This is a genomic window from Agrobacterium sp. CCNWLW155 (genome assembly GCF_036888815.1).
GTDB classification, from domain to species: Bacteria; Pseudomonadota; Alphaproteobacteria; order Rhizobiales; family Rhizobiaceae; genus Agrobacterium; species Agrobacterium radiobacter.
On record NZ_JBAKFW010000002.1, the window covers coordinates 566,775 to 623,648 of the forward strand.

54 protein-coding genes and 1 pseudogene (2 of these 55 running past the window's edge) are annotated in these 56,874 nt (G+C 60.2%); 30 read left to right on the plus strand and 25 right to left on the minus strand.

Annotated elements, in window-relative coordinates; genetic code table 11:
- The 4 genes from guaB to V6S97_RS11315 all read left to right on the plus strand — a co-directional run.
- A protein-coding gene (guaB, locus tag V6S97_RS11300) for an IMP dehydrogenase (protein WP_020812622.1) crosses the window boundary here: on the plus strand, positions 1-97 show its 3' portion. Its footprint begins 1,409 nt before the window's first position; 97 of the gene's 1,506 nt are visible here — the last part of the coding sequence; its start codon lies beyond the left edge, outside the window; its stop codon occupies positions 95-97.
- A 115-nt stretch (positions 98-212) separates the two neighbouring features.
- Positions 213-614: an MAPEG family protein gene (locus V6S97_RS11305; protein ID WP_031234389.1), complete on the plus strand. Its 402-nt coding sequence runs from the start codon at positions 213-215 to the stop codon at positions 612-614.
- A 149-nt stretch (positions 615-763) separates the two neighbouring features.
- Positions 764-1,792, plus strand: a complete 1,029-nt coding sequence (adhP, locus tag V6S97_RS11310) for an alcohol dehydrogenase AdhP (protein WP_003503273.1) — start codon at positions 764-766, stop codon at positions 1,790-1,792.
- 118 nt (positions 1,793-1,910) lie between these two features.
- A complete protein-coding gene (locus tag V6S97_RS11315; protein WP_087743374.1) occupies positions 1,911-2,786 on the plus strand; it encodes a dienelactone hydrolase family protein in 876 nt (291 codons plus the stop codon).
- A 229-nt stretch (positions 2,787-3,015) separates the two neighbouring features.
- On the opposite strand, the gene moaB is transcribed toward V6S97_RS11315, so the two are convergent.
- The 4 genes from moaB to V6S97_RS11335 form a co-directional block, all read right to left on the minus strand.
- Positions 3,016-3,561, minus strand: a complete 546-nt coding sequence (moaB, locus tag V6S97_RS11320; protein ID WP_060722926.1) for a molybdenum cofactor biosynthesis protein B — start codon at positions 3,559-3,561, stop codon at positions 3,016-3,018.
- A gap of 10 nt (positions 3,562-3,571) precedes the next feature.
- Entirely contained in the window at positions 3,572-4,456 is an 885-nt protein-coding gene (locus V6S97_RS11325; protein ID WP_060722927.1) for a 4-(cytidine 5'-diphospho)-2-C-methyl-D-erythritol kinase, read from the minus strand.
- Positions 4,457-4,462: 6 nt separating this feature from the next.
- Positions 4,463-6,307: a tetratricopeptide repeat protein gene (locus V6S97_RS11330; RefSeq protein WP_087744258.1), complete on the minus strand. Its 1,845-nt coding sequence runs from the start codon at positions 6,305-6,307 to the stop codon at positions 4,463-4,465.
- 189 nt (positions 6,308-6,496) lie between these two features.
- The gene (locus V6S97_RS11335) at positions 6,497-7,513 is read right to left on the minus strand and encodes a polyprenyl synthetase family protein (protein ID WP_003503263.1); all 1,017 of its coding nucleotides are present in this window, start codon (positions 7,511-7,513) and stop codon (positions 6,497-6,499) included.
- A 111-nt stretch (positions 7,514-7,624) separates the two neighbouring features.
- Here V6S97_RS11335 and V6S97_RS11340 point away from each other — a divergent pair, with 111 nt between their 5' ends.
- The 11 genes and pseudogenes from V6S97_RS11340 to V6S97_RS11390 all read left to right on the plus strand — a co-directional run.
- Positions 7,625-7,855, plus strand: coding sequence for a putative signal transducing protein (locus V6S97_RS11340; RefSeq protein ID WP_003503261.1), 231 nt, complete (start codon positions 7,625-7,627; stop codon positions 7,853-7,855).
- A gap of 6 nt (positions 7,856-7,861) precedes the next feature.
- The gene (locus V6S97_RS11345) at positions 7,862-8,662 is read left to right on the plus strand and encodes a tRNA1(Val) (adenine(37)-N6)-methyltransferase (RefSeq protein ID WP_003503259.1); all 801 of its coding nucleotides are present in this window, start codon (positions 7,862-7,864) and stop codon (positions 8,660-8,662) included.
- An 88-nt stretch (positions 8,663-8,750) separates the two neighbouring features.
- The gene (locus V6S97_RS11350) at positions 8,751-9,620 is read left to right on the plus strand and encodes a S49 family peptidase (protein WP_035212555.1); all 870 of its coding nucleotides are present in this window, start codon (positions 8,751-8,753) and stop codon (positions 9,618-9,620) included.
- A 20-nt stretch (positions 9,621-9,640) separates the two neighbouring features.
- Positions 9,641-9,835 (plus strand): NfeD family protein, encoded by a 195-nt coding sequence (locus tag V6S97_RS11355; protein ID WP_080865841.1) that lies wholly within the window; start codon positions 9,641-9,643, stop codon positions 9,833-9,835.
- A gap of 101 nt (positions 9,836-9,936) precedes the next feature.
- Complete coding sequence (locus V6S97_RS11360) at positions 9,937-10,899, plus strand: glycine--tRNA ligase subunit alpha (protein ID WP_026372527.1); 963 nt, start codon at positions 9,937-9,939, stop codon at positions 10,897-10,899.
- 142 nt (positions 10,900-11,041) lie between these two features.
- The gene (locus V6S97_RS11365) at positions 11,042-11,392 is read left to right on the plus strand and encodes a hypothetical protein (protein ID WP_233284481.1); all 351 of its coding nucleotides are present in this window, start codon (positions 11,042-11,044) and stop codon (positions 11,390-11,392) included.
- Between the two features lie 120 nt (positions 11,393-11,512).
- Positions 11,513-12,064 carry a LemA family protein gene (locus V6S97_RS11370; RefSeq protein WP_003503249.1) on the plus strand — a complete coding sequence of 184 codons (552 nt, stop codon included), beginning with the start codon at positions 11,513-11,515 and terminating at the stop codon, positions 12,062-12,064.
- Positions 12,065-12,151: 87 nt separating this feature from the next.
- Positions 12,152-13,429 (plus strand): 3-phosphoshikimate 1-carboxyvinyltransferase, encoded by a 1,278-nt coding sequence (locus V6S97_RS11375; RefSeq protein WP_003503247.1) that lies wholly within the window; start codon positions 12,152-12,154, stop codon positions 13,427-13,429.
- Positions 13,430-13,451: 22 nt separating this feature from the next.
- Positions 13,452-15,389 (plus strand): DUF2207 domain-containing protein, encoded by a 1,938-nt coding sequence (locus V6S97_RS11380; protein ID WP_334426814.1) that lies wholly within the window; start codon positions 13,452-13,454, stop codon positions 15,387-15,389.
- Positions 15,390-15,489: 100 nt separating this feature from the next.
- Positions 15,490-17,643: a glycine--tRNA ligase subunit beta gene (glyS, locus tag V6S97_RS11385; RefSeq protein WP_334426815.1), complete on the plus strand. Its 2,154-nt coding sequence runs from the start codon at positions 15,490-15,492 to the stop codon at positions 17,641-17,643.
- Positions 17,644-17,679: 36 nt separating this feature from the next.
- A pseudogene (locus V6S97_RS11390) lies at positions 17,680-18,048 on the plus strand (DUF523 domain-containing protein); the annotation flags it as partial.
- Positions 18,049-18,265: 217 nt separating this feature from the next.
- Here the strand turns inward: V6S97_RS11390 and V6S97_RS11395 are convergent.
- The 3 genes from V6S97_RS11395 to purD all read right to left on the minus strand — a co-directional run bounded on the left by V6S97_RS11395 (position 18,266) and on the right by purD (position 22,353).
- Positions 18,266-20,089, minus strand: a complete 1,824-nt coding sequence (locus V6S97_RS11395) for a methyl-accepting chemotaxis protein (RefSeq protein WP_003503241.1) — start codon at positions 20,087-20,089, stop codon at positions 18,266-18,268.
- A gap of 326 nt (positions 20,090-20,415) precedes the next feature.
- A complete protein-coding gene (locus tag V6S97_RS11400; protein WP_003503240.1) occupies positions 20,416-20,925 on the minus strand; it encodes a plant virulence effector HPE1-like domain-containing protein in 510 nt (169 codons plus the stop codon).
- Positions 20,926-21,081: 156 nt separating this feature from the next.
- A complete protein-coding gene (gene purD, locus V6S97_RS11405) occupies positions 21,082-22,353 on the minus strand; it encodes a phosphoribosylamine--glycine ligase (protein ID WP_111794920.1) in 1,272 nt (423 codons plus the stop codon).
- Positions 22,354-22,554: 201 nt separating this feature from the next.
- Here purD and V6S97_RS11410 point away from each other — a divergent pair, with 201 nt between their 5' ends.
- From V6S97_RS11410 to ubiA, 4 genes are all read left to right on the plus strand, one after another.
- Entirely contained in the window at positions 22,555-24,879 is a 2,325-nt protein-coding gene (locus tag V6S97_RS11410) for a Tex family protein (RefSeq protein WP_003503236.1), read from the plus strand.
- A gap of 168 nt (positions 24,880-25,047) precedes the next feature.
- Positions 25,048-26,304 carry an SAM-dependent methyltransferase gene (locus tag V6S97_RS11415; protein ID WP_020813599.1) on the plus strand — a complete coding sequence of 419 codons (1,257 nt, stop codon included), beginning with the start codon at positions 25,048-25,050 and terminating at the stop codon, positions 26,302-26,304.
- A 229-nt stretch (positions 26,305-26,533) separates the two neighbouring features.
- On the plus strand, positions 26,534-27,331 hold the full coding sequence (locus tag V6S97_RS11420; RefSeq protein WP_080866529.1) for a MipA/OmpV family protein: 798 nt from the start codon (positions 26,534-26,536) through the stop codon (positions 27,329-27,331).
- 268 nt (positions 27,332-27,599) lie between these two features.
- Complete coding sequence (gene ubiA, locus V6S97_RS11425; RefSeq protein ID WP_334426817.1) at positions 27,600-28,553, plus strand: 4-hydroxybenzoate octaprenyltransferase; 954 nt, start codon at positions 27,600-27,602, stop codon at positions 28,551-28,553.
- Between the two features lie 77 nt (positions 28,554-28,630).
- Here ubiA and V6S97_RS11430 read toward each other — a convergent pair whose 3' ends face one another.
- Complete coding sequence (locus V6S97_RS11430; protein ID WP_003503226.1) at positions 28,631-29,197, minus strand: DUF6101 family protein; 567 nt, start codon at positions 29,195-29,197, stop codon at positions 28,631-28,633.
- 368 nt (positions 29,198-29,565) lie between these two features.
- Here V6S97_RS11430 and V6S97_RS11435 point away from each other — a divergent pair, with 368 nt between their 5' ends.
- Positions 29,566-32,004, plus strand: coding sequence for a DUF1217 domain-containing protein (locus tag V6S97_RS11435; protein ID WP_334426819.1), 2,439 nt, complete (start codon positions 29,566-29,568; stop codon positions 32,002-32,004).
- Positions 32,005-32,057: 53 nt separating this feature from the next.
- Here the strand turns inward: V6S97_RS11435 and V6S97_RS11440 are convergent, their stop codons facing one another.
- Positions 32,058-33,008, minus strand: coding sequence for a LysR substrate-binding domain-containing protein (locus V6S97_RS11440; protein ID WP_020010502.1), 951 nt, complete (start codon positions 33,006-33,008; stop codon positions 32,058-32,060).
- Positions 33,009-33,211: 203 nt separating this feature from the next.
- On the opposite strand from V6S97_RS11440, the gene V6S97_RS11445 reads away from it, so the two are divergent.
- Positions 33,212-33,505 (plus strand): DUF1127 domain-containing protein, encoded by a 294-nt coding sequence (locus V6S97_RS11445; RefSeq protein ID WP_035212551.1) that lies wholly within the window; start codon positions 33,212-33,214, stop codon positions 33,503-33,505.
- 164 nt (positions 33,506-33,669) lie between these two features.
- On the opposite strand, the gene V6S97_RS11450 is transcribed toward V6S97_RS11445, so the two are convergent.
- The 7 genes from V6S97_RS11450 to V6S97_RS11480 all read right to left on the minus strand — a co-directional run bounded on the left by V6S97_RS11450 (position 33,670) and on the right by V6S97_RS11480 (position 41,290).
- Positions 33,670-35,043 carry a glutamate--cysteine ligase gene (locus tag V6S97_RS11450; protein WP_334426821.1) on the minus strand — a complete coding sequence of 458 codons (1,374 nt, stop codon included), beginning with the start codon at positions 35,041-35,043 and terminating at the stop codon, positions 33,670-33,672.
- A gap of 118 nt (positions 35,044-35,161) precedes the next feature.
- Complete coding sequence (locus tag V6S97_RS11455; protein ID WP_003503215.1) at positions 35,162-35,899, minus strand: 16S rRNA (uracil(1498)-N(3))-methyltransferase; 738 nt, start codon at positions 35,897-35,899, stop codon at positions 35,162-35,164.
- Positions 35,900-35,913: 14 nt separating this feature from the next.
- Positions 35,914-37,422: an inorganic phosphate transporter gene (locus V6S97_RS11460; protein WP_060726040.1), complete on the minus strand. Its 1,509-nt coding sequence runs from the start codon at positions 37,420-37,422 to the stop codon at positions 35,914-35,916.
- 161 nt (positions 37,423-37,583) lie between these two features.
- Positions 37,584-38,024 (minus strand): NUDIX hydrolase, encoded by a 441-nt coding sequence (locus V6S97_RS11465; RefSeq protein ID WP_035212549.1) that lies wholly within the window; start codon positions 38,022-38,024, stop codon positions 37,584-37,586.
- 299 nt (positions 38,025-38,323) lie between these two features.
- The gene (locus V6S97_RS11470) at positions 38,324-39,070 is read right to left on the minus strand and encodes an HAD family hydrolase (protein ID WP_334426824.1); all 747 of its coding nucleotides are present in this window, start codon (positions 39,068-39,070) and stop codon (positions 38,324-38,326) included.
- Complete coding sequence (locus tag V6S97_RS11475) at positions 39,067-40,413, minus strand: glycosyltransferase family 4 protein (protein ID WP_161974008.1); 1,347 nt, start codon at positions 40,411-40,413, stop codon at positions 39,067-39,069. Before V6S97_RS11475 ends, V6S97_RS11470 begins: the two co-directional genes overlap by 4 nt.
- 103 nt (positions 40,414-40,516) lie before the next feature.
- A complete protein-coding gene (locus tag V6S97_RS11480) occupies positions 40,517-41,290 on the minus strand; it encodes a FadR/GntR family transcriptional regulator (RefSeq protein WP_060722944.1) in 774 nt (257 codons plus the stop codon).
- Between the two features lie 36 nt (positions 41,291-41,326).
- Here V6S97_RS11480 and V6S97_RS11485 point away from each other — a divergent pair, with 36 nt between their 5' ends.
- A complete protein-coding gene (locus tag V6S97_RS11485) occupies positions 41,327-41,596 on the plus strand; it encodes a hypothetical protein (protein WP_080865866.1) in 270 nt (89 codons plus the stop codon).
- Positions 41,583-42,857, plus strand: coding sequence for a DUF3422 family protein (locus V6S97_RS11490; RefSeq protein ID WP_003503204.1), 1,275 nt, complete (start codon positions 41,583-41,585; stop codon positions 42,855-42,857). The genes V6S97_RS11485 and V6S97_RS11490 overlap by 14 nt, the downstream gene beginning before the upstream one ends.
- Positions 42,858-43,023: 166 nt before the next feature.
- On the opposite strand, the gene V6S97_RS11495 is transcribed toward V6S97_RS11490, so the two are convergent.
- Positions 43,024-43,923 carry a LysR family transcriptional regulator gene (locus tag V6S97_RS11495; protein WP_003503202.1) on the minus strand — a complete coding sequence of 300 codons (900 nt, stop codon included), beginning with the start codon at positions 43,921-43,923 and terminating at the stop codon, positions 43,024-43,026.
- Between the two features lie 110 nt (positions 43,924-44,033).
- On the opposite strand from V6S97_RS11495, the gene V6S97_RS11500 reads away from it, so the two are divergent.
- From V6S97_RS11500 to glcF, 3 genes are all read left to right on the plus strand, one after another.
- A complete protein-coding gene (locus V6S97_RS11500) occupies positions 44,034-45,467 on the plus strand; it encodes an FAD-linked oxidase C-terminal domain-containing protein (RefSeq protein ID WP_111794375.1) in 1,434 nt (477 codons plus the stop codon).
- Positions 45,468-45,708: 241 nt separating this feature from the next.
- The gene (gene glcE, locus V6S97_RS11505) at positions 45,709-46,923 is read left to right on the plus strand and encodes a glycolate oxidase subunit GlcE (RefSeq protein WP_111794396.1); all 1,215 of its coding nucleotides are present in this window, start codon (positions 45,709-45,711) and stop codon (positions 46,921-46,923) included.
- A 3-nt stretch (positions 46,924-46,926) separates the two neighbouring features.
- Entirely contained in the window at positions 46,927-48,228 is a 1,302-nt protein-coding gene (gene glcF / locus V6S97_RS11510) for a glycolate oxidase subunit GlcF (protein ID WP_112295385.1), read from the plus strand.
- 224 nt (positions 48,229-48,452) lie between these two features.
- Here the strand turns inward: glcF and V6S97_RS11515 are convergent, their stop codons facing one another.
- Both V6S97_RS11515 and V6S97_RS11520 read right to left on the minus strand, forming a co-directional pair.
- Complete coding sequence (locus V6S97_RS11515) at positions 48,453-49,112, minus strand: outer membrane beta-barrel protein (protein ID WP_003503198.1); 660 nt, start codon at positions 49,110-49,112, stop codon at positions 48,453-48,455.
- Positions 49,113-49,376: 264 nt separating this feature from the next.
- Positions 49,377-50,156 carry a L,D-transpeptidase gene (locus V6S97_RS11520; protein WP_003503197.1) on the minus strand — a complete coding sequence of 260 codons (780 nt, stop codon included), beginning with the start codon at positions 50,154-50,156 and terminating at the stop codon, positions 49,377-49,379.
- 237 nt (positions 50,157-50,393) lie between these two features.
- Between V6S97_RS11520 and V6S97_RS11525 the strand changes: the two genes are divergently transcribed.
- Positions 50,394-51,023, plus strand: a complete 630-nt coding sequence (locus V6S97_RS11525; protein WP_020010519.1) for a DNA-3-methyladenine glycosylase I — start codon at positions 50,394-50,396, stop codon at positions 51,021-51,023.
- Positions 51,020-51,466 (plus strand): hypothetical protein, encoded by a 447-nt coding sequence (locus V6S97_RS11530; protein WP_080865875.1) that lies wholly within the window; start codon positions 51,020-51,022, stop codon positions 51,464-51,466. The genes V6S97_RS11525 and V6S97_RS11530 overlap by 4 nt, the downstream gene beginning before the upstream one ends.
- Positions 51,467-51,481: 15 nt before the next feature.
- Here the strand turns inward: V6S97_RS11530 and V6S97_RS11535 are convergent, their stop codons facing one another.
- On the minus strand, positions 51,482-52,525 hold the full coding sequence (locus V6S97_RS11535) for a YeiH family protein (RefSeq protein WP_060726048.1): 1,044 nt from the start codon (positions 52,523-52,525) through the stop codon (positions 51,482-51,484).
- 81 nt (positions 52,526-52,606) lie between these two features.
- Between V6S97_RS11535 and V6S97_RS11540 the strand changes: the two genes are divergently transcribed.
- A complete protein-coding gene (locus V6S97_RS11540) occupies positions 52,607-53,524 on the plus strand; it encodes a LysR substrate-binding domain-containing protein (RefSeq protein ID WP_026363679.1) in 918 nt (305 codons plus the stop codon).
- A 170-nt stretch (positions 53,525-53,694) separates the two neighbouring features.
- Here V6S97_RS11540 and copM read toward each other — a convergent pair whose 3' ends face one another.
- From copM to relB, 5 genes are read right to left on the minus strand one after another with little or no spacing between them, the layout of a single operon-like run.
- Positions 53,695-54,069 (minus strand): CopM family metallochaperone, encoded by a 375-nt coding sequence (copM, locus tag V6S97_RS11545; RefSeq protein WP_060726049.1) that lies wholly within the window; start codon positions 54,067-54,069, stop codon positions 53,695-53,697.
- A 56-nt stretch (positions 54,070-54,125) separates the two neighbouring features.
- Complete coding sequence (locus V6S97_RS11550; protein ID WP_003503191.1) at positions 54,126-54,518, minus strand: hypothetical protein; 393 nt, start codon at positions 54,516-54,518, stop codon at positions 54,126-54,128.
- A gap of 41 nt (positions 54,519-54,559) precedes the next feature.
- Positions 54,560-55,324 (minus strand): hypothetical protein, encoded by a 765-nt coding sequence (locus V6S97_RS11555; protein ID WP_334426831.1) that lies wholly within the window; start codon positions 55,322-55,324, stop codon positions 54,560-54,562.
- A 6-nt stretch (positions 55,325-55,330) separates the two neighbouring features.
- Complete coding sequence (locus V6S97_RS11560; RefSeq protein WP_003503189.1) at positions 55,331-55,600, minus strand: type II toxin-antitoxin system RelE family toxin; 270 nt, start codon at positions 55,598-55,600, stop codon at positions 55,331-55,333.
- The gene (gene relB, locus V6S97_RS11565; protein ID WP_003503188.1) at positions 55,584-55,817 is read right to left on the minus strand and encodes a type II toxin-antitoxin system RelB family antitoxin; all 234 of its coding nucleotides are present in this window, start codon (positions 55,815-55,817) and stop codon (positions 55,584-55,586) included. Before relB ends, V6S97_RS11560 begins: the two co-directional genes overlap by 17 nt.
- Before the next feature lie 157 nt (positions 55,818-55,974).
- On the opposite strand from relB, the gene hisS reads away from it, so the two are divergent.
- On the plus strand, positions 55,975-56,874 hold the 5' portion of the coding sequence (gene hisS, locus V6S97_RS11570) for a histidine--tRNA ligase (RefSeq protein WP_334426832.1). The gene runs 624 nt beyond the window's last position; the window shows 900 of its 1,524 coding nt (coding positions 1-900); its start codon is at positions 55,975-55,977; the stop codon falls past the right edge of the window.

A 56,874-nucleotide genomic window follows, 5' to 3' on the forward strand; every position in this document is an offset into this window, starting at 1 on the left:
CACCTTCGTTCGCATCTCCAGCGCGGGCCTGCGCGAAAGCCATGCTCATGACGTGACGATCACCCGCGAAAGCCCGAACTATCCCGGCGCGGTTTGATCTTTCGAGCCGAATCCGTAAAAAGATAGGCTAGTTATTTGGCGCTCCCCGATCTCAAGCCGGATCGGGGAGCGTTTTCACGATTGGGGGAGAAAGCATGTCACCAACGACCGCAATGTTCTGGCCGATGATCGCCCATGTCTTTCTCGTCTTCTTGCTTTACGGCCTGCTGATCATCCGGCGCAACAAATACACCTTCAAGGATCGCGAATCGGCGATCAAGCTGCGTGATCACGGCGAGGAGGCGCACGAAAGCCGTTTGGTGAACCGCAATATTGCCAACCAGTTCGAGCTGCCGGTCCTGTTCCACATCGCCTGCCTGCTGCTTTACATCACGGATGCGGATAATGTCGTCACCGTTGTTCTGGCATGGCTGTTCGTGCTTTCGCGCTACGCCCATTCCTATGTCCACGTCACCAGCAATCGCCTGCGTCAGCGCGGCGCATTGTTCGGCATCGGCTTTGCACTGGTCGTCTGCCTGTGGGCATGGCTCGCCATATGGTTGGCGCTGGAATAAATCAGCACCGTGAGGTTGCCTCATAAGTGAGACAATCCCGCCTGGCAAAATACTCCGATTTGCGATGGGTCAATTCCATGACGCCGCATCCCCGTTAATCTCTGCCTGCCGTCGAGGATTTCAGGCGAGCAGAGATTAGGGAGTATGTCATGGCTAAGACAATGAAGGCGGCGGTTGTCCGCGCATTTGGAAAACCGCTGACCATCGAGGAAGTGGCGATACCGGATCCCGGTCCCGGTGAAATTCTCATCAACTACAAGGCGACGGGCATTTGCCACACCGACCTGCACGCAGCAACGGGCGACTGGCCGGTCAAGCCCAACCCGCCCTTCATTCCCGGCCACGAAGGTGTCGGTTATGTCGCCAAGATCGGCGCAGGCGTCACCGGCATCAAGGAAGGCGACCGCGCCGGCACACCGTGGCTCTACACCGCCTGCGGATGCTGCATTCCCTGCCGTACCGGCTGGGAGACTCTTTGCCCAAGCCAGAAGAATTCGGGTTATTCTGTCAATGGCAGCTTTGCCGAATATGGTCTTGCCGATCCGAAATTCGTCGGCCGCCTGCCGGATAATCTAGAATTCGGTCCCGCCGCACCCGTGCTCTGCGCCGGTGTCACCGTCTACAAGGGTCTGAAGGAAACCGAAGTCAGGCCCGGTGAGTGGGTGGTCATTTCAGGCATTGGCGGGCTTGGCCACATGGCCGTGCAATATGCGAAGGCGATGGGCATGCATGTCGTTGCTGCCGATATTTTCGCCGAAAAGCTGGCGCTTGCGAAAAAACTCGGAGCCGATGTCGTCGTCAATGGCCGTGCGCCTGACGCAGTTGAGCAGGTGCAGAAGGCAACCGGCGGTGTCCATGGCGCGCTGGTGACGGCGGTTTCGCCCAAGGCCATGGAGCAGGCCTACGGTTTCCTCCGCTCCAAGGGGACGATGGCGCTTGTCGGCCTGCCGCCGGGCTTTATCTCCATTCCGGTTTTCGACACGGTGCTGAAGCGCATCACGGTGCGCGGCTCCATCGTCGGCACACGGCAGGATCTGGAGGAGGCGCTGACCTTTGCCGGAGAAGGCAAGGTCGCCGCCCACTTCTCGTGGGACAAGCTCGAAAACATCAACGATATCTTCCACCGCATGGAAGAGGGCAAGATCGACGGCCGTATTGTCGTGGACCTCGCCGCCTGATGTGAAAATGCGGCCGCGGCGCTCACGCAAATGTGTGACGCCGCTTCCGCCCGCATCGTTCCCCGCGGGGCGATCTGCGCTATCCTTCCGCATCCGTGCGTTCAAGGAGGATAGAGCGATGGACAAGCCCAAGATTACGCAGGCCATGATCGACGCTTATGATGAATATACCCATCTCAGCCTCGACCGCCGCAAATTCATGGAAAAGCTCACCGTGCTGGCCGGCTCCGGTGCGGCCGCCGCGGCAATCGCCCCGCTGCTTTCCGCCAACAGCGCCCGTGCGGCAATCGTAGCACCCGATGATGCGGGGATCGTCGCGGAAGAGGTGACATATCCCGGCCCCGCCGGCGAGATGAAGGGTTACCTCGTTACACCGAAATCGGCGTCCGGCCCCATCGGCTCGGTCATTGTCATCCATGAGAACCGCGGTCTGAACGACCATATCCGTGACGTGGCCAGACGGGTGGCGCTTGCCGGTTTCCGGGCGCTTGCGGTCGATTTCCTCTCTCCGCAGGGCGGCACGCCCGCCGATGAGGAGAAGGCGCGGCAGATGTTCAGCGGTCTCGACATGGATGCGACCGTCGCCAATGCCGAAGCGGGCCGGGTGTGGCTTGCGGCAAGGCAGGGGGCGAATGGCAAGGTCGGCGCGGTCGGTTTTTGCTGGGGCGGCGGGCTGGTCAATCGTTTCGCGACCAAGTCGGCAGGTTTGAATGCCGGCGTCGCCTATTATGGTCAGCAGGCGCCGGCGGCCGATGTGCCTGCCATCAAGGCGCCACTGCTTTTGCACTATGCGGGTCTCGACGAGCGCATCAATGCCGGCATCGACGCCTATAAGAAGGCGCTGGAGGAAAACGGCAAGACCTTCGAAATCTTCGTTTATGACGGCGTCAACCACGCCTTCAACAATGACACGTCCTCGGCGCGTTACGACAAGGCGGCGGCCGATCTCGCCTGGGGCCGGACGACGGAGTTCTTCAAGAAATATCTGGCGTGATGGGGTTTTGGCCACGCAGCGGACCGAAGATGCGTGGGGCTTACCCCCCCCCTCTGCCCTGCCGGGCATCTCCCCCTCAAGGGGGGAGATCGATCTGCGGCTATGTTTCGTCCATCTTGAAGCTTGAGAGTGAAGCGACAAGCGGGCCTCTTGCCGATCTCCCCCCTTGAGGGGGAGATGCCCGGCAGGGCAGAGGGGGGTAAGCCCCACTCCCCTCCGGTCCGCTGATCTAAACGCCCCCAGCCCCGCGCTTCAAATGCTCGTCAAGCCTTGGCATTATCTCCACGAAATTGCAGGGCAGGTGGCGATAATCGAGCTGAGCCTTGAGGATGCCGTCCCACGCATCCTTGCACGCCCCCGGAGAGCCGGGCAGCACAAAGATGAAGGTCGCGTTCGCCACGCCGCCGGTCGCGCGTGACTGGATGGTGGCGGTGCCGATCTTGTCATAGGAGATACGGTGAAAGAGGGCGGAAAACCCGTCCATGCGCTTTTCGAACAGCGGTTCCAGCGCTTCTGGCGTCACATCGCGGCCGGTAAAGCCGGTGCCGCCCGTCGTGATGACCACATCCACGCCTTCAGAGAGCGTCCACTCGCGCACGGTGCCGGCAATCGCTTCCTTGTCATCAGGCACGATGGCGCGGGCGGCAAGCCTGTGGCCCGCATCTTCCAGCCTTGCGACGAGCGTATCGCCGGATTTGTCATTCTCCAGCGTGCGGCTGTCCGAAACGGTCAAAACCGCAATGCCCAAGGGGATGAAGGGTCGTTCGCCTGCCATAGCCTAATCCTCAAATGGTCCGAGTCGCCTGAAAGTACCAGCCGGGGCGTTTCTTTCGAAGCGATGTTTGCGCTATCAGGGCCGCTTCAAGGGAATGAAAAATCCCGAAACAGGTTGCACCCGAACCGGACATGCGGACAAGCGCAGCACCTTCCTGCGAGAGTAACCCGGCAATCTCCCCAATTTCCGGAAGCAGCGCCTGTGCTGGTGGTTGCAGATCGTTACGGCTCCGGGCGAGAAAATCCATCCAGCCAATTGTCGCATGGGCGGGCAGGGGCGGATTGGCCTTGTTCCGCAATCGCCGGAAAATCTCCGGTGTAGAGACGGCCTTCAGCGGATTGGCCAGAACCAGGAACAGTTCCGGCAAATTGGTGACCGGTTCAATGTCCTCGCCAATGCCGCGCGCGATCAGGGGTCGGCTCTCAAGGCACATCGGCACATCCGCTCCAAGCTTCAGGGCCATGGAGGAAAGCGCATCCGGTGCCACCCCGGCGCGCCAGTGCCGCAAAAGCCCTCGCAGCGTCGCCGCCGCGTCCGCCGAACCGCCGCCGATGCCCGATGCCACCGGCAGGTTCTTTTCAAGGTGAATGGCGACCGGGCGTGCTGGCTGACCCGTCGACGCAAGTCTATCGCGCAACAAATCTCTGGCGCGGGTGACGAGATTGTCGCCGCCATCCCCGGCGCGCAGAAGATCGCCGAAGGGGCCTGAGATGGAGAAACTATCGGCATCGGCGTCGCGGATGCGGATCGTATCGCCGGCTTCGGTGAAGGTCACCAGCGTTTCAAGCAGATGATAACCATCCGCTCTCTGGCCGGTCACATGCAGCGCCAGATTGATCTTGGCCGGGGCCGCCTCGATTGTCTCAGCCGCCCCGGTGATGCCCTGCGTCGGCATATGGCGTCAGGATTTCTTGTCCGGAGCAGGGGCCGCCGGGGCAGGAGGGGCCGGCGGTTGCGGCGCTGCATCCTTCTTGGCGGTATTTTCGGCGTCCTTCTCCACCGGCGGCAGGCCGTTGGCGATCTTTTCCTTCACCTTGGCCTTGTCCACATCATCATTGTCGCCGATCAGCGCGCGGTTCCATTGATAGACCGCCTCGATCTTGCGACCCACGCGCCAATAGGCGTCGCCAAGGTGGTCGTTAATGGTCGGATCGCCGGCCTTGAGCTCGATTGCCCGTTCCAGCTCGGTTACCGCCTCATCGAAAGCGCCGAGGCGATAATGCGCCCAGCCGAGCGAATCGACGATATAGCCGTCATTCGGCCGAAGCTCGACCGCGCGGCTGATCATCTTCATGGCTTCATCGAGATTGATGCCCTTGTCCACCCAGGAATACCCCAGATAGTTCAGAACCTGCGGCTGCTCGGGGTTCAGCTCCAGCGCCCGCTTGAAATTCGGTTCGGCCTTGTCCCATTCCTTCAGCCGCTCATAGGCGATGCCGCGCTGGAAGAAGACCGTCCAGTCGGATTTCTGCGGCACGGAGCCGATCACCTCGATGGCCTTGTCGTAGTTTTCGGCCATTGCCCTGTAGTCCTTGGCATCGGAAAGCACGCTGCCATAGGCGAGATAGGAACGGATGTCCTTCGGATCGGATTCGAGGAGGGATTTGAGATGCTTGCGCGCCTCATCCACCTTGCCCGTCTGCGCAAGCGTCAATCCGAGCTGCAGCTCGGAGATGCGATACATCGGGGAATCTTTCGGCACCTCGCGGTAGAACGCAATGGCGCGGTCAGGCTGTTTCAGGGCTTCAGAAAGGCCGCCGAGAAGGATGAGCGTATCCGGGCTCTTGGGATCGAGCGCGCGCGACGTCTGCAGATAAAGCGTCACTATCTCTTCGGCGCCTTCGCGGTTCAACGCGCCGGCGATGGAGAACATGACGCTGGCCGCACCTTCCACGGCATTGGTGATCTGCTGCTCCGGCTTTTCACCATTTTCGATGGACTGGCGAAGTGCTTTCAGCGGCGCGTAGTTCGGCGCGAAAGTGTCGCCGACCGCAATCGCGTCCAGCGCCTTCTGCTTGTTGCCGGCGGAAGCTTCGAGCCGGGCAAGCGCCATGACCGCCCGCATATAGGTGTCGGAGGCGGTTGCCCCGCCTTCGCGGTCCGTCACCGCTTCGTTCAGGCTCTTGCGGGCGGCTTCAGTATTGCCGGAAACAAGGGCGATGGCCGCCGCATTGTATTTCTGGAAGATCGAAATCCAGCCCGGGCCCTTCATATTGTTGACCAGCGCCAGCGCTTCCTTCGGCTTGCCGGAACCGGCACGCGCCCAGGCGGTCAAAAGCGTATTGACCATGCGGTCGAGATCGTTCGGACCGGTATATTTCAGGATCTTCTCGGCCTTGGCGAATTCCTTGTCCTTGATGGCGTCCAGACCGCGCACGATGGTCGTGACACGCTCCACCGAGGTATCGTCCTTCATCGAATCGGCGATCTTGGCGCCGGCTTCGAAATTGCCGCTCAGAAGTTCGGCGATCATCAGCCGCTGGCGGATTTCCGTATTGGCCGGATCGAATTCAAGCGCCTTCTTGTAGAGCGAAATCGCGGTCGGATAGTCCTGATCGACATCGGCATTGCGCCCGGCGAGGAAGGCGCCGGAGAAGGTATTTACCTTGCCGGGATCGAACGTAACGGCTTTGTCTTCCGGTTTCGCCTTCGTCTCCGCAAAGCCGGGGCTTGCACCCGCGCCGATTGCGAGAGCAGCGGCGAGAGCCGCGCTGCAGAGAAGACGGAGTGCTGGTTTACGCCGCATGAGGGAACCTTTGCCTTTGTGCAGAAGCACGGAAAAATCAGTTTCCATTGTTGGTCACGATAGAATGGCTTTTTTGAAGCAACGCCGCAAGAAATTATGGCCCCGGCCACAATCACACCTTGCGGAGAAGCTGGCCCGGAACCTCGGGCGGATGGTCTTTTCCATCCGCCGTTCGCCCGGCCTCTAGCGTCAGTTCAGACGCTCGATGCAGAAGTCGATCACTTCCAGAAGCGCGTCTTTCCACGGGCTCTGCGGCAGCGGCGCGAGCGCGTCACGGGCAATGGTGCCATAATGCGTGGCGCGGCCGATCGTATCGCCAAGACCGTTATATTTGGTGATCAGGCCAAGCGCCTTTTCGAGGTTCTCGTCGCTGCTTTCGCCCTTTTCAATGGCGGTGCGCCAGAAGGCGCGCTCATCCTGCGTGCCGCGGCGATAGGACAGGATGACCGGCAGCGTGATCTTGCCTTCGCGGAAATCGTCGCCGGTATTCTTGCCGAGATCAGCGGACTTTCCACCGTAATCAAGCACATCGTCGACAAGCTGGAAGGCGAGGCCGAGATTCATGCCGTAGGATTTCAGCGCGCTGCGGGTCGCCTTGTCGGTCTTGGCGACGATGGGGCCGACTTCCGCCGCCGCCGCGAAAAGGGCGGCCGTCTTGGCGCGAATCACCTGCAGATAATCGTCTTCGGTCGTTTCCATGTTCTTGGCGACCGAAAGCTGCAGCACTTCGCCCTCGGCGATGACGGAGGCGGCGGTGGACAGCACGTCGAGCGCATCGAGAGAGCCGACATCCACCATCATGCGAAACGCCTGGCCGAGCAGGAAGTCGCCGACGAGAACGCTCGCCTGGTTGCCCCAGATAGTGCGGGCTGTGGATTTGCCGCGGCGCAGATCGCTCTCATCGACCACATCGTCATGCAGAAGCGTCGCCGTATGCATGAATTCCACGCTGGTGGCGAGCTTGATGTGGTTGTCGCCCTCGTAACCGAACATCGAGGCCGAGGCGAGCGTCAGCATCGGCCTCAGGCGCTTGCCGCCGGAGGAGATGAGATGATTGGCCACTTCGGGTATCATCTGGACATCGGAACCGGCCTTGGAAAGGATAAGCTGGTTCACCCGTTCCATGTCGGGGCGGGTCAGGTCGACAAGCGGCTTGACGGATGCGAGTTTGTTTTTGCTTTCTTCAAGCGGTATGACGACGCCCAAGGGACAGGACTCCAGTTCGAATTTGAATTCGACAATAAAAACTGACGCCTTGCGCGGCAAGGGGCGAATTGCCGCTAGCCATTCAAAAAGATGGGAATTTAGGGCTTATCCATGCGTGAACTGATCCGTACCAACGATGCAGTGCTTCTGTCCTTCGCGGAAAGCCTGATGAAGGATGCCGGCATCCACTGCCTCATTGCCGATCAGGCGATGAGTATTCTGGAGGGATCGCTCGGCCTTTTGCCCCGTCGGTTTCTGGTGGAGGAAGATCGGGCGGACCAGGCCCGCCGCATTCTCATCGATGCCGGGCTGGGCGACGAGTTGCGCAACGAAGAGGCTTGAACGGCGGTGGGCGGCGGCATTTCCGAAACGATCGATGCCTTTCACCGGGGCCGGTTTCACATCATCCAGCCGAAGGGCAGGGGGCACCGGGCCGGAATGGACGCCATGCTTCTGGCGTCACTGGTGGCGGACGATCGCGCCTGCCGGATCGCCGATCTCGGCGCGGGTGCGGGAGCTGCCGGCATGGCAGTTGCGGCGCGGCTCGAAAAGGCCGAGGTGACGCTCTACGAACGCGCGCCGGAAATGGCGCAATTTGCCCGCCGCAGCCTCGATCTGCCTGAGAATGCTGCCTTTGCCGCCCGGGTGGATGTGCGTGAGGCAGATGTGACCCTGCGGGCGAAAGCGCGTGTAGAAGCGGGGTTGCCCGATGACTATTTCCATCACGTCATCATGAACCCGCCCTATAATGACGCAGGCGACCGCCGCACGCCGGATGCCCTGAAGGCCGAGGCCCACGCCATGACGGAGGGTCTGTTTGAAGACTGGATCAGGACCGCGGGCGCGATCATGGTTTCGGGTGGGCAGCTTTCCCTGATTTCAAGGCCGCAATCGGTGGCGGAGATCATCGCCGCCTGCGGCAGCCGTTTCGGCGGCATCGAAATCACCCTCATCCATCCGCGTGCCCGTGAGGACGCGGTGCGCATGCTCGTCACCGCCATCAAGGGTTCGCGCGCGCGGCTGTCCTTCCGCGCACCGCTCATCATGCATGAAAACGGCAGTCACGCCTTCACCCCCTTCGTGGATGACCTGAACAATGGCCGCGCCGCCTATTCGCGTAATGTAAGGGCAATCCGGCCGGCGCCATAAATATCGCGGTTCCGCCAGCCGCAAACCATTGTGTTTTGCGGGGCGATACATACATCCGTGACGAACGGATAAATGCTGCGAGGATTGAATAGTGGGTTTTTTGAAGTATCTGGTGCCGAAACGCTTTCGTAAAAAAGAGCTCGTCATCCCGGTGGTGCGCATGCATGGCGCGATCATGGCCGGCGGCAACCAGTTCCGCCCCGCGCTCAATCTCGCTTCCTACGCCCCCCTTCTGGAGAAGGCCTTCGCCGTCAAGGATGCGCCGGCCGTCGCCATTTCGCTCAACTCGCCCGGCGGTTCGCCGGTGCAGGCAAGGATGATCTATAACCGCATCCGCCAGCTTGCCGAGGAGAAGGAAAAGAAGGTTCTGATCTTCGTGGAGGACGTTGCAGCCTCCGGCGGTTACATGATCGCGCTTGCCGGCGACGAGATCATCGCCGATCCCACCTCCATCGTCGGTTCGATCGGTGTCGTTTCCGGTGGCTTCGGTTTTCCGGAAATGCTGAAGAAGCTCGGCGTGGAGCGCCGTGTCTATACGGCCGGCGAGAACAAGGTCATCCTTGATCCCTTCCAGCCGGAAAAGGAAGGCGATATCGACTACCTGAAGTCGCTTCAGGTCGAAATCCACAATGTTTTCATCGACATGGTCAAGATGCGCCGCGGCTCGAAGCTGAAGGACGATGAGGCGATCTTCTCCGGCCTGTTCTGGACCGGCATGCGTGGTCTCGACCTCGGGCTGATCGACGGGCTGGGCGACATGCGCGAGATTCTGCGCCGCCGTTACGGTGAAAAGGTCAAGCTCCAGCTCGTTAGCGGCGGGCGCAGCCTGTTCGGCAAAAAAGTGCCGGGCGTGAATACGGCCCTCGGCCTCAATGCCGAAAGGCTTGCGGCAGGCGCCGTCTCGGGGCTTGCGGAAGTTGCCGAAGAAAAGGCATTGTGGTCGCGTTTCGGTCTATGATGTCGCGGGAATAGAGCCTTATGGCGCAACTTATTATAATCATTCTTCTGGTGGTGGGATCCGTCATCCTTTACCGCCGCTTCGTCCGCGATGCGGAAAAGCTTTCCGCGAAATCGAAACAGCGCGAGAAGGAACGAGAAACCGGCGCGATCGGCACGCTGATCAAGGACCCCGAAACCGGCGAATACCGCGTGAAGCGCGAGGATGAGACGTAAGGCGGCGTCTCCACGCATAAAACCTTGACCCTTACGCCATGCCGTGGCACCAGTCCGCATCCGAAGTAAGTCAAATGCTTACTTGTCCTCCTAACGCCGCGATGACTGCAATGACCGATATTCCAGACCATATGAACCCCAAGCGTTCCTTTCAGGCGCTTATCCTGACGCTGCATAACTACTGGGCCGACAAGGGCTGCGCGGTGCTGCAGCCCTACGATATGGAAGTGGGCGCGGGCACGTTTCATCCGGCCACGACGCTGCGCGCACTTGGGCCGAAGCCGTGGAAGGCTGCTTATGTGCAGCCGTCGCGCCGCCCGTCCGACGGCCGTTACGGCGAAAACCCCAACCGCCTGCAGCACTATTACCAGTATCAGGTCATCCTGAAGCCCAACCCGTCCAATCTGCAGGAACTCTATCTCGGTTCGCTGAAGGCGATCGGCCTCGATCCGCTGCTGCATGACGTGCGCTTTGTCGAAGACGACTGGGAAAGCCCGACGCTCGGCGCCTGGGGTCTCGGTTGGGAATGCTGGTGCGACGGCATGGAAGTGTCGCAGTTCACCTACTTCCAGCAGGTCTGCGGCATCGAATGCTCGCCGGTTGCGGGCGAGCTGACCTATGGTCTGGAACGCCTCGCCATGTATGTTCAGGGCGTCGACAATGTCTACGACCTGAATTTTAACGGCCGCGAGGGTGAAGAGAAGATTTCCTATGGCGATGTCTTCCTGCAGGCCGAGCAGGAATATTCCCGCCATAATTTCGAATTTGCCGATACGGCCATGCTGCATCGCCATTTCATCGACGCCGAAAAGGAGTGCCTGGCGCTTCTCGCCGCCGGTGCGCCCGGTGATAACGACAATCAGCGCCTGCATAAATGCGTGTTCCCGGCCTATGACCAGTGCATCAAGGCAAGCCATGTCTTCAACCTTCTGGATGCGCGCGGCGTAATTTCGGTCACGGAACGCCAGAGCTATATCCTGCGCGTGCGCACGCTGGCGAAATCCTGCGGCGAGGCCTTCCTGCTGACGGATGCGGGCGGGCTGAACTGGAACCGGGCTGCCTGATTTTTGGTGGTAAGCTGTTGTCCAAAGTTTTGATGAATTTGAAAGGCCGTTCTTGACGGCCTTTTATTTTGTGTGGATTGGTATGCTGAATATAACGATGGGTTTAACCGTGAATAATATTAGAAATTTCTGTTTTTTATTTGTGCTTACACTCGGATCCATTCTCGGCAACAGCGCGGCTGCGGAAACGACGGACTGGATGAGCGGCAACGATGCCTTTGCCCGCGCCGACAAGCTGCGCTCTTTCGGAATGATCGTCACCCGCATGGATTGCAAGGACAGCGGTCAGCGCTCTCTCGATGTGGGCAGCGCGCTCGTCCGCATGCACTACACGCGCAATACGAAAATGCTCGACTGGGTCATAGACGGCTGGAACCATCTGGAGGGAAACAAGGAATATTGGGCCGAGCGAGGCTACAGGCTTGCCTCCTATACTCTTTTTGTACGCAAGGTATCCGGTCTGAAATTATATTGTACCGTCTTTTATAAATAACGGGTGTTTGCTTACCGCAGCGTGTCCGTTCCGGCAAAAACGGACAGAATGAGCGAAGCCCCATGACTTTGCGGTAATGAGCGGCTATCGTGCGCGCAACGAAGCTGGGAATCGCAATTCATGTTCATCACGCTGGCAATCATCGCGGCAATCGCGCTTTATGTCGTCTTCATCTATAACGGTCTGGTCAAGGCGCGGCAGATGAAGGAAGAGGCGTGGTCGGGCATCGACGTGCAGCTGAAGCGCCGAGCCGATCTCATTCCCAACCTCATCGAGACCGTGAAGGGTTACGCGGCGCATGAAAAAAGCACCTTCGAAGAGGTGATCGCCATGCGCAACCGGGCGCAGGCCGTGCCGGCGGGGGATGTTGAAGGTCGTGCCCAGGCCGAAGGGCTGCTGTCGCAGGCGCTCGGCAAGCTCTTTGCGCTGGCCGAAGCCTATCCCGATCTCAAGGCCAATGCGAACTTTCTGGAATTGCAGCGGTCGCTGGAAACCATCGAAGGTGAACTCCAGATGTCGCGCCGTTATTACAATGGCGCTGCCCGCGATCTCAACGTCAAGGTGGAAAGCTTCCCGTCCAATCTGGTTGCAGGCCAGTTCGGATTTTCCAAGGCGCCCTATTTCGAGATCGAGAACCCGGCCGACCGCGCCGTGCCGACCGTGAAATTCTAAGCGCATTGCTTCTTCGGCGGCTTAAAACCTCCCGTTCAAATTCCGATAATCCGGCTCTTCGCCGCATTCTTTGACAAGACGACAATCATGATCGAACTGACCATTACACCGCCCGGCCACCCGCTTTCCGGCAAGGTCGAGCCGCCCGGCTCCAAATCCATCACCAACCGCGCGCTTCTGCTGGCTGGCCTCGCCAAGGGCAAAAGCCGGCTGACCGGTGCGCTGAAAAGCGATGACACGCTTTATATGGCCGAAGCCCTGCGCGAGATGGGCGTCAAGGTAACCGAACCGGATGCCACCACCTTCGTGGTGGAAGGCACCGGTGTTTTGCAGCAGCCGGAAAAGCCGCTTTTCCTTGGCAATGCCGGCACCGCCACGCGGTTCCTCACTGCGGCGGCAGCACTTGTGGATGGCGCCGTCATCATCGATGGCGACGAGCACATGCGCAAACGCCCGATCATGCCGCTGGTGGAAGCCCTGCGCTCCCTCGGCGTCGAAGCGGAAGCGCCGACCGGCTGCCCGCCCGTCACCGTCTGCGGCAAGGGCACAGGGTTCCCGAAAGGCAGCGTCACCATCGACGCCAACCTCTCCAGCCAGTATGTGTCGGCACTTCTGATGGCTGCTGCCTGCGGCGACAAGCCTGTCGATATCATTCTCAAAGGCGAGGAAATCGGCGCGAAGGGTTATATCGATCTCACCACATCCGCCATGGAAGCTTTCGGCGCGAAGATTGAGCGGGTCAGCAACGCCATCTGGCGCGTGCATCCGACGGGTTACACGGCAACCGATTTCCACATCGAGCCGGATGCCTCGGCCGCCACCTATCTCTGGGGCGCGGAACTTCTGACCGGCGGTGCCATCGATATCGGCACGCCCGCCGACAAATTCACCCAGCCGGACGCTAAGGCCTATGAAGTCATGGCAAAGTTTCCGCATCTGCCCGCCGAAATCGACGGCTCGCAGATGCAGGACGCCATTCCGACCATCGCGGTTCTGGCCGCCTTCAACGAGACGCCGGTGCGTTTCGTCGGTATCGCCAATCTGCGCGTCAAGGAATGTGACCGCATCCGCGCCGTCTCGCTCGGCCTCAATGAAATCCGCGACGGTCTGGCGCATGAAGAAGGCGACGATCTGATCGTGCATTCCGATCCGGCTCTCGCGGGCCAGACGGTCGATGCTTCCATCGATACCTTTGCCGACCACCGCATCGCCATGAGCTTTGCACTCGCGGCGCTGAAGATCGGTGGTATCGCTATCCAGAACCCCGCCTGCGTGGGCAAAACCTATCCCGCCTACTGGAAAGCGCTCGCCTCGCTGGGCGTCGACTATACCGAAAAGGAAAGCGCTGCCGAGCCGCAGCACTGAAGCCATTGAGGAGGGACCGCCCGTGAAGACCATCGCCGCAAGACTTCTCGCGTTGTTCGTCTTCCTGGGCGCGGCCTTCCCGGCTTTTGCGGAGGAATTCATCCGCTCCTACCATTCCGTCATCGAGGTGGCGGCGGATGGCAAGCTGGCGGTGACGGAAACCATCACCGCCCGCGCCGAGGGCCGGAACATCAAGCGCGGCATCTTCCGCGATTTCCCGCTTTATGCGCTGGATGCGAACAACCGCCGCACCAAGGTGGATTTCAACGTCGTTTCGGTGGAGCGCGATGGCGCGCCTGAAAACTGGCGCACCGAAAATATCGATGGCGGCATCCGCATCTATACCGGCAGCGCCGACCGCTTTCTGCCGACTGGTGAGCATATCTTCCAGATCACCTATACCACCGCCCGGCAGATCCGTTATTTCAGCGATTATGACGAGCTGACCTGGAACGTCACCGGTAATGGCTGGCAGTTCCCGATGGGTGAGATTTCCGCGACCATCACTCTGCCGCAGGGCGTCAAGGCCACGGATACCGCCGTCTTCACCGGCCCGCTTGGCGCCAAGGGCAAGGATGCGCGGATTCTGAACGAAGGCAACGAGGTATTCTTCGCCTCCACCCGCCCGTTTTCAGTGGGCGAGGGCATGACGGTTGCCGTCAAGCTGCCCAAGGGCGCCATCGCCGCACCTGACACCTCGCAGGAGGCAGGCTGGTGGCTGCGGGATAATCTCGCCATCCTGCTTTCGGGCGGCGGGCTTTTCGTCGTGCTCCTCTATTATCTGCGAGCTTGGTTCGCCGTCGGCCGTGATCCCGCAAAAGGCGTAGTCGTGCCGCGCTGGGATGCGCCGGAGGGGCTTTCCCCGGCTCTGGTCAACTATGTCGATAACCGCGGTTTTTCCGGCGCGGGCTGGACGGCGCTCTCCGCCTCGGCCCTTGATCTTGCGGTGAAGGGTTTTGTCGTTCTGGAAGACCTGAAGAACGCCATCGTCATCAGGCGCACGGAAAAGGCAACCGCTGCCGATCTGCCGACCGGGCAGAAGACGCTGCTTGCCTCCATCGGCGGTGCGGGGGAGACGCTGACCATCGACAAGGCCCATGGTGCGGAGGTCGAAAAGGTCGGAACGCAGTTCCGCGCGGCGATAGAGAAAGAACATCGCGGCAAATATTACCGCAGCAACGCCGGTTACACCGTGTTCGGCATCTTCTTCAGCATCGCCATCATCGTTGCGACGCTGGTGTTCGGCGATCTCGATGAAAGCGCCATTGCCGCCGTTCTGGTCTTCGGCTTTTTCGCATTCTTCTTCAGCATCCTGTCGATCGGCATCGGCCGGCAGTTCTCGCGTGGCGCACCGCTGCGCAAACGCATCGGCGGCATCGTCATGCTGGCCTTTGCCGGTTTTGTGGCCTTTTCCGCCATTGGCGGCATCGCCACGCAAATCCTGCTGGATGTGACACATGACACCAAGTCGCTGGCGCTGGCCGCCATCGGCGGCATCGTACTCACAAATGCGCTTTTCCTGTTCCTGATGGGTGCGCCGACGCCGCTTGGCCGCAAGCTGATGGATGGCATCGAAGGTCTCCGAACCTATCTGACGCTGGCGGAAAAGGACCGGATGAACACCGCTGGCGCCCCCGCCATGTCGCCGCAGCATTTCGAGAAATTGCTGCCCTATGCGGTGGCGCTCGGCGTCGAAAAACCGTGGAGCCGCACCTTCGAGGCCTGGCTTGCGACTGCCGCTGCCGGTGCCGTCGCGGCTAGCTATGCGCCCGGCTGGTATTTGGGCGGCAATTACGGCAGCTTTGGCGACAGGATCGGCGGCTTCTCCACCTCCATGGCAAATACCATCGCCTCCACCATTCCCCAGCCCGTCAGTTCCTCCGGTTCCAGCTTTTCGGGCGGTGGCGGTGGTGGTTTCTCCGGCTCGGGCGGCGGCGGCGGTGGCGGCGGCGGCTGGTAACGCCCGCCGGCGGTAATTTAACCGAATGCCTTGGTGACTTTTGCCGCGTTGCTTGCTAAGCCGACCGCAATCGTCCGACAACAGATAAAGTCCTGATCCCATGCCTGATCTTCTGCTTGAACTCCGCTCCGAGGAAATCCCCGCCCGCATGCAGCGCAAGGCGGCTGGCGATCTGAAGAAACTCGTCACCGACGCGCTTGTGGAGAGAGGGCTGACCTATGAGGGTGCGCGCGAATATTGGACGCCGCGCCGTCTGACACTGGATATTCGCGGCCTCAACGCCCGCTCCGCCGATGTGCGCGAGGAAAAGAAGGGGCCGCGCACCGATGCCAATGAAAAGGCCATCGAGGGCTTTCTGCGCGGCGCTGGCCTCAACGATATCTCGGAAGCGCAGGTCGTTTCCGATCCGAAGAAGGGCGATTTCTATATCGCCATCATCAACAAACCCGGCCGCCCGGCGGAAGAGATCATCGCCGAGGTGATGCCCGGCATCATCCGCTCTTTCCCCTGGCCGAAATCCATGCGCTCCGGCCCGGCCTCCATGCCGAAGGGCTCGAGTTATGCCGGTATCGAAGGCAAGGGCTCGGAAAGCCTGCGCTGGGTGCGCCCGCTGCAATCCATCGTCTGCCTGTTCGGCCCCGAACATGACGAAACACAGGTCATTCCCTTTGTGATCGACGGCATCGTTGCCGGCAACGTCACCTATGGCCATCGTTTTCATGCGCCCGGCCCGATCACCGTGCGCCGTTTCGAGGACTATGTCTCGAGCCTTGAAAAGGCGAAGGTCATTCTCGATGCCGAGCGCCGCAAGGATATCATCCTGCACGACGCCAAGGACCTTGCTTTCGCCAATGGTCTCGACCTGGTGGAAGACGAAGGCCTGCTGGAAGAAGTTTCCGGCCTCGTCGAATGGCCACAGGTGCTGATGGGCACCTTCGAGGAAGACTATCTGCAAATCCCGGCGGAAATCATCCGGCTTACCATCAAGACCAACCAGAAGTGTTTCGTCACCCGTAATCAGGGTGCGGAAGAGGGGCTTTCCAACCGCTTCATCCTGATCTCGAATATCGAGGCAAGCGACGGCGGTAAGGAAATCATCCATGGCAATGGCAAGGTCGTGCGCGCCCGCCTTTCGGATGCCCGCCATTTCTGGAACCGCGACCAGGGCGATCTGCCTGATCTGGAAACGCTGAAGGAATCGGCTGCGAAGTTCGGCCTCGATCTCAAGAAGCCGCTCGACCAGCGCATGGCGAAGCTCGATGCGCTCAATGTCACCTTCCATGCCAAACTTGGATCGCAGGGCGAGCGTGTAACGCGAATTCGCGAACTGGCGAAGGCGCTGGCCCCAGTCGTCGGCGCCGATGCCGCTCTGGTGGACCGCGCTGTGGTGCTGGCGAAAGCCGACCTGCGTACCGAAGCTGTCGGCGAATTCCCCGAGCTTCAGGGCCTGATGGGCCGCAAATATGCGACGCTGCAGGGTGAAAACGAGAGCGTGGCCGCCGCGATCGAAGACCATTACAAGCCGCAGGGTCCCTCCGACCGCCTGCCGGCCGATAAGGTGGCGATTACGGTCGCTCTGGCCGACAAGCTCGACACGCTCGTCGGTTTCTGGGCCATTGATGAAAAGCCGACGGGTTCGAAGGACCCCTTCGCGCTGCGCCGTGCGGCGCTCGGCGTCGTGCGCATTCTGCTCGAGAAAAACGTGCGCCTTTCGCTGCTGAGCGTTGCGAAGGATCCGGACCTTCTCTCCTTCTTCCATGATCGCCTGAAAGTCTACCTGCGCGACCTTGGCGCGCGTTACGATCTGATTGACGCCGTTCTGACGCCGGAATCCGACGATCTGCTGATGATCGCTCGCCGTGTCGAGGCGCTCACCGCCTTCATCACCGGCGAGGACGGCCGCAACCTTCTGGCAGGCGCCAAGCGGGCCACCCAGCTTCTGGCCGCCGAGGAAAAGAAGGGCACCGTGGTGGCCGATGGCGTTTCGGAAGAATTGTTGAAACTCGATGCCGAAAAGGCGCTCTATGCGGCGATCAGGACCGCGTCTGCAGATGCTGCGAAGGCTGTTGCGGGCGAAGATTTCCGCTCGGCCATGCAGGCGCTTTCGACGTTGCGCGCGCCCGTGGACAAGTTCTTCGAGGATGTGCTCGTCAATGGCGAGGATGCGGCCATCCGTGCAAACCGTCTGGCGTTGCTGAAGGCCATCCGCGAAGCCACCGGAACGGTTGCGGATTTTTCGAAGATCACGGGGTGAGGGGTTTCGGGGTAGCCGTACATGTCAGTGTGCGCGGTGACAATCTGTCCGGAAATGGCGGGCGGCATGCCCGTGCCGCGCCCGCCGGCGGAAATCGAGAAAGGGGCCTCCGGTCTCGATGTGCTGGAAGGCCGCGCCCGTGTGCTGGAAGTAACCGGCGGCGATGTCACGGCTGAGTTCATCGCCGGTGCGGAAAAGGCGCTCGCCTTCGCCAGGGCCAATGGTTGCACCCACGCGCTTCTGATCGACGGCAGCCCGTCATGCGGGTCGCTTGCGATTTACGATGGTTCGTTTTCTGGCGTTAAACATGCGGGCAATGGTGTGACGGCGGCGCTGCTCGAAAAGGCCGGTATTGCCGTATTTTCACCTGCCGATATTGACCGGCTGGATGCGCTTTCTCGTTGAGACGAGGCCACGCAGACACGGCATGGCTCATTTCCGAACGTGCTGATACTCTCCTCCGTCATTCTCGCCCTTGAGGCGAGATCCATTCCCCGCTGAAGATGTGGGTGGGTCGAGCCCGAGGATGACGCCGAATGTGTGGGGAACATGTTGGAGAGCACGCAAAAATGCCGGGTCTGTGCCCGGCATTTTTGTTTCAATCGCATGAGACCGTTCGTGGTCACCCCGCCATGCGCATCTCGTGCGCCATGCCATGAAGCTGATGGCCGGAGGAGACGCGGAAGCCGCGGATGAGGTTCAGCAGCTCTTCGGTATCCACCGCCAGCGCTTCCGCCGAAGCCGTGGTTTCTTCCGCCATGGCGGCATTGTGCTGGGTGGCAACATCGAGCTGGTTGAGCGAGGAAGAGATCGATCGCAGCGTCGTATCCTGTTCGGCAGCCGAATGGGCAATCTTGCTGACGATCTCGTTGGCGGATTTGATCTGGTCCGAGATGCGCTTCAGGGCATCGCCGGCCTCGCCGACAAGCCGCACGCCATTTTCCACCTGGGCGGAAGAGCGGGCGATCTGGTCCTTGATCTCCTTGGCGGCGGCGGCGGATTTTTGCGCCAGTTCGCGCACTTCCTGCGCCACCACGGCAAAGCCCTTGCCAGCCTCACCGGCACGCGCCGCTTCAACACCGGCATTCAGCGCCAGAAGGTTGGTCTGGAAGGCGATGTCGTCGATCACGCCGATGATGTTCGAAATCTGGTCGGAGGACTGCTCGATGCCGCTCATCGCGGTAATCGCTTCTTCCACCACCCGGTCGCTGCGCATGGCTTCGGAGCTGACGGTGGTGACGCGCTTGGCAGCGTCGGCCGCCCCTTCCGCCGTCTGGCGCACCGCAACGGTCAGCTCGTCGAGCGCTGCGGAGGTTTCTTCCAGATTGGCGGCCTGCCGTTCGGTACGCTGTGAAAGCTCGTTTGAAGCCTTGCGGATTTCTTCCTTGGAGCCGCCAATATCGATGCTCTTGGAGTTCACCTTGGCCATGGCGGCATCGAGATGGGTCAGCGCCTCGTTGAAATTGTCGCGCAGCGCCGCGTAACGGCTGCCAAGATCGCCGCAACGCACGGTCAGATCGCCGCCAGCGAGCTTCTCCAGGGACTCGCCGATGGTGGCGACGACGCGTGCCTGCAATTCGGCCTCGTCACGCTGCATGTCGAGATTGTTCTGGCGCTCGGCATTGAGCTGCCGCTGCTGTTCTTCCTCACGGCGCTGCATGGCGTGGCGCTCGCGCACCTTGTCCTGAAGCGAGGCGGTGGCCTTCGCCATCATGCCCACTTCGTTGGTGAGGCCGGTATGGGGAATGGCAAGCGAGACGTTCTCATTGGCCACTTCGCCAAGCGCGCGGTGGATGTCGCCGAGCGGCTTCGAAATGCCACGGATGACGTAGAAAGCGGCGGCAAGCGCCAGCACGAAGATCAGCGCGCCGATCGACAGCGCCTTCATCACATCGCCGCGAACCTGCGCGTTCAGATCATCGATGTAAACGCCGGTCACGACCACCACCTGCCAGGGCTCAAAGGCAAGGGCATAGGAGCTCTTGGCGTAGTCATTGCCTTCCATACCGGGCTTCGGGCCGTAGAAATCCGTTTGGCCGCCGCCATTGCGGCCAAGCCGCACCAATTCGTCACGATAGGCGAAACCCTTGCTGTCAGGCTTGCCCTTGAAGCTTTCGCCGACGCGCTTGGCATCGGGGTGGAACTTCATCGTCACGTCGTAGTCGTAACCGAAGAGATAGCCGTCGGGAGTGAAGCGCATGGCGCTGACAGTCGCGTAAGCCTGCTTCATGGCCTCGTCGCGCGAAAGCGTTCCGGCCTTTTCCTTGTCGTGGAAGGATTGCAGGATGGAGATCGCCGATTGCACCTGCGTCCGCAGCATGCCGTAGCGTTCCTCATAGATAGCATCGGTGGCGGATTTCAGCTGGTAAAACGTCGCCACGGCGAAGGCGGCCATCAGGGCCACCACGAGAACGATCAGTTGACGGGAAATGGAAAGGTTCTTCATGGGCGCTCACAAGCGTTTGGAATCGCGCGCCTGAAAATGCCGCGCGGTACCGATGTTTCAGAGAAGGGAGAGGCGCATGATGCGCGATAAAAGGCCAGAAAAGCGCGTGTCCCCGCCGTGGCCTCATCCTGTGCTGCATCGCACTATAAACCCACTTAGCGGCTAAAAATTTGAATAAATATTTAATTAGCGAAGGCTTTATCAGGCCTTATAGGCAGAATACGCGGCGGAGAAAGCAACATTCCCCGCATGGTTGCAGCGTCATTTCGGGAATACAGCGATGACGCGATTATTTGACGTTCGTCATCAAAAACGTCTTCGGCCGGTCAGTTGCCGCGCAATTTGAAATCCGGGAACTGGGGCGCGCCGATCACCGAGGCGCTGGCAGGCTCGGCTGCATTTTCGGTGGAAAGTTCCTTGACGGCTGCCGTGGTCGTCGTCACGTCGATGCCGGCCGGTGTCGAAACCGTCTCAACCGGATGTGCCGCGGGTTCCGACTCGTCATAGGTCGCGATGGCGGTGCTGGAGGTTTCCGTCATCCATGCGGGATTGGTGCTGACGAAGGTGACGGGCGCACCGCCAAGCCAGGCTTCGGTGCGCACCAGGGTGCGCTTGCCGTCGACTTCGCGCATTTCCGTGTGCTGCGTGCCAGGCTCAATGGAGGGAACCGCATAACCCTGCGTTACGGCTTTGCCCTTCACGGGCTGGCAACCCGCGCAATCGCGGCGAACGAAGCTGCCATTGGCCACGTGCACGCCGTTTATATATTCGATCGAAGATGCCATCGCCGACCCGCCGGTCAGCGCGATAACAGCTGTCAGAAAAAGACGATGCATCGAAAACCCCCGAAATGACGGCGCGGCCTCGTGATCGAGGCACAGTGCGCCATTCAATATTCCGGCAAGTATTACCGATGTTTCGTTTCCATCGGGTCAGCAAGCTTGGTAAAAATTGAACGAAATATTCGCTCCCAACCCCGTTTTCCTTAAGGATCAGGCCTTTTCGCGCGCGACAGCCTGCCAGCCGATATCGCGGCGGCAAAAGCCGTTTTCCCATTCCACCTTGTCCGCCAGCGCATAGGCTCGGGCCTGCGCTTCCGTCACCGTCTTTCCAAGGGCGGTGACGTTCAGCACGCGTCCACCCGTCGCCACCAGACCGCCGTCCTTCAGTGCGGTTCCGGCGTGGAAGACCTTCGCCTCTTCGCTCGCCTCGGGAATATGGGCGATCGGCGTATTCTTGTCGTAAGCGCCGGGATAACCCTTCGAGGCAAGAACGACAGTCAGCGCAGCGTCGTCGCGCCATTCCGCCTCAACCTTGTCCAGCGTGCCGGTGGCGGTGGCGTAGAGGATCGGCAGCAGATCGCTTTTCAGGCGCATCATCAGCACCTGGCATTCGGGATCGCCGAAACGGACGTTATATTCGATGAGTTCCGGGCCCTTGGCGGTAATCATCAGGCCGGCGAAGAACACGCCGGAGAAGGGATTACCATCCTTGGCCATGCCCGAGATCGTCGGCTCGATGATTTCCTTCATAGTGCGCTCCACCATGGCCGATGTCATGACGGGGGCGGGAGAATAGGCGCCCATGCCGCCGGTATTCGGGCCGGTATCGCCATCGCCGACACGCTTGTGATCCTGCGCGGTGGCGAGCGCCAGCGCGGTCTTGCCGTCGGAAAGGCAGAAGAAGCTGGCTTCTTCGCCGTCGAGGAAGGCCTCCACCACCACTTCGGCGCCAGCTGCACCGAAAGCGCCGTCGAAACAGTCGTCGATCGCGGTAAGCGCTTCCGCTTCCGTCATAGCCACGGTTACGCCCTTGCCGGCAGCAAGCCCGTCCGCCTTGATGACGATCGGCGCACCCTGTGCACGAACATAGTCCTTGGCCGGTTCGGCGGTCTTGAAACGCTGGTAAGCGCCGGTCGGAATATCGTAGCGCGCACAGAGATCCTTGGTGAAGCCCTTGGAGCCTTCAAGCTGGGCCGCCGCTTTCGACGGTCCGAAGGTGGCGATGCCGGCGGCACGCAGATCATCCGCCAGACCCGCAACCAGCGGCGCTTCCGGGCCGACGACAACGAAGTCGATTGCCTTTTCTTTCGTAAAGGCGATGACGGCCGCGTGGTCTTCCACATCAAGCGAAACGAGTGTCGCGTGGTCGGCGATGCCGGGATTGCCGGGGGCGGCATAAAGCTCATCGAGCAGGGGAGACTGGGCGATTTTCCACGCCAGCGCATGTTCGCGTCCGCCGGAACCGATCAACAGAACTTTCATGGTCAATACCCCTGCAAATTCGCCAGTAACCTTGTGTCAGGGGCGTTAAGGGCAGGGGGGCGAAAGGTCAAGGAGAAAGCGCCGCAAATGCCCGTCTTTCCCTTGAAGTCAGCCTTTCCTGTGGAATCGTTCCCGCCTCTTGTTGTCACGCCACAATCAGACATTATGTTCGCCGCTCCAGATGTGACATCAGAGAACCTCATGACCGCAGATAATGCCCGCCTCACCACGCTCATCGCCTCCGAAATCAACGCCCGCCCCGATCAGGTGAAGGCGGCGGTGGCCTTGCTGGACGAGGGCGCGACCGTTCCCTTCATCGCCCGTTACCGCAAGGAAGTGACCGGAGGGCTTGATGACACCCAGCTGCGCACGCTTTCGGAACGTCTCGTCTATCTGCGCGAACTCAATGCGCGCCGCGCCTCCATCGTCGATTCCATCACCGGTCAGGGCAAGATGACCGACGAGCTGATGGTCAAGATCATGCAGGCCGGGACCAAGGCGGAGCTGGAAGACCTCTACCTGCCCTATAAGCCGAAGCGCCGCACCCGCGCGGAAATCGCCCGTGAACGCGGTCTCGGCCCACTTGCGGAAGCCATCTGGGAAAACCGCGCTGCCGATCCGGCGAAATTGGCGGAAGCTTATGTGCAGGGCGAGGTGGCCGATGTGAAGGCGGCGCTTGAGGGCGCGCGCGACATCGTGGCTGAAACCATGACGGAAAATGCCGATCTGCTCGGCCGCCTGCGTGATTACATGCGCCAGAACGCCACCTTCCGCGCCAAGGTCGTGGACGGCAAACAGGCGACGGGCGAAAAATTCTCCGATTATTTCGATCATTTCGAGCGCTGGGCGACGGTGCCCGGCCACCGCGCGCTGGCCATGCTGCGCGGCTGGAACGAAGAAATTCTGACGCTGACGATCGATGTCGATGCGGATGATCCCTCACCGGTGAAACCCGCGCAGCGCACCATCGCCGCCGCCTTCGATATCCGCAATGTTGGCCCCGCCGATCAATGGCTGATGGAGGTCGCTGGCTGGACCTGGCGGGTGAAGCTTTCCATGTCGCTGTCGCTCGATCTGATGCGCGAGTTGCGCGAGCGGGCGGAAGAGGAGGCGATCAATGTCTTCGCCCGCAATCTGAAGGATCTGCTGCTTGCAGCCCCCGCCGGCTCCCGCGCCACCATGGGGCTTGATCCCGGCATCCGTACCGGCGTGAAGGTCGCGATCGTGGATGGCACCGGCAAGCTCCTGGACACCAGCACGGTCTATCCCTTCCCGCCGAAGAATGACGTGCGCGGTACGCAGGCGGAACTCGCTTTGCTCATTCGCAAACACAATGTCGAGCTGATCGCCATCGGCAACGGCACGGGCAGCCGCGAGACGGAAAAGCTGGTGGCCGATCTTCTGGCGCAGATGCCGGCTTCCGCTTCCGGCGCAAAGCCCACCAAGGTCATCGTCTCGGAAGCGGGCGCATCCGTTTATTCCGCTTCGGAGCGGGCGGCAGCGGAGTTCCCCAATCTCGACGTTTCGTTGCGCGGCGCCGTTTCCATCGCCCGCCGTCTTCAGGATCCGCTGGCGGAACTGGTGAAGATCGAGCCAAAATCCATCGGTGTCGGCCAGTACCAACATGATGTCGATCAGGGCCGTCTCAGCCGCTCACTCGATGCTGTGGTGGAAGATGCGGTGAACGCCGTCGGCGTCGATCTCAACACGGCCTCGTCGCCGCTTCTGGCACGGGTCTCCGGTCTCGGCAGCTCGATTGCCGATGCCATCGTCGCCCATCGTGACCAGACTGGGCCGTTTGCCAGCCGCAAGGAATTGCTGAAAGTGCCGCGCCTTGGCCAGCGCACCTTTGAACAATGTGCGGGCTTCCTGCGCATCCCGAACGGCAAGGAGCCGCTGGATGCTTCCTCGGTTCACCCGGAGGCCTATGGCGTGGCGAAAAAGATCGTTGCCGCCTGCGGCCGCGATCTGCGTTCGCTGATGGGCGACAGCGCCGCGCTGAAGGCGCTTGATCCGAAGACGTTCATCGACGAGCAATTCGGTCTGCCGACCGTAAAAGACATCATCGCCGAACTGGAAAAGCCCGGCCGCGACCCGCGCCCGAGCTTCAAGACCGCGACCTTTGCCGAGGGTGTGGACGAGATCACCGATCTGAAACCGGGCATGCTGCTCGAAGGCACCGTCACCAATGTCGCTGCGTTTGGCGCTTTCGTTGACATTGGCGTGCATCAGGACGGGCTTGTGCATGTGTCGCAGCTTGCCGATCGTTTCGTGAAGGACCCGCATGAGGTCGTCAAGGCGGGCGATGTCGTCAAGGTGCGAGTCGTGGAAGTGGACGTGAAGCGCAAGCGCATCGGCCTCACCATGCGTAAGGATGGCGGCGAGGCAGCGCCGCAACCGATGCGTGAAAAGGGCAACGCCAGCGCCATGCGCCACGCGACATCAAAACCGAAAGAGCGCAACGAGGGGTCGCAAACTGGTGGTGCGCTTGCCGCCGCGCTGGCTGAAGCCATGAAGCGGCGCTGACCCTGGGTTGAAATTATTTTTTACCGAAAAGCCTCGCCACATACCCCGGCGGGGCTTTTTCCTTGATGAAATCGTTCAATTTTTTTGAAATAAGACTATCTTGAAACTTGTGCCGAAAGGAATACGGTCTGCAAAATTGATAAGTGAGACTTAGCAATTGGGGGTGCCATGGCGTCGTCTCTGCATGTTCTTCTCGATAAGATAATCAAGATCGGTGATCTCACCGTCAACAGCCCGGGCGGCAGCCGTACTTTCGGCAACGGCACGGGAAAAAAGGTGGTTCTGGACTTCACCGATGAAGCCGCCATGCAGGAGATCGCCGCCGATCCGGCGCTGAAGCTCGCTGAAATGTACATGGAAGGCCGGGTGAAAGTTGCCGAAGGCGACATCTACGATTTCCTCGCACTGGTCAAAGGCAATACGCTGAGCGAGGCGCTGTCCTTCGGCATGGTCTGGCGCGGCATGGCGCGCATCATCGCCGCCCGCATCAAGATGCATCTGCCGGTCAATCACAACAAGAGCAACGTCGCCCATCATTACGATCTGAGCGCCAAGCTGTTCGATCTCTTCCTCGATGAGGACTGGCAATATTCCTGCGCCTATTTCAACCCGCCTGGCATCAGCCTCTATGAAGCGCAGGTCGCCAAGAAACGGCATATTGCCGCCAAGCTGATGACCGAGCCGGGCCAGAGCGTGCTGGAAATCGGCTCCGGCTGGGGCGGCATGGCGATGTATATCGCCGAAAGCGCCGGTGCCGACGTGACCGGCATCACGCTCAGCGAGGAACAGCTGCGCGTTTCCCGCGACCGAGCGGCAAAACGCGGGCTTGCCGGTAATGTCCGCTTCGAATTGCAGGATTACCGCTATCTGCCGGCCTCGAAGAAATATGACCGCATCGTTTCCGTCGGCATGTTCGAACATGTCGGGCCGACGCATTATCGCGATTATTTCGACAAGGTGGCGGAGGTGCTGGACGACAGGGGCGTGATGGTGCTGCATTCCATCGGCCAGCCCAGCCCTGCACTGGCGACCAATCCCTTCATCGAAAAATATATTTTCCCCGGTGGGTACATACCCTCGCTTGCCGAGGTGCTGCCGTCGATCCAGAAATCCGGGCTGCTGGTGAAGGATATCGAAATCCTGCCCATGCATTATGCGCATACGCTCAGGCATTGGCGTGAGCGTTTCGTGGCGCGCAAGGCGGAAGCGATAGCGCTTTACGACGAACGTTTCTTCCGCATGTGGGAATTTTATCTGGCGGGGTCGGAAATGGCCTTTACCCACGAAAATTTCCATATCTTCCAGATCCAGCTCGCCAAGGACCGCGATGCCGTTCCGCATAATCGCGACTACATTGCGCAGAACGAGGCGAAGCTGCTGGAGTTCGAGAAGACCCGTGCGCCACTCGAGAAGGTGACGTTCTAAGGTGTTTCTCCGTCATGCCGGACCTGATCCGGCATCCAGCCAGCCCAGGTCCTTGGGCTGAAAAGAGTCCTCCCGCCGCGCAGACGCGCGTCGGCTGGATTCCGGCTCAGGGCCGGAATGATGGGGAAGTAGCCGCCGGTTTGCTTTCCCGCTCTGGTTAATGAAATGGAAAGACAATCCCTCTAATTCTACGGGCACCTTGTCTGTATTGCGTTTCTGGGGTTCTTTCATGTTCAAGCCATCAGCGGCCGCCGCCTGTGTCCTGTCGCTTTTTGCCGTGGGTAATGCCCATGCGGAAGGCTGGTTTTCGGGCGACTGGTATCTGAAGCTCGGTGGTGCGGGTTTCACCGCGCCGAAATATCAGGGCGACAACAAGAATGAATTCGGCTTTTCGCCCATCATTTCGCTCGGCCGCCAGGGGCAGGGCGCACGTTTTACCTCGCGCAACGACAGCGCCTCGATTTCGCTTCTGGACAATGGCCCGATCAGCATGGGTCTGGCCGGCAAGCTGGTTTCCCCACGTGACGAGGGCGATTCCGCCGATCTCAAGGGCATGACCCGCATCAAGCGCGGCGGCGAGCTTGGTGGTTTCGCCGAGGCTTATCCGACCGACTGGCTGCGCGTTCGCGGCGAAGTCCGTCAGGGTATCCGCAGCCATAGCGGCGTGGTCGGCGATGTTGCCGTCGATGCCTTCACCGATATCGCCCCCGGTATCCAGATTTCCGCCGGCCCGCGCGCCACGTGGGTGAGCAGCAAGTACAATGAGCGTTATTACGGCGTCAGTGCCGCACAGACGGCCGCCGGTGCGCCATCGCCCTATAGCCCGGGCGGCGGCCTGCATTCCGCCGGCATCGGCGCCGCCATCACCTGGAAGGTCACCGAGAACGCCGAAGTCGGGTCGTTTGCGGAATATCGCCGCCTGACCGGTGATGCCGCCGATAGCTCGCTGGTGCGCGAGCGCGGCTCGAAAAACCAGTTCATCATCGGTGTTCAGGCAAGCTATAAATTCAATTTTTCGCTGCCCTGAGACAAGAAACCGAATGTCTGAGGTTGATGGCCCGCAGGAAACCGTTGCGGGCCTTGATGTTTCTGCCAATCCGCGTTCGACGTCATCCTCGGGCTTAACCCGAGGATCCATTGATTTCAACGGGTTGTGGATTCTCGGGTCAAGCCCGAGGATGACGTCGGTGAGGTTTTCGCTTTGCCGGTGGCATGTTGCAATCCGCCAAGAACCGCGCATCTTTGCACTTTGAAATCCATTCCGATTTTCCCGCCGATGCTGTAGAACCATCCCTATGGTTCACCACAGCGATTTGTCAGACCGCGTTTCCGACGCGCCATCCAACAACTGGGTCTATCGGATTTTGCCGAGGTCCCTCTGGCCCTATGCGCAGCTTGCACGATGGGATCGCCCCATCGGCTGGCAATTGTTGATGTGGCCGTGTTTCTGGTCCGCGGCCCTTGCGGCCAATGTGGCGGTGGCAAGCGGCGGCTTTTCCTGGGCGACACTGATCTGGCATCTGGCGTTGTTCTTCATCGGGTCGGTGGCGATGCGTGGTGCGGGCTGCACCTATAATGATCTGGCCGACCACAAGATCGACATGGCCGTGGCGCGCACCCGTTCGCGGCCGCTGCCTTCCGGCCGCGTGAGCCGGATGCAGGCCAAGGTCTTCGTCGTCCTGCAGGCGCTTGCCGGGCTCGTCGTGCTTTTGCAGTTCAACAGTTTCGCAATCGCGACCGGCATATTCTCGCTGGTCTTCGTGGCGATCTATCCCTTCGCCAAGCGCTTCACCAATTGGCCGCAATTTTTCCTCGGCCTTGCCTTTTCCTGGGGCGCGCTGATGGGCTGGGCGGGACAGTTCGGATCGCTCGCCTGGCCGGCTGTCCTGCTTTATGTCGGCTCCATCGCCTGGACGATCGGTTATGATACAATCTACGCCCATCAGGACAAGGAAGATGACACCGCGGTGGGCATCGGTTCGACCGCCCTGCTGTTTGGCGAGAACACACATCGCTGGCTGGTTTTCCTTTATGGCACAGCCCTTGCCATGATGTTCCTGTCGTTCTGGATGGCGGACGTTAACATTATTGCCTATAGCGGCCTTGCCGCTGCCGCGCTCATGCTGTTCCGCCAGGTCTGGGTGCTCGATATCGATGACGTGGACCAGTGCCTCGTGCTGTTCAAATCCAACAACCGCGTCGGCGTGCTGATTTTCGCAGGCCTGATCCTGCCGCTCCTGCTGGCGTAAGCCGTGAAAATACGGAATGGAAAAAGCCCGGCCGCGTCATCCGCGCCGGGCTTTTTGATTTGTCTGGCTGAAGATTATCAGCTGCGGGCGATGATTTCCTTGCCCTCGATCTTCATGCTCATGCCGAGCGAACCGGTGGAGCGGCGAACGAGGAAGCGGGGACGGCGTTCCGCGAAATAGGAATGGCGGCGGCGCGGACGGGTATTCTGGGTGCGCACCTTGCCGAGATGTTCTTCCAGCGGACGGGCAACGCCATCGGCTTCCACCATCAGCATGGGAATACGGTAGGCTTCAGACCAGCTGCGCCAGTCGGCGGCGATATCGCAGAGATCGTGAGCGACGAGAAGCGGAACGCAGAGATCCGGATCGTCATGGTGCAGTTCCAGGGTCACCGTCACCTGTCCGTCGCCATGGTCGATGGCGCGGGCGGCAACACCCTTGAAAGCGCGGGCAGGCAGGGCGAAGGACAGAGGCAGGCCGGAAGAGGACAGAACCTTTCGCAGAACGGCGCCCCGTTCATCGAGAGTGACGGCGACATCGGTCGCGCCATTGCCTTTTCCATAGGTGACCTGTTGCGGAAAACGTGCCGGGTCGAGTCTGAGAGTGGCGACGGCCCAGTCGGGCTTCAGAACGGTCTTGGTCATGTTTATTCTACCCTTGTTTTACCTGAGAGCCGGTTTCCGGTCTTCTCATCGGGACTTTTCGTCCTCTGATGTCGGGAGAATATCCGCCGCATGTTCGAGACTGCTTAAAAATCGCGGTTAAGAAAACTTTGCATTCCCAAATGGTTAGCAAAACACACTGTGGCATGGTTTCGCTTAGGTAAAGCAGATCGAGACAATGCGGTTTTTATCCCGATCGGAATTGTGCTCTTTCAAGCTACGGGCAAGGCGCGTCATGCATAGTCACGCCAAGGCTTGCCGTGCGTCCGGATGGGCGCGCGATGGGTGGTTCAAAACCGGAGCTTTTGGTGTCCCCCGAGGGGATGCGCTGTGCTCCAGGGGGCATACGGATGGTATCGACTTATCTCAGCTACGACCTCATCAACCGCGATATGAAGGCAAGCATCTCGCGCGTGTCGCAGCAGGGGCTCGTGGAGCGGCAGACGAAATATTACAAGGAAAACATCGGCAATGTGAAAAGCGTCGATGAATTCCTCGATAACTACCAGCTTTATTCCTATGCCATGGATGCCTTCGGTCTGGGCGAGATGACCTATGCCAAGGCCTTCATGAAAAAGGTGCTCGACAGCGACCTGAACGACCAGAACAGCTTCGCCAACAAGCTGACCGACGAGCGTTATCGGGAATTCGCCGCCGCCTTTAATTTCAGCTCTTCGACAAAGACCGTGCAGACAGACGCACAGCTCGACAAGATGATCGGGCTTTATGATACGTCGATCACCAATCTGAACAGCAGCCTTGCGGAAGAGACACGTTATTACAAGGCAATCATCGGCACGGTGACGAATGCCGACCAGCTGCTGCGCAACGACCGCACCCGCGCCTATATCTTCCAGGTCTTCGGCGTCGATGAGAAGACCTATTCCTATGCCCATATCAAGGGATTGATGACGAGCGACGTCAACGATCCCAATAGCTACATCAACCAGAAATACGGCGCGGCCTATAATGACGCGGTCGAAAAACTGACGATGAAGGGTAATATCGAACTGCATGCGCAGGTCACCACCCGGATTACGGCCATCGATACCGAACTTGCGGGCACGGGTCTGACAAACGAAGAGCGCACGAAGCTCGAGGCGGAAAAGGTGACCCGCCAGGACCAGCTGACCCAGCTTGAGGCCGTTTTGCCACCGAAGGATGAGTGGGAGGCGAAGCTTGCGGCGATCAAGGCGGAACAGACGACGCTGTCGAACACCGTCACCCAATATAACAAGATGGCGCAGATCGCTAACGCCTTCGAGTTCAAGAATGACGGCACGGTAACTGCTGGCGGGGCACAGACGGCGGACAATCTGAAAGCCATCACGGACTCCTATATCGGCAGCGCAGCGCGTGTGACGCCGACCGTCGCGACGCTGAACCGCGATTACTTCGAATCGAAGATTGGTTCCATCACGACAGTAGAGGAACTGATGTCGGATGCGCGGCTTGTCAATTACATCAGAACGGCCTTCGACCTGAACGACCTGACCATCGTGCCGGCAACGATCAAGAACATCCTCACAAGCGATCTCAGCGATCCGAACAATTACATCGCGACCATGGGCAAGAACGACAAGCGTTACCTCGCCCTGAAAAACGCGTTCAATTTCCTGCCCGACGGTACGCTCGCGGCCGGCACGACGCCGCAGACGACGACACAGACCGCGACGACCACCAGCGGTTACATGACCCATTACAATGATGCGGACGAGGCCGCTGACGCAAAGGCGCTCACGCTGTTCAAGAGCAGCATTGGCAAGGTCACAAGCGTCAATGATTTCCTCGGAACCAATGCGGTCTATACCTATGCGCTGAAGGCTGTCGGCCTCGATCCCGCCAAGGTGAACATCTCCGATATCCAGAGGGTGCTGACCAGCGACCTGCAGGACAAGAAGAGCTACGTTTATACGCTGAAGGATGATCGGTATGTGAAGCTTGCCGAACTCTTCAACTTCACCAAGGACGGTTCGGTCGGTGCACCCATTCTCGCGCAGTCGGAAATCGAGCTGCAGACCATGTCGGCCGACTACATCAAGAAGAAATCGGCTTTCGGTACAGCTAAGGACAAGGAGGCCGCCACGGCCGAGGCGAAATATTTCTCGGGCGAAATGCAGAAGATCAAGACGCTCAGTGAATTCCTGGCCAATGACCGCCTGACCAAATTCGCGATGGAATCGCTCGGCATTGACCCCACGAGCGTGACGAAAGAACAGCTGCAGAAGATATTCACGTCAAATCTTGATGACAAGGACAGCTACGTCAACAAGGAGATGGATCCGGTCTTCCGCCGCCTCGTCACCGCCTTCAATTCCGACACGGACGGCAAGCTCCTTCATGAAGACCGCAGCCTGATCCAGACCCGGCGCGGACTTTATGAAACGCTCGACAATTATCTGACCCAGACGCTGGAAACGCAGGCGGGCGAAGAAAACGCCGGCGTGCGACTGGCGCTCTATTTCAAGCGCATGGCGGCCGGGACGACATCCTATTATTCGATCCTTGCCGATACCGCGATCCAGAACTTCATCAAGACTACCTTTGGCATTCCCGATGAACTCGGTAATGCCGGCGTCGATACCCAGGTGGCGATGATGAAGAAATATTTCGACATCAAGGATTTTCAGGACCCGGATAAGGTCAAGAAGCTGATCGCCCGTTTCACCATCATGTACGACAATCAGCAGAACGTCGCCGATCCCATCATGACCCTGTTCAATGGCAGCGGCTCGGTGGGTATCAGCGGCGATACGTTGCTGGCGGTCGCGACGCTACGGGCACGATAGCTCGAAAAGAGGAAGGCCGGACAGGTCCGGCCTTTGCCATACCCACTATCCCCTCACCACCCCGGCAGCATATGCCCGGCGCGCAGGCGCGGCATCTTGGGGTAGGTCTTCACATCATTGTCCATCTCGTCGGCAACGCTCATCGGCGAGATATTGTCGAGGCAGGCGGTGATGTGGTCGGTAATGGCATTCACCAGCGAAGGCGAGAGACCGGGGCGTTTCATCAGGCCGATCTGCACCGGCGGCAGCGGCGGGAAACCATCGGCGGCGGTCAGAACCTTCATGCCGGTGCGCAGCGCCGATTCCGGCAGTACCGAGACGGCCATGCCCGCCAGCACGGCGGCGGCGACCACGGTGGAAGACCAGCTGGTAAACAGTACCTGATAATCCCGCCCATCGGCATCGAGGGCCGAACAGGCGAGCTGACGCCAGTGGCAGTCGCGCCGGCCCACGGCGAGCGGCACCGGCGCATCATCCTTCAGCGGATGGTTGGCGGAGGCCACCCAGCAGAGCGGTTCAGTGCGCACCACATCCGAAGAGCGCGCGCGTGGATTATGGGTGACGAGGGCAATATCCAGTTCCCCGCGCGCCATTTTTTCGGCCAGGCTGACCGAGGGTTCGCAGACGATATAGAGCTCGACATTGGGGTGAGTCTTGGCAAAACGCCCGATGATCTCAGGCATGTAGCGGTCGGCATAGTCATCAGGTGTGCCGATGCGCAGCGTCCCTTCCAGCCTGTTGTCGTCGAAGGCGGCGATTGCCTCGTTATTAAGGCGGATGATGCGGCGGGCGTAATTCATCAGCTTTTCGCCCTCCGCCGTCAGGCGGTTGCCGCGCCCGTCCTTGGCGAAAAGCTGTTTGCCGATGCGTTCCTCAAGCCGGCGCATCTGCATGGAGACGGCGGATTGCGTCTTGAAGACGCGATCTGCGGCCTTGGTGAAGCTGCCCGTATCAACGATGGCGATGAAGGTGTGCAGCTGGTCTATGTCGAGAGGTGCGGACATGGATGGTCATCCATCAGAATGATTGATGTCTCACATTAGAAACATTCGTTGGACTGATCAATAGTCTTGCGACATTTTGACACCAAGCAAATCAATATCAACCCCGGGCCGACGAGATGTCGAGCCCTTAACCCGAGGCAGCTTCTCGCGCGTGGTGCGCCGGGAGCGGTGCCGCATCGTGCCGTTACGGAAGGATAAGTGTCATGCGCACGGCAGAACGGAGAATGGAACTGGAACTCGCAACCGGCAGGGAAAGCGATGCGCTTCGTCGCCTCGTTGTCGGTGTTGCTTCGACCGTGAAAACCTTTCTGCAGCGCATCTATAACCGTATCTGCGCCAATGAGCTGACGGAACTCGACGACCGCCTGCTTGCGGATGTCGGTCTGGTGCGATCGGATGTGACGAATGCGCTCAATACCGGCCTTTTCGAGGACCCGACCGCCCATCTGACCCGGGCCGCACAGCTACGCTCGGTCACGCGGTTTGAGGCGCTCTAAGTTTTGTTCGCGCAACTCCGGCAGACCTCCAGCTGCCGGAACTGCTCCGAGCTGAAAAGTTTTCCCCGCAGGGTGATTTGCCAATAGCCCTGCCTTTGCCCGGTGTCAGGCCCCTCGGCCGCGCCGGGCTTTTTTAATGGCGGTGCAGCTTTAGTGCCAATGCCTCAATATTGATATTCCTCGAAGACCGGCAGCACCGAACCGCCCCAGCGGCCATTATAAAGCGCAAGCAGGTCTTCGGCGAGGGTGGTCTTCTTGGCCAGAACCTCATCCAGCGAGGACAGGAACACGGTCTCATCCTGGCCTTCGCCATTCAGGCGTTTGCGGTTTTTCAGGCCGGTGCGGGAAATGTCGAGCACCTCACGGGCGATGCCGAGGAGTGGCTTGCCGGCGATCTCTGCGGCCAGACCCTTAGCCGGTACGGCGTCGCGTAGCGCAATGACCTCATCGAAACTCCAGCCGGCCGTCAGTGCATCGGCAGCATCAAGCGCTTCCTGATCATAGAGAAGTCCGACCCAGAACGCCGGCAGGGCGCAGATGCGCCTCCACGGGCCGCCATCCGCACCGCGCATTTCGAGGAAGCGCTTCAGGCGCACATCCGGGAACAGGGTGGAAAGATGGTTCGTCCAGTCGCCCATTGTCGGCTGCCACTCGGCGATTTCGCCCTTTAGCGCGCCATTCATGAACTGACGGAAGGTGACATGGGTGCAATCGTGATATTTGCCGTCGCGCACGATGAAATACATCGGCACATCAAGCGCCCATTCCACATAGTCCTTGAAGCCGAAGTCATCTTTGAAGGTGAAGGGCAGCACGCCCGAGCGGCGATTGTCGGTGTCGCGCCAGATATCGCCGCGCCAGGAGAGCAGACCGTTCGGCTTGCCTTCGGTGAAGGGCGAAGAGGCAAAGAGCGCGGTTGCCAGCGACTGCAGCTTCATGGAAACACGCATCTTCTGGCGCATGTCAGCTTCGGAGGAGAAATCGAGATTAACCTGAATGGTGCAGGTGCGGTACATCATGTCGAGACCCTTGGTCCCGACCTTCGGCATATAGCGCGTCATAATCGCGTAACGCGATTTCGGCATATGCGGTGTTTCGTCATAGCTCCACAACGGGCTGCCGCCGATGCCAAGGAAACGAATTCCCATCGGCTCGGCCACTTCGCGCACGGTCGCCAGATGCTGGTTGGATTCCTTGCAGGTCTGATGCAGGTTTTCGAGCGGCGCGCCTGACAGTTCGAACTGGCCGCCCGGCTCGATGGAGATGGCCCCCATGCCGTGCTGTTCGCCAAGGCCGATGATGTTCTCGCCGTCCATGATCGGCTCCCAGCCGAGCTTTTCCTGCATGCCCTTCAAAAGGGCCGAAATGCTGGCTTTGCCGAAATAGGGAACGGGACTGTTATCCTTGCGGAAAAACGCGAATTTTTCGTGTTCGGTGCCGATGCGGAAATCGGCTTCAGCTTTGCAACCGCCTGCCAGATAATCTGTAAGCTCCGTGACGGAGGAGAGGGGTGTCTGGTCGGTCGTGTCGCGTGCCATGGCTTACCTTGTTATGACGTCTCTGTTGCGGCGAGGCATATGATTGGCAGATAGGGCCGGATCGTATCCGGAGGCAAATGAATTTCTTTTAAAGATGCATGAAGCGCAATGGTGCCTCTCAGTTCCAGTCGCCGATAACAGCCTGAATGACTGCAAGTGCGGCGACGGCGGCCGTATCGGCCCTCAGGATTCGCGGCCCGAGCGGAATGGGGGTGACGAAGGAAAGGCCGCGCAGAAGCTCCCGCTCCTCTTCGGAAAATCCGCCTTCCGGGCCGACCAGCAGGGCAATTTTGCGTTCCGTGACGGATTGCAGGATTGGCAACGGATTTTGCCCCGCATCGCCTTCGTCACAATAGATGATGCGCCGGTCGTGAGGCCAGGACTCGAGCATGTCCTTCAGTTTCACAGGTTCGGCCACGTCGGGCAGGGACAGTATGCCGCACTGCTCGGCCGCCTCGATGGCGTTGGCGCGCAGTTTTTCGGTGTTGTGAATCTTGCCCTGAACATGCTGCGTCATCACCGGCTGCAACAGGCCGGCGCCCATTTCCACCGCCTTCTGCACCACATAATCCATGCGCCCGACTTTCAGCGGTGCGAAAAGATAATGCAGGTCAGGTGCATCCGGCTGCGGACGTGTCTGCTCGAGGGGCACGAGAATGATCTTCTTGCGGCTCGGAAAGGAAAGTCTCGTTTTCCATTCGCCGTCACGCCCGTTGAACAGCAGGATTTCCGCGCCGTCGGTCATGCGCAGCACATTGGCGAGATAGTTGAACTGTTCGGTTGTTGCCTCCTGCGCGACGCCTTCGGCAAGGTTGGCTTCGATGTACAGGCGTTGCATCCGGAAATTAGCGCGCATGGGATTTTTCGGTTTCAGAGAAAGAGGAAGGACATGAGCCAATAGAGCAGCGCCGCAAGCGTTGCACTTAAGGGAACGGTGACCAGCCAGGCGGCGATGATCGTCATGAAGTGGGAGCGCCGGACAAGATAACGGCGGCGCACCTCCGAGGGATTGTCGGCATATTTTTGGGCGCGGCGGATTGTCTGGCCGGCTCCCGCCTGAACGAGCTCCTGCCGCCGCCGTGACGATTGCGTATACCATTCACGGAAGAAGCCAACGCCGAACACCGCGCCGATGGCGGTGTGGGTGGTGCTGACCGGCAGGCCGAAGCGCGATGCAACGAGGACAGTGAGCGCCGTGGCCACGGAAACGCAAAACGCGCGCATCGGATTGAGCTTGGTGATCTGTTCACCGACGAGGCGGATGAGGCGCGGGCCATAAAGAAGAATACCGCAGGAAAGCCCGAAGGCGCCGACCAGCATCACCCACAGCGGTGCGCGGGCGGAGGTGCTCACCGCCTCATCATGCAGGGCGCGCACGATGGCCACGACAGGGCCGATGGCGTTCGAAACGTCATTTGCCCCATGCGCGAAGGACATCAAGGCGGCGGCGAGAACGAGCGGCCATTGGAACAGGATTCGAAGCGACTGGTTGCGGTTCTCCAGCCCTTCCGATTGTTTGTGGATGATCGGCACACAAAGCCGCCACGCCACAAGCCCGGTCACCAGCCCTATGAGGCTGGCATGGCCAAGCGACACATGCATGAGCTGCCGCAATCCGACCCAGATGAGATAGGCCATGAAGACGCCCGCCATCAGGCCGATGAGAACCGGAACCCACAGCCGGGCCGAGCCGATCTTGTCCTCGCGGTAAATGATGAATTCCTTGATGAAAGCAAGGATGGCGACGGCGATGAAGGCGCTGATGAAGGGTGCGAGTACCCATGCGAAGGCGATGCTGCCGAGCGAAAGCCAGTCGACCGCTTTCGCCCCATAGGCGGCCATTCCGGCGCCCGCAACCCCGCCGACCACCGTATGGGTGGTGGAGATCGGCGCTCTTGTCCAGGTCGAGATATTGACGAGAAGGCCGGCGGCGAGAAGCGCCGACAGCATCGCCCAGGAAAAGGCGGTCCTGTCGGGGATGGTCTCGACGTTGATGATGCCGCTGGAAATGGTCTCCACGACATTGCCGCCGGTGATCAATGCCCCGGCAATCTCGCAGATGGCGGCGACGATGAGCGCAACGGCAAGCGGCATGGCCTTGGCGCCGACCGCCGGGCCGACATTGTTCGTCACGTCGTTCGCGCCGATATTGATGGCCATATAGGCGCCGATGGCGACGGCGGCGATGATGATGACGGCACCCGCGGTGCCCGTGACGAAAGCGCCTGCGAAGACAGCCGCGAGAACAACGAACATGAACCCCGCGCCAAGGCCGGCAAGCTGCTGCGTGACGTGCAGCGTCGCCTCCTCGACACGGGTGAACTTGTCGAGATCCTTGTCGAGCGTCGGCTTCATGTTTGATGGCGGCTTCGTTGCCATTCACACCTCGTTTGCCAGCATTCCCTTTCGTCCGGCAGCGTCGCAGGTTGAAGGCAATTTACAGAAAGACTGTTACATCTCGCACATCTTTCCAAAAGGAAAGACGATAAAAGCCATGTTGGAAAAACAAACTGCACATTGCCACATCAGGGGCGGGCGCGCTATTTCGAATGCGCCATCCGCTTGTCGAAAGCGAGCATAAGCGCCTTCAGTTCCGGCTCGTTGACGCGCTTGCCGGCTTCTTGCGGACTGACCCATTCCAAACGTCTCGATTCCTTCTCGGGAAAGCTTTCCTGCATTTCCGAAACTTCGAGCAGATGCACCTGCACCCTGCATGGCACGTTGACGCCGCTGTTCAGCTTTTTCTCGTAGTCGTAATAACCGAAGGGCGCCTTTTCCACCGTGCCTTTGACACCGGCTTCCTCATAGGCTTCCTGTTCGGCCACCGCATGGGCCTTCTTGTTGGCCATCGGCCAGCCCTTGGGAATGACCCATCGGCCCGTATCCCTGCTGGTCAGCAGTAAGACTTCCGGCCCCGGATTTTTTTTCGACAATCGATAGCACAGCGCCGCATATTGCTGTCGCGGCGGTCTGCGCAACATCAAGCCAACATCTGTCGCCAATCGATTCAAAATCTTCAATCCGAATAAATCCTCTTTGCCGGGTAGTGATAATTGCTAATATAGAGATGCCGCAGATTCCGCCAATCCCCCTTTACCCATAACCCACTACTGTCTTCATGCTGATGAAGCCTTTGGGCGCAGGGGATGTGGTAGATTTGCGAACAAAGTTCTGACCGGGCGGTTCCCCGCAGCCGGACAGCCGATGCGGTAATACTCTCTCTGCCTGCCTTCAAGCCATTCAGAATGCAAAGCCGCTATGAATTGTGGTCGGGGCTGCTTTAATCAGGGGTTATACCCCAGTGCCGGAGGCCCTCGACCACACCGTCCGCTTCTCTCGCAGCCGCGTGAAAAAAGCGTGTTTCCTGATGTGCCAGCGAGACAAGCTCCGGCAGGGCATTGCCGACGATCACGCCGCGAATATTCTTCAACTCGAACATCGCCCGATCATTGCCAGTATCGCCCGCAACCACTGATTCGTCGAGGCCGATGCGTAATTGTCCACATAACCATGTGAGCGCTGCGCCCTTGTCCGCGGCTTTCGGCAAGATGTCGAGGTCGCGATCGCTGGAATAGACGAGACGGGCGTCGATATCAGCCGCTACAAGCGCTGCTTCGATCTCCCCGAGCGCGGCGTCATCGGCGTCATGCAGGAACCAGCTCGATTTCAAGCCGTGCTGGTAACGCTCCTCCTGCATCGTCACACCGGGAATTCCGGCCATGACCTCGGTAATCTTCCGCGGGTCGAAACCGGTGCCGAGGGACTGTGTGTAGGCGCTTTCCAGTTCGCTTCGCTTTTTGGCGTGCAGCATCGTGCCGACGCCGCCGATGATGTAGTCCGGCTGCGGCAGCGGCACCTCTTCCAGGAGGGCAAGCTGGTCGTCGATCAGCCTGCCGCTGTTGAAAACGAGGAGGGGACGTTGCGCCTCCGGCAATGAGTGCCAGAAATCGCGAAACCGCCGAGTGGCGTCATTGTCGCCGACAACGGTTCCGTCGAGATCGGTGGAAAAAAGACGAAGCGGTTTCAATCGCCGTCATTCCATGGTTCGGCCCAGTCGGCTTCTTCCAGAACCGGCATCATGGTCCTGCCTTCCACAAGGGCGAGCAACTGCTGGGCAATGCCGGTCCAGGTGAACAGGCTGCGCGCCTTGTGTGCCCCCATGCGGGAAAGCCGCCCGTAAAGCCGCTCGTGCTTGAACGGCTTCATCATGGTGATGCCGAGGTCTTCCTTGTCGAAAGGATCGGCAAACAGCGCATGGCGGCCATAGCTCACGGCCCGGAACAACCCTCCATGGATGGTGACGACGGTTGGCGTGCCGCTCGCCATCGCCTCGATCGCGGTCATGCCGAACGGCTCATAGCGACTGGAAAGCACGAAAAGATCGGCAGCGCGATAGATATCCGGCAGGTCCTCGTCCGCGACATAACCGGAAAAGGCCACCTTGTCTTCCAGACCGAGCGCTTTCACCCGCTCCTTCAGCTGGTTGAGGATCGTGGTTTCCTGTTCGTCCATATTCTCACCGCCAACGGCGAGATGCAGACGGGCTTCAGGTTCGCGCTCCGCAAGAACGGAGAAGCCGTCGATCAGCAGATCATAACCCTTGTTGGTGGCGAGCCGCCCGAGCGCCAGCACCACCTTGCCCTCGAAGCCGAAACGCTGCCGGATCATCTGCCGCGTCGCATCCGAAACCGGGAAGAAACGGTTGTCGTCATAACCCGGCGGGATCATGTGGATATGCTTGCGTTTTTGCCCGTAATCCTCAATCAGCACGTCGAGCTGCACCGGCGTCGTGGCGATCACCATGTCGCAGCTGCGATAGATGATAAGCTCGTGCTGAATGCGTTCCCTGAAGTTGAATTCCAGTTCGAACGTATCGGCCTTTTCCGGATAGTCCGTCTCCATCTGGCGCTTTTTCCAGATGCCGAGCGAATGCGGCGTGTGCAGATGCGGGACTTTCAGCGCTTCGGAGAGCCGCTGCCCGGCCACGCCGGCGTCCCAGTAATGGCTGTTGATGAAAGAATAATTCAGGTCGTTCTTCTTGATGAAACGCAGCGCATTTTCGCACCATTCCATCAGGTGCCGGTGCAGATATTCCTTGGGAATGAAATCGCGTCCGCCGCAGGGAATGCGCACCACACGGACGCGCTCGTCAACCTCATCGAATTCCGGCTGGTCTTCGAAACGGCGGGTATAAAGATCGACGGTGTAGCCGAGCTGGCCGAGTTTGCGTGCAAGCTCAAGCACATAAACCACCTGTCCCCCGGTATCGGCCGCGCCAAGTGGCGGGTGCGCGGCGACATAGCCATGCGTCGATATGAGAGCTATCCGCGGATAGCGTTCAGTTTCGCTCGTGGTTGTCATGGGTCCCATCTTGGTAAATTTTTCCAATTAACCCGATAAAAAGACCGAAGAGCACAAAAGGTTCCATCAAAAATCGAATAAAATGGATGGCGCATTTCGCAAGATGGTGTTTTCAGCCGCTGCGCTGCTGCTGTCGCAAACGGGAAATCCGGTCCCATTCCCGCGCCTGATGGGCCTTGGATGTCGTCTCGACGATGAAGTCGATATGGGCTTCCGCCGCCGCCCTTGCCGCTGCCGGATTGCCGGCGGCGATGGCATCGTGGATGGCGATATGTTGCCTCAACACCTCGTCATGGGCGCCCGCGACGGTGAAGATGAGATGGCGATTATAGAAGATGTCGTCGCTCAGAAGCTTGTAGCAGGAGCGCAGCGTGTGCATCAGCACGATATTATGCGCTGCCTCGCCGATGGCATTGTGAAATTCCACATCGCCTGACAGTTCCTCTTCGAAGCGGCCCGCCTCATGCGCCTCACGCATTCGGTCGACGATGGCGGCAAGGTTGCGCCTGTCCGGTTCCGTCGCCCGCTGTGCGGCAAGTTCGGCGGTCATGCCTTCGATATAACGGCGATATTCGAGGAAATCCCGCGTCGCCCGGCTGTGGCGGGTAATCAGTGCGCTCAACGGGTCTGAAAAGACCGCGCCGACGATATCGGCGACATAGGTGCCGCCGCCATGCCTGCTCACGAGAAGGCCGCGGGTCTCAAGCTCTTTCAGTGCTTCCCGCAGGATCGGGCGCGAGACATCGAGCTTCTGCGCCAGTTCCCGTTCGCCCGGCAGCCGGTCGCCATCCCGCAAGATGCCGTCGAGGATCAGTTCCTCGAACCGCAGCACGACCTCCTGCGATGTGCGGCTGTGCTCGATGCGCGCAAAAAGCGTTTCGTCCATCGCAGAAGTCTCCGGCGAGATGCCGCCCCGTATTTGATGCCGGGCAAAGTACCAGCGAAGCGTCGCACTGGTCAAATATTCTATCCAGTTCTCCGCCTGGCCGTGTCATGCCTGCGGCAACACGGCATCTGCCTTTTGAAACTGGCTTTTGTTAAAGCAGCAGCTGGACAGGGTGATGATGGCGGATTTTTCCGCCAGATGGATCAAAACAATTACATCGGCTTCGATTGCGGTGTTTTCATTGTGATCGATGGCTTAGAAATCCGGGACAAGAAGCGGGGACGATATCGCAATGGCCAAGGGTAGATTTGCATTCGCAAGCGCGCCGGAAAGGTCGCTGGCTCTGGGTGAGGTGCATGCGCGGCCGACCGTGCTGCTTGCCCCATCGCGCATCATCATCCAGCTCGCCTTCATGATGGATGGCGGCTCGGCCGTGCATCACTCGGTCATCGCGGAAATGTCGCGCAGCCGTGGTGTCGCACCACCGGAACGAGATGCCCGCCACCATGCAATGCCCTGGGGGCAGGGGACGCTTCGCTGGGAGCGGCATACCGAGTTCTCGACCTGGTTCTGGGATGGCCCCGCACCGGAAAAATTTGGCGGCGAAATCGCGGGCGATCCCTTCGGCGACGGCTTTTCGCCACCCGGCTCGCTAATCTCGGGCGTGCGGCTGGAAATCCGTCCTGAGAACGGTGTCACCTCCCAGGCGGAAGCGATGTTCGAACCGACCAGCCTCTGTCACAGCGATGTGCGCGACGGGCAGGCCGCTATCCTCACCGATTTCCGCCAGGATCGCGATGGGCTGACGCAGATATTGGTGATCGACCGGGGCCTCACCGATTACAGCCGCGGCGCGCTGGTGCAGCGGCTGCTGGATATCGAGACCTACCGCACGCTCGCCATGCTGGGCCTGCCGATGGCGCAGACGCTGTCGCCGGAAATCCGCCGCATCGAGGATGGTCTGACCGGCATCACCCAGCGCATGAAAAACGGTGCGCGCGACGAGGCCGATGCGCTGCTGGCGGAGATGACCCGGCTTGCGGCGGAACTCGAAGCCAATGCCGCGCTCAGCCTCTATCGTTTCGGCGCCAGCCGCGCCTATGACGGCATCGTGCGCGAACGCATCCGGGCGCTGGCGGAAACGCCGGTGCAGGGCCATGAGACCATGGGCAGCTTTCTGGAACGGCGCATGGCGCCCGCCATGCGCACCTGCCAGTCGGTGGAGGAGCGGCAGGCCAACCTGTCGCGCAAGCTCTATCGCGCCACGGCTCTGGTTCGAAGCTGGATCGATGTGGAACTGGAGCGGCAGAACACGGTGTTGCTCAACACCATGAACAAGCGCGCCGCCATGCAGCTTCGCCTGCAGCAGACGGTCGAAGGCCTCTCGGTCGCTGCCATCTCCTATTATGTCGTCGGCCTCATCGGTTATCTCACCAAGGCGATCAGCCATGATGTGCTTCCGGTTGATCCGGCCGTGGTCACCGGTATCTCCGTTCCCTTCGCCGTGCTTGGCGTGTGGTGGGTCGTGCGCCGCATCCGCCGGTCCCATGCAGAGGGCGGGCATTAAGGGGCAACCCAGTCTCCCTCATTACTGTGCCCGTCACAGGAATCCAGCCAACGCGCGTCTGCGCGGCGGAGAGAATCCTTTCAGCCCAAGGACTTGGGCTGGGTGGATCCCTGTGACGAGCACAGGCGTGAGGGAGGAGAGGTGGTGCTGATACGGCCTCGCCGCCTTAGCCTTGTTCCCAGTAGGGTGAAGGCCCATAAAGCCCGGCCAGATAATCGATGAACAGCCGCACCTTCGCGGGTAGGAACTGCCGGCTCGGATAAACCGCCGACAGCGTGACATTGCGCGATCCCTCATAACCGGGCAGCACTTGTACCAGCTTCCCGCTGCGCAATTCATGGCCGATATCCCAGGTGGAACGCAGCGCAATGCCAAGTCCTGATATCACCGCCTCGCGGATCACTTCGCTCGAATTGGTGACCAGCATTCCCTCCGGCCGGATGCTGAGCGCACCGCCCGGCCCCTCCAGTCGCCACACGTCGTTATTGTGCGCCGGCAGGCAGCGGTGTTTCTTCAGATCCTCGATTGTCGCCGGCATGCCGTGGGCCGCCACATAGTCCGCCGAGGCGCAGAGCACGCGGCGCACCGGCGCCAGACGGCGGGCGACGAGGCTGGAGGAGTTGAGATCGGCAATACGGATAGCCAGGTCGTAACCACCCTCGATGATATCGATGAACTCGTCGCTGAGCACCAGATGGACCGAGAGGTCCGGATGCCGCTCCATGAATGTCTTCAGATGCGGCGCGATATGCATGCGCCCGAAGGAGGTGGGTGCGGAAACCTTCAGTGTGCCGTTGACGGTGTTGGCGCGGCCGGAGACGAAATCCTCCGCTTCCTCCAGCCCTTCCAGTACGGCCAGCACTCGCTCGTAAAAGCCCTGTCCCGCTTCGGTCAAAGAAATCTGCCGCGTGGTGCGCTGGAAAAGTCGTGCGCCGAGCTTTTCTTCCAGCCGCTTGATGCGCTTGGAAATGACGGCGGGCGAATAGCCAAGCTCCTTGGCGGCGAGCGACATGCTGCCGGAGGCGGCAACGCTTGCGAAGACTTCCAGATCGCCCAGATTTGTCATAGTTGCCCTTGATTATTTCCAGAATGGAAAAAATCCATATCATTTGATTGCGCCGTTTCAAAGTGGTAAAGAAACAATACCAGTTGGTGAAATGGCATGGAGGAGGGGCGGTGACACAGCCGATAAAGTTTCTGGAGCCGCGCGCGAAGGTGGTCGCAGATCGCGACCGCATCATAGCTGATCTCAAGGATATTCTGCCGGCGGACTGTCTTGTGCACGAGCCGCGCGAACTCGTGCCTTTCGAAACCGATGCCTTTGTCTCTTATCGCCGCCTGCCGCTTGCCGTGGCGCTGCCGAAGACGACCGAGGACGTGGCGGCGGTGATGAAATATTGTCATCGCTACGGCATTCCGGTCGTGCCGCGCGGCGCCGGCACCTCGCTCTCCGGCGGGGCGATCCCGCAGGAGGATGCGGTGGTGATCGGCCTTTCGAAGATGAGCGCGATCCTTGAGCTTGATTTTTACAATCGCACGGCGCGGGTGCAGGCGGGAGTTACCAATCTCTCCATTTCCGATGCGGCCGGCGCTGAAGGCTTCTTTTATGCGCCTGATCCCAGTTCGCAGCTGGCCTGCACCATCGGCGGCAATATCGGCATGAATTCCGGCGGCGCGCATTGCCTGAAATATGGCGTCACCACCAATAATCTGCTCGGCGTGAAAATGGTGCTGGTGGATGGCACTGTTCTCGAATTGGGTGGCAAATATCTCGATGCCAGCGGTTACGACCTGCTCGCCCTCGTCTGCGGCTCGGAAGGCCAGCTCGGCATCGTCACCGAGGCGACGGTACGGCTGATCGCCAAGCCGGAAGGCGCGCGCCCGGTGCTGTTCGGTTTCGAAACCTCGGAAGAAGCGGGTTCATGCGTGGCCGATATCATCGGTGCGGGCATCATCCCTGTTGCCATTGAGTTCATGGACAAGCCGGCCATCGAGATCTGCGAGGCCTTCGCCAAAGCGGGATATCCGCTGGATGTCGGCGCGCTTCTGATCGTGGAGGTCGAAGGCTCCGAGGCGGAAATGGACGCCATGCTTGCCGATATCGTCACCATTGCCCGAAAACATGGCGTGAAGACGGTGAAGGAATGCCAGTCGGCCATGGAGGCTGCGGCGATCTGGAAAGGCCGCAAATCCGCCTTCGGCGCAACGGGCCGCATCGCGGATTATATCTGCATGGATGGCACGGTGCCGCTTTCCCAGCTTTCTTATGTGCTGAAAAAGACGAGCGAGATCACCGACCGTCTCGGCCTGCGCGTCGCAAACGTTTTCCATGCCGGTGATGGCAACATGCATCCGCTCATCCTGTTCAATGCCAATGATCCTGAAGACGCGGCCCGCGCGGAAGAGGCAGGCAATGAAATATTGAAGCTCTGTGTGGATGCGGGTGGCTGTTTGACCGGCGAGCATGGTGTGGGCATCGAAAAACGCGATCTGATGCGCCACCAATATGGTGAGGCCGATCTTGCCCAGCAGATGGCGGTGCGGGCGGCTTTTGACGAGGGTTGGTTGATGAACCCTTCCAAGGTGTTTCCGCTGGAGGGGAGGGGATGATGGGTTTGAGTTTTATGGTCTCTGTGGGTACGGCTCACCCCCCTCTGCCCTGCCGGGCATCTCCCCCTCAAGGGGGGAGATCGGCAAGACGCCCGCGCATCGCTTCATTCGCAGCGTTCGAGAGTGGAGTGAGAGATCGCCTCGATTCGATCTCCCCCCTTGAGGGGGAGATACCCGGCAGGGCAGAGGGGGGTATCCCTTGCGCAAACTTCGCTGTCCCATGCCCGGAGCCCGCAACCCGATGCTGACGCCGTACGCAGAAACCCAGGTCGCCGATATCATCCGCGACCACGCGACCCGAAGAATCCCGTTGAAAATCTTCGGCGGCAATACCCGCTCCGGTTTCGGCAATGCCGTGGCGGCGGAAACCGGGCTGAGCTCCCGCGCAATGGCTGGCATCGTTTCCTACGTCCCCGCCGAAATGGTCATGACCGTCAGGGCCGGCACGCCACTTGCCACCATCGAAGCCGCCCTTGCACAAAACCGGCAGATGATGGCCTTCGAGCCGATGGACCACCGCCCGATCATGGGCACAGAAGGTGAGCCGACCATCGGCGGCGTCTTTGCCGCAAATGTTTCCGGCCCGCGCCGTTATGTGGCGGGTGCCGCCCGCGACAGCCTGCTCGGCATCCGTTTCGTCAATGGCAGCGGCGAGATCATCAAGGCCGGCGGCCGGGTGATGAAGAATGTCACCGGGCTCGACCTGTCGAAGTTCCTTGCCGGATCTTTCGGCACGCTCGGTTTTCTCACGGAGGTGACTTTCCGCGTATTGCCGAAACCGCCTGCGGAAAAAACCGTGGTCGTTTCCGGTCTCGACGATGAGGCGGCGACACGCATCATGGCCGCGGCGATGGCGCTGAGCGTCGAGGTCTCCGGAGCGGCGCATCTGCCGGAAAGCGTGCGTTCCCGCTTCATCGATGGCAACCTGCCGGAAGGTCCGGCGACAATTCTGCGGCTGGAAGGGCTGCCCGCCTCGGTGGAAGCGCGCGCCCGCAAGCTCCTCTCCGTCATGGACCGGGTCGGGCCATGGGCGCTGCTGGAGGGCGAAGAGAGCGGGCTTTTATGGCGGCAGGTGCGTGATGTCGCGCCCTATGCCGGTCAGAATACCAAGCCGCTGTGGAAAGTCTCCGTTGCACCTGCCGCCGGCCACCGACTCGTCGCTGCGCTGCGCATGGAAGCGGGCATCGATGCCTTTTATGACTGGCAGGGTGGTCTTGTCTGGATGCAGATGGAGGCGGACCCGGAGGCCGCTTTGCTGCGCGGCGCTATCAAGGCGCTGGGCGGCGGCCATGCCACGCTGGTGAGGGCAAGCGATGCCGTGCGCGCCACTGTGGCGGCCTTCGAACCGCGCCCGGCGGAGGAGGCCATCCTGTCTGCACGTATCAGGGAAAAACTCGATCCGGCGGGCATCTTTAATCCCGGCAAGATGGCCGTAACGATGCAAAGGGCGGTCTGAACCATGCAAACATCCTTCACGCCGCAGCAACTGGCCGATCCGCATGTGGCGGAATCCGAAAAAATCCTGCGCAAATGCGTGCATTGCGGTTTCTGCACTGCCACCTGTCCCACCTACGTGACACTCGGCAACGAGCTGGACAGCCCGCGCGGCCGTATTTACCTCATCAAGGACATGCTGGAAAACAGCCGCCCGGCCGACCGTGAGGTCGTCACCCATATCGACCGCTGTCTTTCCTGTCTTGCCTGCACCACCACCTGTCCCTCCGGCGTGGATTACATGCATCTGGTTGATCATGCCCGCGCCCACATCGAACAGACGTACAAGCGCCCGTTCATGGATCGGCTGATCCGCAATCTTCTGGTCGCGGTTCTGCCCCATCCCACCCGTTTCCGGCTGGCCTTGCAGCTGGCAAGGCTGGCGCGGCCTTTCGCGGGCCTGCTTGCCAAAGCCCCGGCGCTAAAACCGCTGCAATCCATGCTCGCTCTCGCCCCCGCTGCTGTTCCTGCGGCCTCCGCCTCCACCCGTCCGGGAGAAAGACCGGCCGAGGGCGAAAAGCGCGGGCGCGTCGCCATCCTTACCGGCTGCGCCCAGCCGGTGCTCGACCCCGGTATCAATGAGGCAACGCTGAGGCTTCTCGCGCGGCTCGGCATTGAGGTTGTGGTGCCGAAGGGCGAGGGCTGCTGCGGCTCGCTGGTGCATCATATGGGCCGGGAGGAAGAGGCGCTCGCTCAAGCAAGGCGTAATGTCGATGTCTGGACCCGGGAGATGGAAAATGGCGGCCTTGACGCTATCATCATCACCGCGTCGGGTTGCGGCACCACCATCAAGGATTACGGCCACATGCTGCGGCTTGATCCCGCCTATGCGGAAAAAGCCGCGCGGGTTTCGGCGCTGGCGAAGGACATCACCGAATATCTCGCCCGTCTCGATCTGCCGCAAAGGCAGAGCCAGGGCCTGACGGTTGCCTATCATTCCGCCTGCTCCATGCAGCACGGCCAGAAGATAACGCTCGCACCGAAACAGCTGCTGAAGGCGGCGGGTTTCATAGTGCGTGATCCGGCGGAGGGGCATCTGTGCTGCGGCTCAGCAGGGACCTACAACATCCTGCAGCCGGAGATTTCCGGCAAGCTGAAGGCCCGCAAGGTGAAGAACATCGAGGCCACACGGGCGGATGTCATCGCCACCGGCAATATCGGCTGCATCACGCAGATCGGAACCGGCACTGATATGCCGATCCTGCATACGGTGGAACTGCTGGACTGGGCTTATGGCGGGCCGAAACCGGCGAGGCTTTCGGTTTAGTGCGCCGTTTGCCGATAAGGCAGCGATCCGGAATGACGGCGCGTGACGACAGGTCGGGGCCGGTGCGCCTTTCGGAGGCTTCTCCTCATCCCTGTGCTTGTCACAGGGATCCAGCCAGCCCAAGGACTTGGGCTGAAAGGACTCTCCCCGCCGCGCAGACGCGCGCGACGGCTGGATTCCTGTGGCGAGCACAGGAATGAGGGAAGAGGGTGGTTACTCCGATACTAGAACTTATACGCCACGCCGAAATTCACCGCATTGGTAATGATGTCGGTCTTCAACGAGCCGCCATTGTCGATATCGACGTCGACGAAGGAATAGGTGCCCTTATATTCCACGAAGGTCGACCAATTGTCGGTGATGCGGTAGCTGAGGCCGGCCTGCGCCTGCAGGGTTGCGCCGCCGAACTGGTATTCGAAGGTCTTGCCCGAGGGACGATATACTTCCACATGCGGCACGTTGATGCCGACGCCGGCGCCGACGTAAGGGGTGATCGGCAGGGATTCCAGCGGAAAGCGGTAGAGCGCGTTCAGCGTCAAAAGGTTCAGGCCGTCGGTGAATTCGAAATGCGACCAGCCGGAACGGGCAAGCGTCTGGTCGTCGGCATAGACCTTGTCATGGGTGAAATCGAGCGAAATACCGAAATTCCGGAGCTGGCCTTCATCAAACCAGTAGGTGCCGCGCACGCCCCAATAGGGCGGGTTGGAAAAGGACTTGCCTTCCCATCCGGCCCGGAAATCCGGCCCGTCGGAAACCTTCACATCGCTGTGCGGCGCGCTTTGCCAGCCGCCGTAACCGGAAATTTCAAATTCGCCCGCTATTGCGGCAGAGAAGGAAACGCCGCTGCAGAGCAGGGCGCAAACAAATAAAGTATGGCGCGACATGAAGTGAATCCAGATTGATATCAGTAATTCACCAAAGCGTTTTTTGATAACATTTGAATGACAGAAACGAAAAACGGGCGGTCTATTGACCACCCGTTTTAAGGCCGTTCCGTCATCCCCCTGAGAGAGGTCCGGCGCCTGGCGTCCCCCGCCAAGTTTCAATTTCATTGAAGTGAGCCGGATTGTACCGCTGCAAGGCGGCAATTCAAGCGGATACGCCGCCATTCCGGCCCTGCAGCGGCCGGAATGACTGAACCGTTGCCATCATATCACTATGACCCTGGTTCCCACATTCACGCGCTCGTAAAGATCGGTGACATCCTCGTTGCGCATGCGGATGCAGCCGGAGGAATTGTTGCTGCCGATCGTCCAGGGCTGGTTGGTGCCGTGAATGCGGTAAAGAGTCGAGCCGAGATACATGGCGCGCGCGCCCATCGGGTTGGCCGGACCGCCTTCCATGAAAGCCGGCAGGTAATGTCCCTTGGCCGCCTCGCGGGTGATCATTTCCTTCGGCGGGGTCCAGCTCGGCCACTCCGCCTTGCGGGTCACCTTGTGGGTTCCGGCCCATTCGAAACCGGGCTTGCCGACGCCGACGCCGTAACGCCGGGCCTTGCCATCGGCGAGCACGAGATAGAGGAAGCGGTTCGGCGTATCGATGACGATGGTGCCGGGCTTCTCAGCGGTGTCATAGTTCACGATCTGCGGCAGGAATTGCGGCGCGATCTGGGTGCGCACCGGTGCGTTCGGGCGGACGGCGGCATTCTGCACCCGTGCCGGGCGCTGCGATGTGACGCCGGAGCTGGGTCGCTGCGGCATGGCGGCCGCCTGGCGCTGCTGGAACAGCGGCTGGCGTGCGGCAGGTGCGCGCGGATAGACCACGGGTCGGACATTGCCGCGGCCACCGAGCTGGGTTACCCAGGGGGCGGAAAGGTCCGGGCTGACGACGACGGGCGGACGCTCGCGATAACGCTCATTGGCCATGGCGGCCGGGACGGCGAGGGTGGAAACGAGGCTCAGCGCCAGAAAAACGGACTTCATCGGCATCGGGTGGACTCTCTCTGCGGGATGTCGCAACTATGAATTTGCGGGACTGTTCGCCCGCTTTGCCGGACACGTTCGCACCTCGACGCCAGCGAATCGTAAATGGCTGTTCATTAAAAAGCGCTTGATTAGGGAAAGCTGGATTTAAGGTTAGCGCCCGGTTTTGAAACGTGGTGAATGAGTGGTAAGCGCGCAGGTTCACACCGCTTGCGGGCGGTAGCGAAAGGGATTGTCGGCACAATGAGCGAAGCGGGACTTGAAACGGGCGCGGATGGCCTTGTGCGGTGTTTCTGGCAGCAGGGGCTGGAAGATTACAGCCGTTATCACGACGAGGAATGGGGTTATCCCGTCACCGATGATCGCCGCCTGTTCGAGAAGATCTGTCTGGAAGGTTTTCAGTCCGGCCTTTCCTGGCTGACGGTTCTGCGCAAGCGCGAGGCTTTCCGTCTTGCCTTCGCCAATTTCGAATTCGAAAAGGTGGCTGAGTTCGGCGAGGCCGATATCGAGCGCTGCCTTGCCGACAAGGGCATTATCCGCCATCGCGGCAAGATCGTTTCGACCATCAACAATGCCCGCCGCGCCGTGGCGCTGCGCGACGAATTCGGTTCGCTCGCGCGTTATTTCTGGGGTTTCGAACCCGCTGCCGCAGAAAGGCCGCAAAGGCTCGACTATGCGACGTTAAGGGCTAACCCCACCAGCGCCGCCTCCACTCGTCTTTCCAAGGATCTGAAGAAGCGGGGCTGGACTTTCGTCGGCCCGACGACCGTCTATGCATTCATGCAGGCCATGGGTATGGTCAACGATCATATCGAAGGCTGTCATTGCCGCCAGCCGATAGAGGTCATGCGGCGGGAGTTTGTACGTCCATGAAGGTAACCTCCCTTCTCCTGGCTCTCACCATGGCCGTGGCCGCCGTGCCGCATTCCTCCTTCGCCGAAGAAGGCCGCAATGTCGACGGCATCTGGCTGGATGACGGCGAAAGGCTGAAGGAAGTGGCGCTGCCGCCGGCCGGCCCGCTGAAGCTTGACGGCTGGACGCGGCGCGGGCGCGGCGATGTCTATCGCCTGAAGGTGAAGGCCGGGCAGACGGTGAAGATCGAGCTTGCCGCCTCCAGCGAATTCGTCCTGATGGCGGTCTTCGATTTTTCGACGCCGGATGAGGACGCGATCTTCTTCAGCGATTCCGAAGGCAAGGTCGCGACGCTGACGCCGAAGGCGGATACGGAATGGCTGATCCGCCCGACGCTTATTCTGGGATCACCGCGCCGTGGGCTGGGCGCGCACTACACGTTGACGGTCAGCACCGGAAAATAACGGCCCGCCTTTTGCTCAGGCCGCCTGGGTCAGCACAATCAGTCCAAAACTCAGAACACAGAGCAGCACGAGCGACAGGCTGGCGGCGATGATGACCTTGCCGCCGGCATGGCGCAGGCTGCGGATATCGACCGAAAGGCCCAAAGCCGCCATCGACATGATGGTGAGGATGTTGGAGAGCGAGGCAACGGGGCCGATAAGAGCCTCGGGAATGAGTCCGAAGGACCGGGCCATGATCATCAGCACGAAGCCGATGATGAACCACGGAACCATCTGCTGCAGCTTCAGGCGTCCCTTGTCGGACCGGCCGTGGATGACGGAGAGGGCAGCGATCACAGGCCCCAGCATCAAAACGCGGATGAGCTTGACGATGGTGCCGGTCTGCACGGCGATCGCGCCGAGGGGGGCGGTGGCCGCCAGAACCTGCGGCACGGCATAGACCGTCAGGCCGGCGAAAATGCCGTATTGGGTGGCATCGAGACCCAAAAGCTGCGGCAGGAACGGCATCAGCAGAACGGCGGCGACACCGAGAACCGCGGTAAAGGCAATCGAGGCGGCAACATCTTCCGGCTTGGCGCCAATGGCGGGCGCTGCGGCGGCAATGGCGGAATTGCCGCAGATGGAGTTGCCGCAGGCAATCAGCGTCGCGAGCTTGGGCGGCAGGCCCAGCATTCGTCCGGCCGCGTAGCTCACGACCAGCGACAGCGCGACGATCAGCGCAATGCCGCCGATCAGCAAGCCGCCTGCGCCTTTGAGAATGGAAAGGCTCAGGGATGCGCCAAGAAGCGCCACCGCGATTTCGAGCAGCGTCTTGGCGCTGAACTTTATACCGGCCGAAGCGACGGCAGGCAGAGACACCAGCGAACGCAGCAGCGTGCCGATCAGAATGGCGAGCACAAGATCGCCAAGCCATGCGTGGCCCGCAAGCCGCACCTGAAAGCGCTCCGCCAGAATGGCGGCGCAGCTGACCGCCGCGCAGATGAGAATTCCCGGCAGAAGCGGGGTAAGCCAGCGGAGCGAAAACTGAAAGGGATGAACGAGGGTGCGATGTTGTGCCATGGCCAGACAATGCCGCAGCCGCCTGTTTTATTCTATCAAATAATATGGCATATATTATTCGATAAAATCGAATGAATGATCATGACCTTTGAACAGCTCCGCATCTTCATCGCCGTTGCCGAACGCGAACACCTCACAAGGGCCGCAGAAGCTATCGGTTTGACGGCCTCCGCTGTCAGCTCCGCTATCAAGAATCTCGAAGCTTTTTATAATGTCGAGCTGTTCCATCGCGTCGGCCGCAACATTGAATTGACCGAAAGCGGTCGGGTTTTTCTGGGTGAAGCCAAGGCGACGCTGGCGCGTGTGCGCAATGCGGAATTGATTCTCTCCGAAATGGGCGGGCTGACGCGTGGTGAAATTACCGTCTGCGCCAGCCAGACCATTGCAAGCTACTGGCTGCCGCCGATCCTGATGCAGTTCAAGAAACTCTATCCCGGCGTGACCGTGCGGCTTGATATCGGCAATACCAAGACGGTGACGCAGGCGGTGCTTGATGGTCTGGCGGAGGTCGGTTTCATCGAAGGCAGGATTGATGAGCCGGCTTTGATGGTGCAGCCCGTCGTCTCCGACAAGCTGCTGGTCGTCACCGGTTCGGCCCACCCCTTTGCCGATGGTCGTTACCTCACCGCGCTCGATATGCTCTATGGCACCTCCTGGGTGCTGCGCGAACAGGGCTCCGGCACCCGCTCCGCCTTCGAAGCGGCCGTGCGGCAGATGGGGGTGGACCCCGCGGAACTGTCCGTCATGCTGGAACTGCCGTCCAATGAGGCGGTGGTGATGGCGGCGCGTTCCGGCGGCGCCGCCACGGCGGTGTCCGCCTCAGTGGCATCCCTGTTTCTGCGGCAGGGATTGCTTGTCCGCGCCGGCATCGATCTGCCTGCCCGCAACTTCGCCCTGCTGCGCCACAAGGAACGCCATACCAGCCGGGCGGCGATGGAACTGGAGCGCCTCAGCCGGGCGGCGTCGGAGGATTACAAGGCCGGCCTCGCGGGTCTTTAGGCTGTGAGTGTGCCAAACATTCCCTAAATCCGGCATCGTCTCACCCTTGCGTAACGCCGTCGCCGATGAAGCGAAGGGGTGCCGCTTGCTTCTCTCCCCGGCGGGGAGAAGAAGAAAGTCGCAACCTCGGAGAAGCGCCATAACCGGCGCTCCTCGTTTAACAGTGTCAATCACTTACCCCTGGACTTCAACCAGGCCTTCATCATGGCGATCTCGCCTTCCTGGGCCTTGATGACCTCTTCGGCCAGCTTGCGGATTTCCGGATCCTTGCCGTATTCCAGCTGGACCTTGGCCATATCGATCGCGCCCTGATGATGTGGGATCATGCCGCGAACGAAATCGACATCGGCATCGCCGCTATAATCGATGGCCATATCGCCATGCATTTTCTTGCTGGCTTCCATGAAGGCCTTGGTGGAAGCGCTGTCGCTCGCGGTGCCTTTTGACATGCTGTGCCCGGCATGGCCGCTCGCCTCCTGTGCGAAAACGGGCATGGTGAGGGAGGCTGCGAAAGCGGCGGCCAGCGTGATGGTTTTGATAGACATGGATTATCCTTCCTGTGTCTGACGGATTTTTCGATGGTGGTCTGAAAAATCTGCAGTCAGGCGCGGGGAGGCGGCAGCGGCGGGGCGAAAGCCTTGCCGTCGAAGGCAATGCCGCGTTGCGGCTTCGGATAGGCAAACGTCATGCGTCCGCTATCGGCGAAGATGGTTCGTGGAACCACGATCAGGCACGCGGCGCAGGAACCGGGATGGGCGGCATTGTCACCATGCGGACAGCAACCGCCCGTTTCCGCTTTATGGGCCGCATTCTCCGCGTGTTTTTGAGAGCCGTGGTCCCGATCATCTGCATGATGCGAATGGGCATCGTCGTGTTTCATCGGCGATTGTGAGGAAGCCGCCATGCCCGTCGGCATGCTCATCGCCATCTGCGCCGGCATTGCGCCGTAAAGCAGGCAGGCAAGGAACATCAATGTGCGGACCACCTGGGACATGGCGTGAATTTACCGCGGAAATTATGGAATAAGCATGACGATCAGGTGAGTTCGCGCGCAATGACGTGATGCACGATGCGGTAATCCCTGCTTTCCTCGCCAAACGGGGCAAGCGGCCATTCCCATGCGGCGGCGGGCGCAGGAAGCTCGATGCCATGCAGCAGGTCTTCGTGCTGGTGCAGATTACCATCCTTGCCGATGACGTCGAAGGAGGTGTCGGTTATCAGGCAGGCCTTGCAGGGCAGGCCAGCCAGCGCTTCCAGATGGGTGTGAATGAGCTTCGGCAGAAGATCGTCCGGGGCTTCTGCGATCTTTTCCCGCTCCAGCCGGTGGCGCGCACCGGTGCCGATCTGTGACAGGAGATTGGCCGATACCACGAGATCGAGATAGGGCACCCGCCGCAGGAAATCGAGCGGTTCGGCCGGCCGGCCGGCGAGAACATCGTCAAAACCGGAAAGATCGCGACTGGCGATGCGGACATTCTTTTTGGCATTGAGGCGCAGCTTTGCCTGCACGCTGGCGAGATGCACCAGATCGACCAGCACGACGGTATCGAACATCGCCACCAGCGCATCATAGGGCACATCGCGCAACAGGCCCGAGCCCAGCACCACCGCCGTTCGCCGCTGCTTCAGCTTTCTGGCCGATTGCAGCACGAATTGCCGGCTGTTGTTTTCATGCTCTGCCCAGGCGTTGGCGCAGCGGTTGGCGCGCGCCCAGAGGTTGACGGAATAGCGTATATGCGGCCGGAATTCTTTCGGCGTGACCGCGCGTGTGGCGGCATATTGCAGGGCTTCGAGGATCATGAATGCCTATCGGTAGATTTCACGGCGATGGCCGATTTCGACCACCAGCACGACGAGCTTGTGATCCTGTATATCGCAGATGATGCGGTAATCGCCCACCCGGTAGCGCCAGAAATTTCCGAGTTCGGAGCCTTGAAGGGCGGCGCCGGTCCTTCGAGGGTTGCCATCTCTGGCAATGCGGTCCGTCAGAAAAGAAACGATGCGATTGGCATCGCTTTTCGTCAAAGCGCCCAGTTGCTTGACGGCAGCGCGCTGAAACTCAATTTTCCAGATCAAGATCACGCATCACTTCTTCCAGAGTATAGGTGCGTTCTTTATTGGCGATGCGCTGCCGCGTCGCCTCCTCCGCAAGATAAAGATCTTCCATATCCTCGATATGTTTCTCGATCGCCTCGCGGATGTAATAGGCGGATGTGCGGCCGGTGCGCTCGGACAGCGCTTTCAGCCGCTCATAGGTCTCATCAGGCAGGCGTATGGCCGTCTGTTTGCTCATGCGTCGCGTCCTTCCCGATCCGAATTGGGATACATGTATCCCATATAGCACCGCTTGCCTGCGCCGGCCAGCAAAACCGGAGCCTTTGCGGCTTGCCGCACCGGGCTTCATCCTCTAATACACCGGCATAATTTCAGGAAAATATCGGATCGGCCCCATGAGCGAAAAAGCAAAAAAGCCTCAGAAACTGAAAGCCCGCCTGCCGCGCGGCTTCGTGGATCGAACGGCTGCCGATATTCATGCCGTGAATGAGATGATCGAGAAGATCCGCAAGGTCTATGAGCTCTACGGCTTCGATCCGGTGGAAACCCCGCTGTTCGAATATACCGATGCGCTCGGCAAATTCCTGCCCGATAGCGACCGTCCGAACGAAGGCGTGTTTTCGCTGCAGGATGACGACGATCAGTGGATGAGCCTGCGCTACGATCTGACCGCGCCGCTCGCCCGTCATGTCGCGGAAAACTTCAACGAAATCCAGCTGCCATACCGCACCTATCGCGCTGGCTACGTGTTCCGCAATGAAAAGCCCGGCCCCGGCCGCTTCCGGCAGTTCATGCAGTTCGATGCCGATACGGTGGGCGCCGCCGGCGTGCAGGCCGATGCCGAAATGTGCATGATGATGGCCGATACGCTGGAAGCGCTCGGAATCAAGCGCGGCGATTACGTCATTCGCGTCAACAACCGCAAGGTGCTTGATGGCGTCATGGAAGCCATCGGCCTCGGCGGCGAGGAAAATGCCGGCCGTCGTCTGAATGTGCTGCGCGCCATCGACAAGCTCGACAAGTTCGGCCCTGATGGCGTGAAGCTGCTGCTCGGCCCCGGCCGCAAGGATGAGTCCGGCGATTTCACCAAGGGTGCTGGTCTGGGTGACGAGCAGATCGAAAAGGTCCTGTTTTTCGTCGGTATCAAGGACTATGCGGAAAGCGCCGATGATCTTGCAAAACTGGTTGCAGGCACGTCGAAAGGTGCGGAAGGCGTTGATGAGTTGAATATCATCGGCGCTCTGGTCTCCGGTGCCGGTTACGACGCGACGCGTATCAAGATCGACCCTTCCGTG

Bases quoted from the DNA above. Each gene is read 5' to 3' on its own strand.
- V6S97_RS11535 (WP_060726048.1), bottom strand. From the start codon at position 52,525: ATGGCACAACATCGCACCCTCGTTCATCCCTTTCAGTTTTCGCTCCGC.
- V6S97_RS11315 (WP_087743374.1), top strand. From the start codon at position 1,911: ATGGACAAGCCCAAGATTACGCAGGCCATGATCGACGCTTATGATGAA.
- V6S97_RS11375 (WP_003503247.1), top strand. From the start codon at position 12,152: ATGATCGAACTGACCATTACACCGCCCGGCCACCCGCTTTCCGGCAAG.
- V6S97_RS11395 (WP_003503241.1), bottom strand. From the start codon at position 20,089: ATGAAGAACCTTTCCATTTCCCGTCAACTGATCGTTCTCGTGGTGGCC.
- V6S97_RS11435 (WP_334426819.1), top strand. From the start codon at position 29,566: ATGGTATCGACTTATCTCAGCTACGACCTCATCAACCGCGATATGAAG.
- adhP (WP_003503273.1), top strand. From the start codon at position 764: ATGGCTAAGACAATGAAGGCGGCGGTTGTCCGCGCATTTGGAAAACCG.
- glyS (WP_334426815.1), top strand. From the start codon at position 15,490: ATGCCTGATCTTCTGCTTGAACTCCGCTCCGAGGAAATCCCCGCCCGC.
- V6S97_RS11415 (WP_020813599.1), top strand. From the start codon at position 25,048: ATGGCGTCGTCTCTGCATGTTCTTCTCGATAAGATAATCAAGATCGGT.
- V6S97_RS11495 (WP_003503202.1), bottom strand. From the start codon at position 43,923: ATGACAAATCTGGGCGATCTGGAAGTCTTCGCAAGCGTTGCCGCCTCC.
- V6S97_RS11530 (WP_080865875.1), top strand. From the start codon at position 51,020: ATGAAGGTAACCTCCCTTCTCCTGGCTCTCACCATGGCCGTGGCCGCC.
- V6S97_RS11455 (WP_003503215.1), bottom strand. From the start codon at position 35,899: ATGCGCGCTAATTTCCGGATGCAACGCCTGTACATCGAAGCCAACCTT.
- V6S97_RS11430 (WP_003503226.1), bottom strand. From the start codon at position 29,197: ATGACCAAGACCGTTCTGAAGCCCGACTGGGCCGTCGCCACTCTCAGA.
- glcE (WP_111794396.1), top strand. From the start codon at position 45,709: ATGCTGACGCCGTACGCAGAAACCCAGGTCGCCGATATCATCCGCGAC.
- relB (WP_003503188.1), bottom strand. From the start codon at position 55,817: ATGAGCAAACAGACGGCCATACGCCTGCCTGATGAGACCTATGAGCGG.
- V6S97_RS11515 (WP_003503198.1), bottom strand. From the start codon at position 49,112: ATGTCGCGCCATACTTTATTTGTTTGCGCCCTGCTCTGCAGCGGCGTT.
- V6S97_RS11305 (WP_031234389.1), top strand. From the start codon at position 213: ATGTTCTGGCCGATGATCGCCCATGTCTTTCTCGTCTTCTTGCTTTAC.
- V6S97_RS11410 (WP_003503236.1), top strand. From the start codon at position 22,555: ATGACCGCAGATAATGCCCGCCTCACCACGCTCATCGCCTCCGAAATC.
- V6S97_RS11550 (WP_003503191.1), bottom strand. From the start codon at position 54,518: ATGTCCCAGGTGGTCCGCACATTGATGTTCCTTGCCTGCCTGCTTTAC.
- V6S97_RS11400 (WP_003503240.1), bottom strand. From the start codon at position 20,925: ATGCATCGTCTTTTTCTGACAGCTGTTATCGCGCTGACCGGCGGGTCG.
- V6S97_RS11520 (WP_003503197.1), bottom strand. From the start codon at position 50,156: ATGCCGATGAAGTCCGTTTTTCTGGCGCTGAGCCTCGTTTCCACCCTC.
- V6S97_RS11330 (WP_087744258.1), bottom strand. From the start codon at position 6,307: ATGCGGCGTAAACCAGCACTCCGTCTTCTCTGCAGCGCGGCTCTCGCC.
- glcF (WP_112295385.1), top strand. From the start codon at position 46,927: ATGCAAACATCCTTCACGCCGCAGCAACTGGCCGATCCGCATGTGGCG.
- V6S97_RS11355 (WP_080865841.1), top strand. From the start codon at position 9,641: ATGGCGCAACTTATTATAATCATTCTTCTGGTGGTGGGATCCGTCATC.
- V6S97_RS11475 (WP_161974008.1), bottom strand. From the start codon at position 40,413: ATGGGACCCATGACAACCACGAGCGAAACTGAACGCTATCCGCGGATA.
- V6S97_RS11540 (WP_026363679.1), top strand. From the start codon at position 52,607: ATGACCTTTGAACAGCTCCGCATCTTCATCGCCGTTGCCGAACGCGAA.
- purD (WP_111794920.1), bottom strand. From the start codon at position 22,353: ATGAAAGTTCTGTTGATCGGTTCCGGCGGACGCGAACATGCGCTGGCG.
- ubiA (WP_334426817.1), top strand. From the start codon at position 27,600: ATGGTTCACCACAGCGATTTGTCAGACCGCGTTTCCGACGCGCCATCC.
- V6S97_RS11445 (WP_035212551.1), top strand. From the start codon at position 33,212: ATGCGCACGGCAGAACGGAGAATGGAACTGGAACTCGCAACCGGCAGG.
- V6S97_RS11340 (WP_003503261.1), top strand. From the start codon at position 7,625: ATGCGTGAACTGATCCGTACCAACGATGCAGTGCTTCTGTCCTTCGCG.
- V6S97_RS11465 (WP_035212549.1), bottom strand. From the start codon at position 38,024: ATGTTGCGCAGACCGCCGCGACAGCAATATGCGGCGCTGTGCTATCGA.
- V6S97_RS11360 (WP_026372527.1), top strand. From the start codon at position 9,937: ATGACTGCAATGACCGATATTCCAGACCATATGAACCCCAAGCGTTCC.
- V6S97_RS11325 (WP_060722927.1), bottom strand. From the start codon at position 4,456: ATGCCGACGCAGGGCATCACCGGGGCGGCTGAGACAATCGAGGCGGCC.
- V6S97_RS11450 (WP_334426821.1), bottom strand. From the start codon at position 35,043: ATGGCACGCGACACGACCGACCAGACACCCCTCTCCTCCGTCACGGAG.
- V6S97_RS11440 (WP_020010502.1), bottom strand. From the start codon at position 33,008: ATGTCCGCACCTCTCGACATAGACCAGCTGCACACCTTCATCGCCATC.
- copM (WP_060726049.1), bottom strand. From the start codon at position 54,069: ATGTCTATCAAAACCATCACGCTGGCCGCCGCTTTCGCAGCCTCCCTC.
- V6S97_RS11490 (WP_003503204.1), top strand. From the start codon at position 41,583: ATGGCCAAGGGTAGATTTGCATTCGCAAGCGCGCCGGAAAGGTCGCTG.
- V6S97_RS11485 (WP_080865866.1), top strand. From the start codon at position 41,327: ATGCCGGGCAAAGTACCAGCGAAGCGTCGCACTGGTCAAATATTCTAT.
- V6S97_RS11480 (WP_060722944.1), bottom strand. From the start codon at position 41,290: ATGGACGAAACGCTTTTTGCGCGCATCGAGCACAGCCGCACATCGCAG.
- V6S97_RS11370 (WP_003503249.1), top strand. From the start codon at position 11,513: ATGTTCATCACGCTGGCAATCATCGCGGCAATCGCGCTTTATGTCGTC.
- V6S97_RS11420 (WP_080866529.1), top strand. From the start codon at position 26,534: ATGTTCAAGCCATCAGCGGCCGCCGCCTGTGTCCTGTCGCTTTTTGCC.
- V6S97_RS11525 (WP_020010519.1), top strand. From the start codon at position 50,394: ATGAGCGAAGCGGGACTTGAAACGGGCGCGGATGGCCTTGTGCGGTGT.
- moaB (WP_060722926.1), bottom strand. From the start codon at position 3,561: ATGGCAGGCGAACGACCCTTCATCCCCTTGGGCATTGCGGTTTTGACC.
- V6S97_RS11555 (WP_334426831.1), bottom strand. From the start codon at position 55,324: ATGATCCTCGAAGCCCTGCAATATGCCGCCACACGCGCGGTCACGCCG.
- V6S97_RS11460 (WP_060726040.1), bottom strand. From the start codon at position 37,422: ATGGCAACGAAGCCGCCATCAAACATGAAGCCGACGCTCGACAAGGAT.